General features: G+C 71.1%; 53 protein-coding genes and 1 pseudogene (1 of these 54 only partly in view). 25 read left to right on the top strand and 29 right to left on the bottom strand.

Features of this window, described 5'->3' with window-relative positions; translation table 11 throughout:
- Positions 1–566, top strand: partial view of a hypothetical protein gene (locus ACZ6IM_RS34400; RefSeq protein ID WP_469562125.1) — the 3' portion only. It extends 163 nt beyond the left edge of the window; the window shows 566 of its 729 coding nt (coding positions 164–729); its start codon lies off the left edge, out of view; the stop codon is at positions 564–566.
- Here ACZ6IM_RS34400 and ACZ6IM_RS34395 read toward each other — a convergent pair.
- Positions 497–1273: an alpha/beta fold hydrolase gene (locus tag ACZ6IM_RS34395; RefSeq protein WP_469562122.1), complete on the bottom strand. Its 777-nt coding sequence runs from the start codon at positions 1271–1273 to the stop codon at positions 497–499. The two genes, ACZ6IM_RS34400 and ACZ6IM_RS34395, sit on opposite strands and share 70 nt — an antisense overlap.
- A gap of 113 nt (positions 1274–1386) precedes the next feature.
- On the opposite strand from ACZ6IM_RS34395, the gene ACZ6IM_RS34390 reads away from it, so the two are divergent.
- Positions 1387–2214, top strand: a complete 828-nt coding sequence (locus ACZ6IM_RS34390) for a helix-turn-helix domain-containing protein (RefSeq protein WP_469562119.1) — start codon at positions 1387–1389, stop codon at positions 2212–2214.
- Between the two features lie 88 nt (positions 2215–2302).
- On the opposite strand, the gene ACZ6IM_RS34385 is transcribed toward ACZ6IM_RS34390, so the two are convergent.
- Positions 2303–3040, bottom strand: a complete 738-nt coding sequence (locus ACZ6IM_RS34385; RefSeq protein WP_469562116.1) for an NADPH-dependent F420 reductase — start codon at positions 3038–3040, stop codon at positions 2303–2305.
- 148 nt (positions 3041–3188) lie between these two features.
- On the opposite strand from ACZ6IM_RS34385, the gene ACZ6IM_RS34380 reads away from it, so the two are divergent.
- Positions 3189–4037 (top strand): LysR family transcriptional regulator, encoded by an 849-nt coding sequence (locus ACZ6IM_RS34380; protein ID WP_469562113.1) that lies wholly within the window; start codon positions 3189–3191, stop codon positions 4035–4037.
- Between the two features lie 64 nt (positions 4038–4101).
- On the opposite strand, the gene ACZ6IM_RS34375 is transcribed toward ACZ6IM_RS34380, so the two are convergent.
- Positions 4102–5007 carry an oxidoreductase gene (locus ACZ6IM_RS34375; RefSeq protein WP_052838578.1) on the bottom strand — a complete coding sequence of 302 codons (906 nt, stop codon included), beginning with the start codon at positions 5005–5007 and terminating at the stop codon, positions 4102–4104.
- Positions 5008–5145: 138 nt separating this feature from the next.
- Here ACZ6IM_RS34375 and ACZ6IM_RS34370 point away from each other — a divergent pair, with 138 nt between their 5' ends.
- Both ACZ6IM_RS34370 and ACZ6IM_RS34365 read left to right on the top strand, forming a co-directional pair.
- On the top strand, positions 5146–6021 hold the full coding sequence (locus ACZ6IM_RS34370) for a helix-turn-helix transcriptional regulator (protein WP_469562110.1): 876 nt from the start codon (positions 5146–5148) through the stop codon (positions 6019–6021).
- A gap of 56 nt (positions 6022–6077) precedes the next feature.
- Positions 6078–6845, top strand: coding sequence for a phosphotransferase (locus ACZ6IM_RS34365; RefSeq protein ID WP_469562241.1), 768 nt, complete (start codon positions 6078–6080; stop codon positions 6843–6845).
- A gap of 74 nt (positions 6846–6919) precedes the next feature.
- Here the strand turns inward: ACZ6IM_RS34365 and ACZ6IM_RS34360 are convergent, their stop codons facing one another.
- Positions 6920–7948: a LacI family DNA-binding transcriptional regulator gene (locus tag ACZ6IM_RS34360; RefSeq protein WP_469562107.1), complete on the bottom strand. Its 1029-nt coding sequence runs from the start codon at positions 7946–7948 to the stop codon at positions 6920–6922.
- A gap of 381 nt (positions 7949–8329) precedes the next feature.
- Between ACZ6IM_RS34360 and ACZ6IM_RS34355 the strand changes: the two genes are divergently transcribed.
- The 4 genes from ACZ6IM_RS34355 (at position 8330) to ACZ6IM_RS34340 (ending at position 13929) form a co-directional block, all read left to right on the top strand.
- Positions 8330–9640 carry an extracellular solute-binding protein gene (locus ACZ6IM_RS34355; protein ID WP_469562104.1) on the top strand — a complete coding sequence of 437 codons (1311 nt, stop codon included), beginning with the start codon at positions 8330–8332 and terminating at the stop codon, positions 9638–9640.
- On the top strand, positions 9637–10539 hold the full coding sequence (locus ACZ6IM_RS34350) for a carbohydrate ABC transporter permease (protein ID WP_469562101.1): 903 nt from the start codon (positions 9637–9639) through the stop codon (positions 10537–10539). The genes ACZ6IM_RS34355 and ACZ6IM_RS34350 overlap by 4 nt, the downstream gene beginning before the upstream one ends.
- 1 nt (position 10540) lies before the next feature.
- Positions 10541–11437 (top strand): carbohydrate ABC transporter permease, encoded by an 897-nt coding sequence (locus tag ACZ6IM_RS34345; RefSeq protein ID WP_052838584.1) that lies wholly within the window; start codon positions 10541–10543, stop codon positions 11435–11437.
- Positions 11438–11547: 110 nt separating this feature from the next.
- A complete protein-coding gene (locus tag ACZ6IM_RS34340; RefSeq protein WP_469562098.1) occupies positions 11548–13929 on the top strand; it encodes a beta-xylosidase/alpha-l-arabinosidase in 2382 nt (793 codons plus the stop codon).
- A gap of 102 nt (positions 13930–14031) precedes the next feature.
- Here ACZ6IM_RS34340 and ACZ6IM_RS34335 read toward each other — a convergent pair whose 3' ends face one another.
- Positions 14032–15219, bottom strand: coding sequence for a fumarylacetoacetate hydrolase family protein (locus tag ACZ6IM_RS34335; RefSeq protein WP_052838586.1), 1188 nt, complete (start codon positions 15217–15219; stop codon positions 14032–14034).
- A 45-nt stretch (positions 15220–15264) separates the two neighbouring features.
- A complete protein-coding gene (locus ACZ6IM_RS34330) occupies positions 15265–17010 on the bottom strand; it encodes an IlvD/Edd family dehydratase (protein ID WP_469562094.1) in 1746 nt (581 codons plus the stop codon).
- Positions 17011–17110: 100 nt separating this feature from the next.
- Here ACZ6IM_RS34330 and ACZ6IM_RS34325 point away from each other — a divergent pair, with 100 nt between their 5' ends.
- Positions 17111–17869: a FadR/GntR family transcriptional regulator gene (locus tag ACZ6IM_RS34325; protein ID WP_469562091.1), complete on the top strand. Its 759-nt coding sequence runs from the start codon at positions 17111–17113 to the stop codon at positions 17867–17869.
- Positions 17870–17935: 66 nt separating this feature from the next.
- On the opposite strand, the gene ACZ6IM_RS34320 is transcribed toward ACZ6IM_RS34325, so the two are convergent.
- Positions 17936–18535 (bottom strand): TetR/AcrR family transcriptional regulator, encoded by a 600-nt coding sequence (locus ACZ6IM_RS34320; protein ID WP_469562088.1) that lies wholly within the window; start codon positions 18533–18535, stop codon positions 17936–17938.
- A 116-nt stretch (positions 18536–18651) separates the two neighbouring features.
- Here ACZ6IM_RS34320 and ACZ6IM_RS34315 point away from each other — a divergent pair, with 116 nt between their 5' ends.
- Together ACZ6IM_RS34315 and ACZ6IM_RS34310 are read left to right on the top strand one after the other, a co-directional pair.
- Positions 18652–19401: an SDR family NAD(P)-dependent oxidoreductase gene (locus ACZ6IM_RS34315; RefSeq protein ID WP_052838590.1), complete on the top strand. Its 750-nt coding sequence runs from the start codon at positions 18652–18654 to the stop codon at positions 19399–19401.
- 14 nt (positions 19402–19415) lie between these two features.
- Positions 19416–20165, top strand: coding sequence for an SDR family oxidoreductase (locus tag ACZ6IM_RS34310; RefSeq protein WP_052838591.1), 750 nt, complete (start codon positions 19416–19418; stop codon positions 20163–20165).
- A gap of 9 nt (positions 20166–20174) precedes the next feature.
- Here ACZ6IM_RS34310 and ACZ6IM_RS34305 read toward each other — a convergent pair whose 3' ends face one another.
- From ACZ6IM_RS34305 to ACZ6IM_RS34275, 7 genes are all read right to left on the bottom strand, one after another.
- Positions 20175–21476: a hypothetical protein gene (locus tag ACZ6IM_RS34305; RefSeq protein ID WP_469562083.1), complete on the bottom strand. Its 1302-nt coding sequence runs from the start codon at positions 21474–21476 to the stop codon at positions 20175–20177.
- A gap of 313 nt (positions 21477–21789) precedes the next feature.
- The gene (locus ACZ6IM_RS34300) at positions 21790–22683 is read right to left on the bottom strand and encodes an ABC transporter ATP-binding protein (RefSeq protein WP_052838594.1); all 894 of its coding nucleotides are present in this window, start codon (positions 22681–22683) and stop codon (positions 21790–21792) included.
- A complete protein-coding gene (locus tag ACZ6IM_RS34295; RefSeq protein ID WP_052838595.1) occupies positions 22680–23669 on the bottom strand; it encodes an ABC transporter ATP-binding protein in 990 nt (329 codons plus the stop codon). The genes ACZ6IM_RS34300 and ACZ6IM_RS34295 overlap by 4 nt, the downstream gene beginning before the upstream one ends.
- Positions 23670–23676: 7 nt before the next feature.
- Complete coding sequence (locus ACZ6IM_RS34290) at positions 23677–24534, bottom strand: ABC transporter permease (protein WP_469562079.1); 858 nt, start codon at positions 24532–24534, stop codon at positions 23677–23679.
- Entirely contained in the window at positions 24531–25484 is a 954-nt protein-coding gene (locus tag ACZ6IM_RS34285; RefSeq protein WP_052838597.1) for an ABC transporter permease, read from the bottom strand. The genes ACZ6IM_RS34290 and ACZ6IM_RS34285 overlap by 4 nt, the downstream gene beginning before the upstream one ends.
- Positions 25485–25488: 4 nt before the next feature.
- Positions 25489–27129: an ABC transporter substrate-binding protein gene (locus tag ACZ6IM_RS34280; protein ID WP_469562076.1), complete on the bottom strand. Its 1641-nt coding sequence runs from the start codon at positions 27127–27129 to the stop codon at positions 25489–25491.
- An 83-nt stretch (positions 27130–27212) separates the two neighbouring features.
- Positions 27213–28352, bottom strand: a complete 1140-nt coding sequence (locus ACZ6IM_RS34275; RefSeq protein WP_052838599.1) for a C45 family autoproteolytic acyltransferase/hydolase — start codon at positions 28350–28352, stop codon at positions 27213–27215.
- Between the two features lie 113 nt (positions 28353–28465).
- On the opposite strand from ACZ6IM_RS34275, the gene ACZ6IM_RS34270 reads away from it, so the two are divergent.
- The gene (locus ACZ6IM_RS34270) at positions 28466–29362 is read left to right on the top strand and encodes a MurR/RpiR family transcriptional regulator (protein WP_052838600.1); all 897 of its coding nucleotides are present in this window, start codon (positions 28466–28468) and stop codon (positions 29360–29362) included.
- A gap of 88 nt (positions 29363–29450) precedes the next feature.
- On the opposite strand, the gene ACZ6IM_RS34265 is transcribed toward ACZ6IM_RS34270, so the two are convergent.
- From ACZ6IM_RS34265 to ACZ6IM_RS34245, 5 genes are all read right to left on the bottom strand, one after another.
- On the bottom strand, positions 29451–31208 hold the full coding sequence (locus tag ACZ6IM_RS34265) for a lysyl oxidase family protein (protein WP_469562071.1): 1758 nt from the start codon (positions 31206–31208) through the stop codon (positions 29451–29453).
- 303 nt (positions 31209–31511) lie between these two features.
- On the bottom strand, positions 31512–32021 hold the full coding sequence (locus ACZ6IM_RS34260; RefSeq protein WP_469562068.1) for a 2'-5' RNA ligase family protein: 510 nt from the start codon (positions 32019–32021) through the stop codon (positions 31512–31514).
- Positions 32022–32074: 53 nt separating this feature from the next.
- The gene (locus tag ACZ6IM_RS34255) at positions 32075–32569 is read right to left on the bottom strand and encodes a GNAT family N-acetyltransferase (RefSeq protein ID WP_052838602.1); all 495 of its coding nucleotides are present in this window, start codon (positions 32567–32569) and stop codon (positions 32075–32077) included.
- Positions 32566–33093: a DUF6228 family protein gene (locus tag ACZ6IM_RS34250; protein ID WP_469562065.1), complete on the bottom strand. Its 528-nt coding sequence runs from the start codon at positions 33091–33093 to the stop codon at positions 32566–32568. The genes ACZ6IM_RS34255 and ACZ6IM_RS34250 overlap by 4 nt, the downstream gene beginning before the upstream one ends.
- A 103-nt stretch (positions 33094–33196) precedes the next feature.
- Entirely contained in the window at positions 33197–33958 is a 762-nt protein-coding gene (locus ACZ6IM_RS34245) for a maleylpyruvate isomerase family mycothiol-dependent enzyme (RefSeq protein WP_052838603.1), read from the bottom strand.
- 218 nt (positions 33959–34176) lie between these two features.
- On the opposite strand from ACZ6IM_RS34245, the gene ACZ6IM_RS34240 reads away from it, so the two are divergent.
- Entirely contained in the window at positions 34177–34401 is a 225-nt protein-coding gene (locus tag ACZ6IM_RS34240) for a hypothetical protein (RefSeq protein WP_052838604.1), read from the top strand.
- A gap of 38 nt (positions 34402–34439) precedes the next feature.
- Here ACZ6IM_RS34240 and ACZ6IM_RS34235 read toward each other — a convergent pair whose 3' ends face one another.
- A complete protein-coding gene (locus tag ACZ6IM_RS34235; protein WP_052838605.1) occupies positions 34440–34901 on the bottom strand; it encodes a MarR family winged helix-turn-helix transcriptional regulator in 462 nt (153 codons plus the stop codon).
- A gap of 63 nt (positions 34902–34964) precedes the next feature.
- On the opposite strand from ACZ6IM_RS34235, the gene ACZ6IM_RS34230 reads away from it, so the two are divergent.
- Entirely contained in the window at positions 34965–35333 is a 369-nt protein-coding gene (locus ACZ6IM_RS34230) for a VOC family protein (protein ID WP_052838606.1), read from the top strand.
- A 106-nt stretch (positions 35334–35439) separates the two neighbouring features.
- On the opposite strand, the gene ACZ6IM_RS34225 is transcribed toward ACZ6IM_RS34230, so the two are convergent.
- The gene (locus ACZ6IM_RS34225) at positions 35440–36111 is read right to left on the bottom strand and encodes a TetR/AcrR family transcriptional regulator (RefSeq protein ID WP_469562061.1); all 672 of its coding nucleotides are present in this window, start codon (positions 36109–36111) and stop codon (positions 35440–35442) included.
- A gap of 75 nt (positions 36112–36186) precedes the next feature.
- On the opposite strand from ACZ6IM_RS34225, the pseudogene ACZ6IM_RS34220 reads away from it, so the two are divergent.
- Positions 36187–37715 (top strand): annotated as a pseudogene (locus ACZ6IM_RS34220) (monooxygenase).
- On the opposite strand, the gene ACZ6IM_RS34215 reads toward ACZ6IM_RS34220, so the two are convergent.
- Both ACZ6IM_RS34215 and ACZ6IM_RS34210 read right to left on the bottom strand, forming a co-directional pair.
- Complete coding sequence (locus ACZ6IM_RS34215) at positions 37705–38889, bottom strand: serine hydrolase domain-containing protein (protein WP_052838609.1); 1185 nt, start codon at positions 38887–38889, stop codon at positions 37705–37707. The pseudogene ACZ6IM_RS34220 and the gene ACZ6IM_RS34215 sit on opposite strands and share 11 nt — an antisense overlap.
- Positions 38890–38981: 92 nt before the next feature.
- A complete protein-coding gene (locus ACZ6IM_RS34210) occupies positions 38982–39626 on the bottom strand; it encodes a TetR/AcrR family transcriptional regulator (RefSeq protein WP_052838760.1) in 645 nt (214 codons plus the stop codon).
- Between the two features lie 114 nt (positions 39627–39740).
- On the opposite strand from ACZ6IM_RS34210, the gene ACZ6IM_RS34205 reads away from it, so the two are divergent.
- The 4 genes from ACZ6IM_RS34205 (at position 39741) to ACZ6IM_RS34190 (ending at position 45914) form a co-directional block, all read left to right on the top strand.
- Positions 39741–41297, top strand: a complete 1557-nt coding sequence (locus ACZ6IM_RS34205; protein ID WP_469562056.1) for an acyl-CoA synthetase — start codon at positions 39741–39743, stop codon at positions 41295–41297.
- Positions 41298–41311: 14 nt separating this feature from the next.
- The gene (locus ACZ6IM_RS34200) at positions 41312–42481 is read left to right on the top strand and encodes an acyl-CoA dehydrogenase family protein (RefSeq protein WP_052838611.1); all 1170 of its coding nucleotides are present in this window, start codon (positions 41312–41314) and stop codon (positions 42479–42481) included.
- 140 nt (positions 42482–42621) lie between these two features.
- Complete coding sequence (locus ACZ6IM_RS34195; RefSeq protein ID WP_469562053.1) at positions 42622–43971, top strand: MFS transporter; 1350 nt, start codon at positions 42622–42624, stop codon at positions 43969–43971.
- Entirely contained in the window at positions 43968–45914 is a 1947-nt protein-coding gene (locus tag ACZ6IM_RS34190; RefSeq protein ID WP_469562050.1) for an alkyl/aryl-sulfatase, read from the top strand. Before ACZ6IM_RS34195 ends, ACZ6IM_RS34190 begins: the two co-directional genes overlap by 4 nt.
- 196 nt (positions 45915–46110) lie before the next feature.
- Here the strand turns inward: ACZ6IM_RS34190 and ACZ6IM_RS34185 are convergent, their stop codons facing one another.
- The 6 genes from ACZ6IM_RS34185 to ACZ6IM_RS34160 form a co-directional block, all read right to left on the bottom strand.
- Complete coding sequence (locus tag ACZ6IM_RS34185; protein WP_052838613.1) at positions 46111–46311, bottom strand: hypothetical protein; 201 nt, start codon at positions 46309–46311, stop codon at positions 46111–46113.
- Positions 46308–47381, bottom strand: a complete 1074-nt coding sequence (locus ACZ6IM_RS34180; RefSeq protein ID WP_052838614.1) for a SpoIIE family protein phosphatase — start codon at positions 47379–47381, stop codon at positions 46308–46310. The genes ACZ6IM_RS34185 and ACZ6IM_RS34180 overlap by 4 nt, the downstream gene beginning before the upstream one ends.
- A complete protein-coding gene (locus ACZ6IM_RS34175; protein WP_469562046.1) occupies positions 47378–47821 on the bottom strand; it encodes an anti-sigma regulatory factor in 444 nt (147 codons plus the stop codon). Before ACZ6IM_RS34175 ends, ACZ6IM_RS34180 begins: the two co-directional genes overlap by 4 nt.
- Positions 47821–48252 (bottom strand): STAS domain-containing protein, encoded by a 432-nt coding sequence (locus tag ACZ6IM_RS34170; protein ID WP_469562043.1) that lies wholly within the window; start codon positions 48250–48252, stop codon positions 47821–47823. The genes ACZ6IM_RS34175 and ACZ6IM_RS34170 overlap by 1 nt, the downstream gene beginning before the upstream one ends.
- The gene (locus ACZ6IM_RS34165; RefSeq protein WP_469562040.1) at positions 48249–49145 is read right to left on the bottom strand and encodes an STAS domain-containing protein; all 897 of its coding nucleotides are present in this window, start codon (positions 49143–49145) and stop codon (positions 48249–48251) included. Before ACZ6IM_RS34165 ends, ACZ6IM_RS34170 begins: the two co-directional genes overlap by 4 nt.
- A 129-nt stretch (positions 49146–49274) precedes the next feature.
- Positions 49275–50441: a PP2C family protein-serine/threonine phosphatase gene (locus ACZ6IM_RS34160; RefSeq protein ID WP_052838618.1), complete on the bottom strand. Its 1167-nt coding sequence runs from the start codon at positions 50439–50441 to the stop codon at positions 49275–49277.
- Positions 50442–50623: 182 nt separating this feature from the next.
- Here ACZ6IM_RS34160 and ACZ6IM_RS34155 point away from each other — a divergent pair, with 182 nt between their 5' ends.
- The 5 genes from ACZ6IM_RS34155 to ACZ6IM_RS34135 all read left to right on the top strand — a co-directional run bounded on the left by ACZ6IM_RS34155 (position 50624) and on the right by ACZ6IM_RS34135 (position 55212).
- Positions 50624–51058 (top strand): MarR family transcriptional regulator, encoded by a 435-nt coding sequence (locus ACZ6IM_RS34155; RefSeq protein WP_052838761.1) that lies wholly within the window; start codon positions 50624–50626, stop codon positions 51056–51058.
- A gap of 333 nt (positions 51059–51391) precedes the next feature.
- Positions 51392–51790 (top strand): FhaA domain-containing protein, encoded by a 399-nt coding sequence (locus tag ACZ6IM_RS34150; RefSeq protein ID WP_469562037.1) that lies wholly within the window; start codon positions 51392–51394, stop codon positions 51788–51790.
- Between the two features lie 277 nt (positions 51791–52067).
- Positions 52068–52502 carry an ATP-binding protein gene (locus ACZ6IM_RS34145; RefSeq protein ID WP_469562034.1) on the top strand — a complete coding sequence of 145 codons (435 nt, stop codon included), beginning with the start codon at positions 52068–52070 and terminating at the stop codon, positions 52500–52502.
- A 202-nt stretch (positions 52503–52704) separates the two neighbouring features.
- Positions 52705–54120: a cytochrome ubiquinol oxidase subunit I gene (locus ACZ6IM_RS34140; protein WP_469562238.1), complete on the top strand. Its 1416-nt coding sequence runs from the start codon at positions 52705–52707 to the stop codon at positions 54118–54120.
- Between the two features lie 63 nt (positions 54121–54183).
- Positions 54184–55212, top strand: a complete 1029-nt coding sequence (locus ACZ6IM_RS34135) for a cytochrome d ubiquinol oxidase subunit II (protein ID WP_469562031.1) — start codon at positions 54184–54186, stop codon at positions 55210–55212.
- Positions 55213–55356 lie beyond the last annotated feature (144 nt).

The following is a 55356-nucleotide window of genomic DNA, read 5'->3' as shown; positions in this document are numbered from 1 at the left end:
ACCTCGCCAACGACCTGTTGTACTACGCCGTGCAACTGGGGCCGCAGAACCCGCCGCTGGACACCCACGTCCCGTTCGAGCTCCGGCACAAGAGGCCGGACGCACCCCTGGTCTTCGTCCACGCGGAGCGTGACGCGGGCCCGGCCGGCCTGGTGCAGGTGCTGGAGGCGTGCGGCGCGCTGCTGGTCGCCATGGTGCGTACGACGCCGTCCCGGGTCCGCGCCCACCACGCCGCCGGGGTGTCGGACCCGGAAGGGTTCGCGGCGCTGGGCGTGCAGGAGACGCTGGTGCACATGCACGATGTGGCGGAGGGCCTCGGGCTTGCCTGGAGCCCGCCCTCGGCCCTCTGCTCGCGGGTGCTCGCCCGGCTGTTTCCCCAGGCTCCGGGCGGCGCGGACCCCTGGCCCACCCTGTTGTGGGCCACCGGCCGGGCCGAACTGCCGGGGCGCCCTCGTCTCACCGTCTGGCGCTCGGACAGCACACCGCGCCGGGATCGTCAGGCTGCCGGCGCGAAGGCCACGATGGCGTCCACGAGGTCGGCCGGAGCTTCCAGCGGGATCAGGTGACCCGTGTGCGGGATCACCATGAGGTCGGCCTGGGAGAGATAGGGCACCAGGTTGTCGCGGAGCACGTCGACGGGCTCGACCCGGTCGTGCTCTCCGGCGACGACGAGAGCGGGAACGCTGACCCTGCGCGTGTGCTCGGTGATGTCCTGCCCGATGCCTCGCAGCGGCCACTCGGTGCGGGCGGCTTCGGTGGCGGCCCGCGAATCGGCCAGGATCCGCGCCTTGACGGAAGCGGACAGCTCGGTCGCGGTGAGGACGTGGTCCCGTGCCCCGGCTGTGGACTCGACGGAGTCGTAGGCGTGCGACAGGGCTTCCTGGTACTCGGGGGTGACCTGTGCGGCGGGCCGGGCGGGTCCGGAGCCGACGAGGACGATGCCGCGAAGGCCGACGGGCCGAGTGCCCGCGACCATCTGCGCCACCTTGCCCCCCATCGAATGCCCCACCAGGACGTAGTCGGTGACCCCCGCGTCGGCGAGTACGGCGAGCGTGTCGTCGGTGAGCTGCCCGAGCGTGTAAGGGCCGGGCAGATCGCGCGACCGGCTCCATCCGCGGAAGTCGACCGTGAGCACGTCACGGCCCGGGAGGCGAGCGGTGACGAGGTCCCAGGTGCGGGCGGAACCACCCCAGTAGTGCAGGAACACCAGGGTCGGACCGCTCCCCGGCCGATGGTTGTAAGCGGGCAGGAGTGTCTGCTGCGTCGTGTTCACGGTGGCGCTCTTCCGGTCGATGTTCTGGGCGATTTCCCTGTGTGTTCATTGAAACGTCCGCCGCCGTGCCGGGCATCGGCCGGACCGGTCGCCTGATGGTGAAAACTGGACACGTGAGCGTGATCCGGCAGATGACCTACCAGCCCGCGGGGCACCGCCTCACCGCGGTCGAGACGATGACGTTCGACCGCCTCGGCGAGCTGAACGACGGCGGCACACAGCGTGCCGACTTCCACGTCCTCGCCGTCGTCGACGCCGGGCCCGGCTCAGTCACCGTGGATTTCCTCCACCACCCACTGCGGGACCGGTCGGCGGTGTGGATTCCGCCGGGCGCGGTGCACCGGTGGGACGACATCGCCGGCGTGACCGGGCACCTCGTGCTGTTCGTGCCGACCGCGCCGGTCACCCACGCCACCCGGGAGCTGGCCGCCTCCCCGGACCTGGCCGCGCACTGGAGGGTCCCCGACGCCGACTGGCCGTTCGTCGACGCGGCGCGCGACCATCTGCTCCTGGAGGCGTCCGTCCCACCCGGTGACTCCGCCACGGAGCTGCCCGAGATCCTGCTTTCCGCGCTCGTCGCCCGGCTGCGGCCACCCCAGGCCGCGGCACGGTCCGGGCATCCGGTGTTCCAGTCGTTCCGCTCCAGCGTCGAAGCACACTTCCGCGACCACCACGACGCCGGCTACTACGCCCGTGCCCTGGGCTACTCGCCGCGCACCCTCTCACGGGCGGTGCAGAAGGCCACCGGGCGTACCGCGAAGGCGTACGTCGTCGACCGGATCGTCCTTGAGGCCAAACGGCTCCTCGCGCACGACCGCCTCACCGCGGCGCAGTGCGCCGCCGTCCTCGGCTTCCCCGACGCGTCCAACTTCTCGGTCTTCTTCCGGAACGCGACAGGCATGCGCCCCGGGGCCTGGCAGGCGACAGTGACCTCCGAGTGAGGAGCCGCATCCCAGCTCCGTACCGAGGCCGCGCACGACGTGCCCCGGCCTGCCCCGGCGGACCCTGCGCCGCACAGGCCCCGGAGCCCTACATCCGGAATCCGGCGGGACCGCGCACCGCGGCCGCGGCGAGTTCCCTGATCCGGGCGGCGGGTGCGGGAACGCCGGCGGCTTGCTGGACCCAGGCCACGAACTCCTCGGGGCTCAGGCCACTCGGCGGCTGCCCGACGTACGGTAGGGCGTAGAGGGGGGTGTTGGGTTCGCTCCGCCAGCTCTCCGCCAGCGGGCCGAGGTCCACGGTGTCGAAGCCGAGGACGTCCAGCAGATCGGCCACCTCCTTCTTCGCGGTCCCGTCGTCGCCGGAAAGCGGTATCGCTGTGCGGTCGTCGGCTCCGGCGGGTCGGAAGAGCTCCAGCAGCTGCTTGGGCCCGATGCTGTGCAGGGCCTTGACCACCCTGCTGTCCGCGAGGTGGCTCTGCACCAGTTCACTGGAGGTCAGCTCGTTGCTGTCGAGTCGCGGAATCGAGAAACCCGGGTACAGCGCGTAGTTCATCGGGTCGATGACGGTCTTTCCGGACAGCTCTGCTCGGGGCAGCCGCTCGTGTGCCGCCAGCGGTACGGCGGCCAGGACCAGATCACCGGCGGCCGCCGCCTCGACGGGGGTGGCCGCGCGGGCACGGGCACCGATCTCCGCGACCAGATCTGCCAGCGTCTCGGGGCCGCGGGAGTTGCTCAGGACTACGTGCACACCCGCGTCGGCTGCGCGGCGGGCGACTGCGACGCCGACCATGCCGGTGCCGATGATTCCCAGGGTCGTTCGGCTCACCTGTGTTCTCCGTTCAGGTCTTGCCGCCTCGCAGAGGCCGGGTCCCCGGCCGCCGCGGCGGTCTCACACCCATCACAGCGACGACGCCCCGGGCGAACAAGAACCAGTACCCACCAGCAGCGATCACAAGATGTGATAGATCAGGGGGATGGAGCTCAGATCGCTGCACTACTTCGTGACCGTTGCCGAGGAACTGCACTTCGGGCGGGCGGCACAACGGCTGAACATCGTGCAGTCGGCGGTGAGCCAGCAGATCAGCCGACTCGAACGCGAACTCGGAGTGCTCCTGCTTCAGCGCACATCACGGCGGGTGCGTCTCACCCCGGCCGGTGAACGGGTGCTCGGCGCGGCCAGGGAGACCCTTGCCTCGGCGGCGCGGGTCCGGGTGGTCGCCGGAGAACCGGCCGCGGCCCTGCGGATCGGGACGGCGTCGTGTGCCATGTGGCGGCTCGACCGCGCACTGGAGCGCCTGCGCGTGAGTGAGCGCCCCGCCGAACTTGAGCTGGTCGACCTCCCGGTGGCCGCACGATTGGCCGCCGTCCGCGACGGCGAGCTGGATGTGGCGCTGGTGCGAGGAGCGATCGCCTCGTCGGAGGTGACGGTGGCGCGTGCGTGGTCCGAGCCGGTGCACGCGGTGCTCTCGCGCGACCATGTCGCGGCCGGCAGGCCGGCGGTCGGCCCGCATCAGCTCGATCCACGGGGGCTGGTGCTTCCCGCCCGTGAGAGCGACCCGCCACTGCACGACGCGCTCCTCGCCGCCGTGCCGGTGACCCCACTCCGCCGGCCCGCCGGAGACCTGTCCAACGTGCTGTTCGAGGTCGGCCGTGATCCCGAGACCTGGACCCTGATGCCGGCCGAGGCGCTCGCCGGGTTCCGCTCCGAGCGGTTGCTCCATGTACCGTTCGATCCGCCTGCGAGCGTCGACAGCCATGTCGTCACCTCACTGGCCACACCGCAGTCGTGCGTGGCGTCGTATGTGGCCGCGTTCGCAGACTGACCCGCCGGCGCCGACGGACCGGCCCGGCGTGGGGCAGCGGTCCCGCGGTTCTCCGTCTCCGGGGTCAGAGGTAGCGGACCCCGGTCAGTTCCTGCGCCGCGGACCAGAGCTGCTTGCCGACGGCCGGGTCGGCCGCCTCCCGGCTGAGCCGTGCCTCGGTGACCCGGCCCCGCGTCTCGAAGAATCCGGCGGGACCGAAGAACCGGCCGCCGCTCAAGCCACGTTCGGTCGCGGCCCGCAACTGCGGCAAGGCGCCCTGCTCCACGGACTGGGTGGCGAGCAGACCGAGCCACGCGATCACCCGCCCGAGCCGGCCACGGTGTTCCCAGGCGCGCGGCGTCAGGTTGGTGCGAGTGAGACCGGGGTGCGCCAGCACGCTGGCGATCGGCGATCCGGCGGCCCGCAGCCGCCGGTCCAGCTCGACACCGAAGACCGTGGTGGCGAGCTTGGACCGGCCGTAGGCGGGTGCCGCCCGGTAGTCGCGCTCGGACATCAGGTCGTCGAAGTCGAGGTGCGCGCTTTTGTGGGTGATCGAGCTGAGGCTGACGACGCGGGGTTCCTCAGCCGCGGCCAGCGGGCCGAGCAGCAGTCCCGTCAGAGCGAAGTGCCCCAGCATGTTCGTGCCGAACTGCAGCTCGAAGCCGTCGGCCGAGATGCGGCGCGGGCCGAGCAGCACGACCCCGGCGTTGTTGACCAGCAGGTCGATGACCGGGTGGTCGGACACCAGCTCGGTGGCGAAGGCCCGTACGGAGTCGAGAGAGGCCAGGTCGAGCTCGCGCACCTCGGTGTCGCCTCCGATCCCGCGGGCGGCTTCCGCACCGGCGGCGGTGTCGCGGACCGCGAGCACGACGCGGGCACCCTTGCGGGCCAGCTCGGTCGCGGTGACCAGTCCGAGCCCCGAGTTCGCGCCGGTGACCACGGCGATCCGGCCGTGCTGGTCGGGGATGAGGTCGGTGTTCCATCCGGCCATGCGCTGCTCCTGGGGTTCGTACGATCTCGTGCGGTGGAGCAACGACGCTAGGACCACGGCGAGCAGGCCGGGTGGTTCCCGCTTGCCTGGGACTGTGCGACCTACCTTCGCGGCGCCGCACGGCGGCACACTTGTGGCATGACCCACCCGTACGCCCGTGAACTCGGTGACTTCCTGCGCGCCCGGCGCGGCAGGCTGAGCCCTCGTGACGTCGGCCTGGAGCCGGGCGGCCGGCGCAAGGTCACCGGTCTTCGACGCGAGGAACTGGCCCTGCTCGCGGGGCTGAGCACCGACTACTACCAGCGGATGGAGCAAGGCCGGGAGGTACGCCCGTCCGACGGAGTCCTGGACGCGCTCGCCGACGCGCTCATACTCGACGACGATGAGCGACGGCACCTGTTCGCCCTGGCCCACGCCACCCGGCGGCCGGTGCTCGCCCGGGTGGATCGCGGTCCGGAGCGGGTGCCGGAGGGCACCCGGCGACTGCTGGGTCTGATGGACACCCCGGCGGTCGTGCTCGGCAGGCACCTGGACCTGCTGGCCTGGAACTCGATGGCGGAGGCACTGCTGGGCCACCCGGCCGGCCACCCGCCGGACCGGCTCAACATGCTCCTGCTGATGTTCGACGACACCCTGACCGGCCAGCGGAGCTGTCCGGACTGGGAGCGGCAGGCTCTGGAGTACATCGGCATGATGCGCGCCGCCGTCGCCACCGATCCCACCCATCCGCGTGCCACCGCGGTCGTCGGCGAACTGAGCATCCGCAGCGCCGAGTTCCGCCGCTTGTGGGCCCGGCACGATGTCCGCTCGTCCGTCAGCGGCACCAAGACCTTCCGCGTCCCCGAGGTGGGCGACATCGTCCTGGACTGGGACACCTACCCGCTGCCCGGTGCACCGGGTCCGGTCATGCTGATCTGGACGGCCGAACCGGGCAGCGCCGACGCGGACCGGCTGCGCCTCCTGGCATCGCTGCGCGCGACCGGCCCGGCATCCGTCGACGGGCATCGGTCTTGACCGACGGCGAGGAAGCGAAGGGAGAAGGGGCGGAGGCAGAAGCCCTGGTCGGCGGCATGGTGAACGCCGGCGCGGTCTTCCGCCGCGGTGCCCTGGTGGAGCGCCCGGCGCCGCGCACCGCGCGCGCCCTCCATGCCCATCTCCTCGCGCTCAGGCAGCACGGTTTCGACTCTGCTCCCATGCCCGTCCGTCTCACCGCGGACGGTCGCGAGCATCTGACCTTCGTCCCGGGCGATGTCGCCCTGCCGCCGTTTCCCCGCTGGGTGATGACCGAGACCGCGTTGAGATCGGTGGCAAGCCTGCTGCGGCGCCTGCACGACGCCGGCGCCGCCGTCGCGGTCGACACCCGCGTCGAGTGGCCCCGGGCCCTGGCCGACCCGGCGGGAGGCACGATGCTGTGCCACAACGATGTGTGCCCGGACAACGTCGTCTTCCGCGACGGCCGTGCCGCGGCCCTGATCGATTTCGACCTGGCGGCACCCGGCCGAGCGGTGTGGGACGTCGCCATGACCGCCCGCTACTGGGTCCCCATACTCGATCCCACGTCCGCGGCGGCTCTCTATCCCGCGGGGCTGGACACCCCGACGCGACTGCGGATCCTCGCCGACGGCTACGGCCTCTCCCGACAGGAGCGCGCTGAACTGCCTGGCGTCATCGAACAGGCCACGGCGTCCTGCCGGGCCTTCGTCGCCGACCGGGTGGCCGACGGTGACCCCGTCTGCACCCGGACGCTGTCCGAGCGCGGTGGGTGGCAGCGGTGGGACCGCGTTCAGGAGTGGCTGGTGGCTCAACGCGGGGTGTTCTCCGCTGCCCTGTCGGACTGACGGTCCGGGCGGTGGCCCCCGCGGAAGACGTCAGCCGCCCTGTCCCACGGCCGCCGGCAGCCGCTCCTCTTCGGTTACCCGCGCACCGGAGGCTCCTCGGGTGGCGGCGCGGTCGAGGCGCGTACGACGAGTTCGGTGGCCAGCTCGATGTGGTGGGACTCGGCCTTCTCGCCGTTGGCGAGCCGGAGCGCGGTACGCAGGGCCGCACCGCCCATCTCCCGCAGTGGCTGGCGCACGGTGGTGAGGGGCGGTGACGCCATCTGGGCGAGGCTCGTGTCGTCGAAGCCGACCACGCTCAGGTCTTGCGGAACGCGCATCCCGCGGCCCCGGGCGGTCTCGATGACCCCGACGGCGATCTCGTCGTTGCCTGCGAAGATCGCCGTCGGTGGCTCTCGCAGGCCCAACAGTGCCGCGGCTCCGAGCAGTCCCGTCTCGTAGGTGAACTCTCCCGGCCTGACGTAGCCGTCGGGCACCTGGGCCCCTCCCGCCTCCATGGCGGCGCGGTAGCCGTGCATGCGTGCCTGGTTGCACACCGCCATGGCGGGTCCGCCGAGATAGGCGACGCGGCGGTGGCCCAGGGAGAGCAGGTGCTGTGTCGCGGCCAGTCCCCCGGCGAAGTTGGTGGCCCCGACGCTGTTCACCCGGCTGTCCGGCAGGTGCAAGGGGTCCAACACGACCAGCGGCAGTCCGGACCGGGCCAGTTCGTTCAGGTGCGCCGTGGTGTACACGCTGGTGACCGCGATGACGGCACGGCGCCCGGCGGAGACCAGGTCCCGGGCCCAGTGCGGGGCACTGGATGCCTTGCTGATCACCACCGAGGCCCCCAGTTCGGAGGCGGAGTCGATGATCCCTTCCAGGGTTTCGGCGACGTACGACTTCAGGCCGCCCTTGAACTGCACCTCGATGGTCGGGCTTGCGACGGACTCGGTGTGACGGAACACGGGGGCGAGGTAGTCGTGGTGGTGGAGCAGCTCCTGCACCCGGGCGCGGGTCTGCGGCGCCACGTCACCGCGGCCGTTCACCACTTTGGACACGGTCGCGACGGAGACCCCGGCCGCTTGGGCGATGTCCGCCAAAGTGGTGCGTCTCGCGCTCGGTCGCATCGGTTCCCTCCCGTGTACGTCCACCGGTGCGGTGAGTCGCCGGTCGGGCCGGCGACGCGGGTGGAACCGGTCAACAGTACGGCACCCTCCGCCACGACCTGACCAGCTCCGACGGCACTCGAGCCGCGATCATCTCCCTACCCGCCTACCCCCGGTCAAGCACTTTCGAAACTGTTTCGATCTCACGCGAAGACCTCCTGGATGCCACAACAGCCCGGCACCACAGGGCCCGACGCGCTTACAGAAGAGCCTTGCACGTCCCTTGACAGGCCATCAGCCCGAAACCTAATTTGCACGCACAGAGCTTCGGAGAAAGCTGTTTCGAAAACCTTTCACCATGACTCACGAGAAGCCGGTGGCTCTCGAGTGCGGAGAAAAGACATGGCGCTCTCCCGACGTACCCTCCTCGGCCTGGCCGCCGCCGTGCCGGTCTCCGCGGCACTGGCTGCCTGCGGCTCGTCCGGCCCCGGCAAGACCGGTGGCGGGGCCACGTACTGGTACCTGAACGGCCAGCCGCAGGAAGGCGTCCGAGCCGGGGCGGTGGACGCGTTCAACAAGGCTCATCCCGACGACCGGATCGACGACACGACGTTCCAGAACGACGCCTACAAGACGAAGATCAAGACTGCCATCGGTGCCGGACAGGCGCCCACCGTCATCTGGGGCTGGGGCGGCGGGACACTGCGCACCTACGCGGAAGCGGGCCAGGTCGAGGACCTCACGTCGTGGTTCGACGAGCACCCCGACGTCAAGAAGGGGCTGTTCCCGTCCTCGTTCGGCGCGGCGACCGTCGACGGCAAGATCTACGCGATGCCGTGCGAGACCGTGCAGCCGATCATCCTCTACTACAACAAGAAGGTCTTCGACCAGGTCGGCGTGGAGCCGCCGGAGTCCTGGGACGACCTCATGGCGCTGGTGCCCAAGTTCAACGCGAAGGGCATAGCACCGCTCTCCCTCGGTGGCCAGTCCCGGTGGACGAACATGATGTGGCTGGAGTTCCTGTTCGACCGCATCGGCGGTCCCGAGGTGTTCCAGGCCGTCATCGAGGGCGAGAAGAACGCCTGGTCGAACCCGGACGCCATCACCGCGCTGACCAAGGTGCAGGAGCTGGTCAAGGCCGACGGTTTCATCAAGGGCTTCTCCTCCATCACCGCGGACTCCAACGCCGACCAGGCCCTGCTGTACACCGGCAGGGCCGCGATGATGCTGCACGGCGCATGGTCGTACGGCATCCAGCAGGCCGACGGCGGGGACTTCGTCTCCAGCGGCCAGCTGGGCTACATGAACTTCCCGCCCGTCGACGGCGGCAAGGGTGATCCGAGCAACGCGGTCGGCAACCCCGCCCAGTACCTGTCCATCTCCTCGAAGGCCACCGACGAGGAGAAGAAGATCGCCAAGGACTTCTTCGCGACGGGTGTCCTCCAGGACGCCGAGGTGAAGGCGTGGATCGACAACGGGTCGGTTCCCGTCCGGCTGGGCACCGAGAAGCTGCTGGCCGCCTCCAAGAGCGCCGACTTCCTCCAGGTCAACTACGGCATCGCCAGCAAGGCCAAGACGTTCGTGCAGTCCTGGGACCAGGCGCTCAGTCCGACTGCCGCCGAGACCCTGCTGGACAACATCGTCAAGTTGTTCCAGCTGTCCATCTCCCCGGAGCAGTTCGCGGGCAACCTCAACGCGGTCATCGGCACATGAGCACACTCACCGGTCACCCGCCGCGCCGTCGACCGCGCAGCATCCTGCCCTGGCTGGCGGTACCGGCGCTGGTGGTCTTCGTCGGCTTCGCCGTGATCCCGCTCGTCGGTGTCTTCGCGCTGAGCTTCACCACCTGGGACGGGATCGGCGCCATCCACCGGTCGGGGCTGACCAGTTGGCGCGCGGTGCTCACCGACCCGGGGCTGCCGCACGCCCTCTGGGTGACCTTCATGGTGATGGCGGTGTCGTGGGCCGTTCAGACGCCGCTGAGCATTCTGCTCGGCACGTTCCTGGCGGGCCGCCAGCGCTACCGTGCGGTGCTCGGCGTGGTCTACTTCGTCCCTCTGATGCTCAGCTCCGCGGCCATCGCCATCGCGTACAAGGCCCTGCTGGACCCCAACTTCGGGCTCGGGGCCGGGCTGAAGCTCGACCTGCTCAGCCAGGACTGGCTGGGACGGCCTGCGCTCGCCTTCGGCGTCGTCGTCTTCGTCGTCTCCTGGCAGTTCGTCCCGTTCCACTCCCTGATCTACCAGGGCGGTGTCCAGCAGATCCCGAAATCACTCTACGAAGCGGCCCAGTTGGACGGGGCCGGTCGGATCCGGCAGTTCTTCAGCATCACGCTGCCCCAGCTGAGATACACCATCGTCACCTCGTCCACGCTGATGGTGGTCGGATCGCTGACCTTCTTCGACCTCATCTTCGTCCTGACCGAGGGCGGTCCCGGCGACGCCACCCGGGTCCTGGCACTGGACATGTACAAGCGGGGATTCCAGGCCAGCCTGATGGGACCGGCCAGCGTCATCGCGGTCATCCTCGTCCTGGTGGGTCTGGCCCTCGCCCTGCTGCTGCGCCGGCTCGGGGGCCGCGACGCCGGCGCGAGCCAACTCGAGGGAGCCTGAGGTGACCACCACGCTGCCCGAGGCACGACGACCTCACAGGACCGCCCCACCCGAGCAGCGGCGCCGCTCCGCCCGGACGGCACGCCGACGCAACTGGGCCGGCGGCCTGGCGGGATGGCTGTGGCTCGTCGTCGTGGCCGTACCCCTGTACTGGACCCTCATCACCAGTCTCAAGGCCCAGAGCCGCTACTACGCGAGCAACCCACTGGTGCCTTCGGGCGACCCGACACTGGACAACTACCGACTGGTCATCGAGTCCGACTTCCTGCGCTACTTCCTGAACAGCGTCGTGGTCACCGCGGGCGCCGTGGTGCCGGCGGTCCTGTTCTCCTTCATGGCGGCCTACGCGATCGTCCGGGGCTGGCGGATGCGGGTGCTGCGCGCGATGAACGGGCTGTTCCTCATGGGCCTGGCCATCCCGCTGCAGGCGACGGTGATCCCGGTCTACCTGATCATCATCAAACTACAGCTGTACGACAGCTTGCCGGCGCTGATCCTCCCGTCAATCGCCTTCGCCATCCCGCTGTCGGTGCTGGTGCTCGCCAACTTCATCCGCGACGTGCCCAAGGAACTCTTCGACTCGATGCGGGTCGACGGCGCCACCGAATGGACGACACTGTGGCGGCTGGCGGCACCGCTCACCCGGCCGGCGATCCTCACCGTCACCATCTTCAACGCGCTGACCATCTGGAACGGATTCCTGCTGCCGCTGGTGCTCACTCAGAGTCCGGAGCGCCGGACCCTGCCGCTGGCGCTGTGGACCTTCCAGGGCCAGTACGGGGTCAATGTCCCCGCCGTGCTCGCCGCCGTCGTCCTCACCACACTGCCCGTCCTGATCCTGTACGCGTTCGGCCGCCGCCAACTGCTGAGCGGACTGACCGCCGGATTCAGCCGCTGACCGACACCGGCGCCGGAACCCGGACGCGGCCCGTCCCGCCCCGAGTCCTGCCCGGCTACTTGTCCGCCCGTCGTGCCCCGGTCGAGGGTCCGCGGGCCGTGGGAGGGAAAGTGAACGCCAACGTGGCCGTAGACAACACCGCCGGAGTCTCCCGCTGGAACGACACCACCGTTTCCGTCACCGCGAGAGTCGACGCCCTGATCGACGCGATGACGCTTCAGGAGAAGACCGCCCAGCTGTACGGAGTCTGGGTGGGCGCCTCCGACAAGGGCGGCGAAGTCGCCCCCCACCAGCACGACATGGAGGAGCCCGTCGATCTCGACGCGCTCCTGCCCACCGGACTGGGCCAGCTGACCCGGCCCTTCGGCACGGTCCCGGTCGACCCGGCCCTGGGCGCCCTCTCCCTGGCCCGCACCCAGACCCGGATCGCCGCCACGAACCGGTTCGGCGTCCCCGCTCTCGCGCACGACGAGTGTCTGGCCGGCTTCGCCGCCTGGGGCGCGACGGCCTACCCCGTCCCGCTGTCCTGGGGCGCCGCCTTCGACCCCGACACGGTGCGGCGCATGGCGGCCGCGATCGGGCGGGACATGCGGTCCGTCGGCGTTCACCAGGGACTCGCGCCCGTCCTCGACGTCGTCCGCGACGCCCGCTGGGGCCGGGTCGAGGAGACCATCGGCGAGGACCCGTACCTCGTCGGCACCATCGGAACGGCGTACGTGCAGGGTCTTGAGTCGGCCGGGATCGTCGCCACCCTCAAGCACTTCGTCGGCTACTCCGCCTCCCGCGCCGGCCGCAACCTCGCCCCCTCCTCCATGGGCCCGCGTGAACGCGCCGACGTCCTGCTGCCCCCCTTCGAGATGGCGATCCGTGAAGGCGGCGCGCGGTCGGTGATGAACGCCTACACCGACACCGACGGCATCCCCTCCGCGGCCGACGAGGAGCTGCTCACCGGGCTGCTGCGCGACACGTGGGGCTTCGACGGCACAGTCGTAGCCGACTACTTCGCCATCGCCTTCCTGAAGACCCTGCACGGCGTCGCAGCCGAATGGGCCGACGCCGCCGGCCTGGCGCTGCGGGCGGGTGTCGACGTCGAACTGCCCAACGTCAAGACATACGGCGCGCCCCTGGCCGAGGCCGTCGCCGACGGCCGTGTCCCGGAGGCGCTGGTCGACCGGGCCCTGCGCCGGATACTCACCCAGAAGGCGAGGCTCGGCCTGCTCGATCCGGACTGGAACCCCCTGCCGGCCGCGCTCGAAGGAGCCGACCTCGACGACCCGGCCGGCCTGCGCGGCCGGATCGACCTGGACAGCCCGGAGAACCGCGCGCTGGCCCGCACGGTCGCCGAGAAGGCCGTCGTGCTGCTCAGCAACGACGGCACGCTACCGCTCGCGAGGCCGCGCCGGATCGCGCTGCTCGGGCCCAACGCCGACGAGGCGGTCGCCGTACTGGGCTGCTACTCCTTCCCCCAGCACATCGGCGTCCGTCACCCCGGGACCCCGCACGGCATCGAGTTGCCCACGCTGCGCGCCGCCCTGGCCGCCGAGTTCCCGGACGCGGAGATCACGGTCGCCCGCGGCACCGGTATCGACGACGGTGATCTCACCGGCCTGGATGAGGCCGCCCGGGTGGCACGCGGAGCCGACATCGCCCTGGTGGTGCTCGGCGACCGCGCCGGGCTCTTCGGGCGGGGCACCAGCGGTGAAGGATGCGACGTCGAGACGCTGGCGCTGCCCGGGGCGCAGCAGCGACTGCTCGACACCCTGCTGGACGTGGGAACTCCCCTGGTCACCGTGCTGCTCGCGGGACGGCCGTACGCCCTCGGGCGTGCCGTGGAGGAGTCCGCGGCGATCGTGCAGTCCTTCTTTCCCGGTGAGGAGGGCACGCACGCGATCGCCGGTGTGCTCAGCGGCCGCGTCAACCCGTCCGGACGGCTCCCGGTCGGCGTGCCGCGCGGGCCGGGCTCCCAGCCGGCCACCTACCTCGGAGCCAGGCTCGCCCACGCCGGCGAGGTGTCCAACCTCGACCCGACGCCGGCGTTCCCCTTCGGTCACGGCCTGTCCTATACGCGGTTCGACTGGACGGACCTGACCGTGGACGTCCGGGAGGCGCCGACGGACGGCGAGTTCGCCCTCGCCTTCACCGTCCGCAACACCGGCGGGCGGTCCGGAACCGAGGTCGTCCAGGTCTATCTGCACGACCCGGTCGCCTCCGTCGTCCAGCCGGTGCAGCGCCTCGTCGGCTATGCCCGGGTCGACCTGGAGCCGGGCGAGGCGCGGCGCCTGCGTGTCACCGTCCCGGCCGATCTCGCCTCCTTCACCGGACGCGACGGCCGGCGTGTGGTCGAACCGGGCGAGCTGGAGCTCAGGCTGGCCGCCTCCAGCGCGGATGCGCGCCTGACCGCCACGGTCACGCTGACCGGTGCCGAACGGCACCTGGACCACAGGCGGCGCCTGCGCTCCGTGGTCGAGCAGGAGCCGGCTGCCCGGGCGTGAGCCGGGCGAGCCGGGGCGGCCCGGCGTCCGGTCGCGGCGCCGGGGTCGCCGGGCGCGGCGGTGGCAGGCCGCCGGCCGGGGGCCTGGTGGGTCCTCGACGCCTCACAGGACCCCGCGCCGGGCCAGGTTGCGCGTCAGCGCCCGTACGCCGAACGTCCAGGGCGCGGCCTGCTCGCTGGGGACGACGGTGTTGACCAGGGTGCCGAGTCGGGGGCTGGAGATCCGCACGACGTCGCCGTACTCGTGGGTGAAGCCCGCGCCGGGTGCCTTCCGGTCCTCGGTGGGGGCGAACAGCGTTCCGGTGAACAGCACGAACCCGTCCGGGTACTGATGGTGCGGACCGTACGTGGCGGCCACCAGGTCCAGTACGTCGCGGCTGATCCCCCGCATCGTGCTGTGGCCGTGCAGTACGTACCCGTCAGGGCCGTCGACCCGCAGGCCGACGTCGAGCCCGCGCACGGTGTCGAGGTCGAAGCCCTCGTCGAACAGGCGGATGAACGGGCCGATCGCGCAGGAGGCGTTGTTGTCCTTGGCGCGGGCCAGCAGCAGGGCGCTGCGGCCCTCGATGTCACGGAGGTTGACGTCGTTGCCGAGCGTCGCACCGCGTACCCGGCCGTGCGAGTCCACGACGAGGACGACCTCGGGCTCGGGGTTGTTCCACACCGAGGCGCCGAGGACCCCGATGTCGGCACCGACGCCGACCGCGGACAGTACCGGCGCCTTGGTGAACACCTCCGGGTCCGGCCCGATGCCGACCTCCAGGTACTGCGACCACAGTCCCTCGGCGACGAGCAGTTCCCTGACCTCGGCCGCCTCGGGTGATCCGGGGCGGATGCCGTCGAGCGCGCCGCCCACCACCTGCCCGACGCGGGCCCGCACCCGTGCCGCCTGCGCCGGGTCGCCGCCGGTGCGCTCCTCGATGACGCGTTCCAGCAGGCTCCGGGCGAAGGTGACACCGGCGGCCTTGATCACCTGAAGGTCGACGGGGGCGAGCAGATGGGCCACGTCACGGCGGCCGGTGGGTGCTTCCAGCAGTTCGTCCAGGCGCCAGACCCGTCCTCCGTCGGCCTCGCGGACGACCGCCGCCGCGTCGTCGCGTTCCATGAGGTCGGACACGGTGGGCGCGACGGCCGTCAGGTCGACGACCCGCTCGCCGCGAACCGCGGCCACACACGGCCCGTCGTACTCCGGGGCGTGGACGCGCGCGACGAGAGCCGCGCGGTCGGCGTCCTCGGGCAGGACGGAGCCGGTGGTGAGGACCGGACGAGGACGCGCTGCTGCCGGTTCCACGATCGATGCTCTCCTGGGTTCGGGGGCGGTGGCCTGAGCCCGGGCTCAGTGGGAGTCGCGCGGGACCTCGTGTCCACGGCTTCCGCGCAGGAACCCGAAGTCGGCTCCCTGGTCGGCCTGTTCCACGTGCTGGGTGTACAGCCAGGTGTAGCCGCTGTCGTGCCGCTCGGCGGGTGCCCGCCACGTCTGCCGGCGCCGTGCCAGCTCGGCGTCGTCCACGTCCAGGCGCAGGGTGCGGTTCGGGACGTCGAGGACGACGGGGTCTTCGTCGCGCACCAGGGCGAGTGGCCCGCCGACGGCGGCCTCCGGCGCCACGTGCAGGATCACCGTCCCGTATCCGGTGCCGCTCATCCGTCCGTCGCAGACGCGCACCATGTCGGTGATGCCTGCCTTCAGCAGCTTGGCGGGCAGCGGGACGTTGGAGACCTCGGGCATGCCGGGGTAGCCCTTGGGGCCGGCGTTGCGGATGACGACGACGGTGTTCTCGTCGATGTCGAGATCCGGGTCGTCGGCCACCTCGTGGTAGGCCTCCGGGGAGTCGAAGACGCGCGCGGGGCCGCGGTGGGTGAGCAGGTGCGGTGACGCGGCGGACTGCTTGATCACGGCCCCGTCGGGGCACAGGTTGCCGCGGAGGACGGCGATACCGGTGCCGGCCGGCTGGAAGGGCGCGTCGAGGCGGGTGATGACGTCGGAGCCGACGCGCTCGGCGTTCTCGGTGTTCTCGGTGTTCTCGGCGACGGTGCGTCCGGTGACCGTGATCTGGTCGCCGTGCAGCAGTTCGCCGCCGAGCAGCTCGGCCAGGACGGCCGGGAGGCCGCCCGCGTAGCAGAAGTCCTCCATGAGGTACCTCCCGCTGGGCATCAGGTTGACCAGCGTCGGCACCGCGCGGGCCAGGTCGTCGAAGTCCGACAGGCTCAAGTCGACGCCGACGCGGCCGGCGAGGGCCGTCAGATGGATGATCGCGTTCGTGGAGCCGCCGATGGCCGCGTTGACCCGGACGGCGTTCTCGAACGCCTCCCGGGTCAGGATGTGCGAGGGGCGCAGCTCCTCCTCCACCATCCCCACGATGCGCCGGCCGGCCGCCTGCGCGGTCTCCATCCGGCGGGAGTCGACCGCGGGCCAGGCCGCCGAGCCCGGCAGCTGCATGCCGAGCGCCTCGGCCAGGCAGGCCATCGTCGAGGCGGTTCCCATCGTCATGCAGTGCCCGTTGGAGCGGGCCATGCAGCCCTCGGCGAAGAAGCACTCCTCCTCGGTCATCCGGCCGGTCTTCAGGTCTTCCTCGAACTTCCACACGTGGGTGCCGGATCCCACGTCCTGGCCCCGGTACTTGCCGTTGAGCATCGGCCCGCCGGTGACCATGACGGCGGGCAGGTCGACGCTGGCGGCGCCCATGAGCATGGCGGGTGTCGTCTTGTCGCAGCCGGACAGCAGCACGACACCGTCGAGCGGATTGGCCCGGATCAGCTCCTCGACCTCCATGGCCATCAGATTGCGGTACAGCATGGCGGTGGGACGCATCAGGGTCTCGCCGGTGGCCATGGTGGGGAACTGCAGCGGCAGGCCGCCCGCCTGCCACACGCCGCGCTTGACGGCTTCGGCGACGCGTGTCAGATGGGCATTGCACGGAGCGAGTTCGGAGGCGCTGGTCGCGATGCCGATGACGGGGCGCCCGTCGAACACCTCGTGCCCGAAGCCCTGGTTGCGCATCCAGGAGCGGTACACCATCCCGCTGCGGCCCCGTGCGCCGAACCATGCCTGGCTGCGGCGACTCGTCTGCTGACCGTCCGTCATGTAGGCACTCCCGTGGCTCCGGCGTCGTCCGCTTCGCGATGGGGCGTGGTCGGGTGGGGGCCCGCGGGCCTACCCTGTCACGCAATCATTAAATGATTCGATGAATGGCGTCCAGGGGGAAGCGGAGATCGTGGTGGATTTCCTGACCACGCACCAGCGTGTGGTCGACGAACTCGGGCGGCGCATCGCGGGTGGTGCGTGGGAGCCGGGGGATCCGTTGCCGGTCGAGGACGTGCTCGCGGCCGAGTTCGGCGTCAGCCGAGGGGTGTTGCGGGAGGCGGTGAAGGCACTGGTCGCCAAGGGCATGCTCCGCGTGCGCCCGCGCACCGGCACGCGGGTGCTGCCTCCGGAGCACTGGAACCACCTGGACCGTGACGTACTGAGCTGGAAGCAGGCAGGGGACGCCACGGCCCTGCTGCGCGACACGGGTGAACTGCGCCGGATCGTCGAGCCGGAGGCGGCCCGGCACGCCGCCGACCGGGCGGGCCCCGACGACGTACGTGTCCTGTACGAGTCCCTCGCGGCCATGGAGGCCGCGGCGGCGACTCCCGGCCGCGGCGGCTACGTCGAGGCCGACATCGCCTTCCACCGGGCGCTGCTCGACGCCAGCGGCAACCGTCTCCTCGGTTCGCTGGGCCGCGCTGTGGAGATCGCGCTGGAACACAGCTTTCTCATCAGCACGCAGACCCCCGGCGCGGTGGAAGCCTCGCTGCCGGGTCACCGCGCCGTCGTGCGGGCCGTCGAGGCCCGCGACCCCGTGGCCGCGGCGGACGCCGTGCTGGCCCTGGTCGAAGCCGCCGAACAAGAGATCGCCCAGTCCCCCGGAAGGCCGGGCGGCCCCCCGGGCGATGCCGCCTGACCGAGACCGGTGGCGTCCATGGGCTGCCCGATCACGAACGACGGCGGGTGCCGATCCCGGACTCGGTCACGCCCGCAGCCCGTCCACCGCCGTGTCGATCGCCGCCAGTGCCGCGGCCCCGTCGAGCCCCGCCCTCGACACGAGCGAGAGACCTTGGACCAGGTAGAGGAGCATCCGGGCCTGGTCCTCGGGGCGGGCCTTGTCCGTGACCTCTCCGGCGGCCTGAGCGCGACGGAGCGCGTCGGTGACGATGGCGGTGAACCGGTGGTAGGAGCGGGTGACGATCTCCGTGGCTTCGCTGTCCTGGGGGACGAGTTCCGCGGTCGTGTTGCCGACCAGGCAGCCCTGCGGCACGCCCACGTCGGAGATCAGTTCGTCCAGCCGCGCGGGATGGGTCAGGATCTCGCGCAGGGCGGGCAGGAGCGGGGCGGCGTCGAGCGTGGTCGTGAGATGCCGCTCGTACACCTCCCAGTAGAGCCTGACGGCTTCGAGGTAGAAGCGGCGTTTGTCGCCGAACGTCCCGTACAGACTTCCGCGCTCGACGGCCAGCGCGTCGACCAGGTCCTGGATCGACGTCGCCCCGTATCCCCGGGACCAGAACAGTTTGAGTGCCCGCTCCAGCGCTTGTTCCTTGTCGAACTCGCGGGGGCGTCCGGTTCGTGCCACGTACTCGATCCTACGACTTCTTGACTCGGCGTTCAAGAAGTCGTAGCTTCCGTCGCGTAACTTCTTGAACGGCTGCATAGAAGTCGGCCGCCCCGGCCGACACGAAGGGCGCAACCATGGAATTCGCAGGAAAGACAGCACTCGTCACCGGATCCGGCGCGATCGGCGGGCTCGGGCACGCGACAGCCAGGGTGCTGGCGGCGGGCGGCGCCGACCTGATCCTGACCGGCACCGATCCACAGCGTGGCGCGGAGGTCGTGGAAGATCTCGGCGCGGCCGGCGGCGAGTCCGCCGGAGAGGTGCGCTTCGTCGCTGCCGACCTGTCCGACGTGGCGGACGTACGCCGGCTGGCCGAGGACGCCGGAGCCGTCGACATCCTGGTCAACAACGCGAGCCTCATGACCTTCTCACCCACCTCCGGGCAGGATCTCGCGAGCTACGACGCCGCCTTCGCGGTCAATGTGCGTGCCCCGTTCCTGCTCACCGCCCTGCTCGCGGAGACGATGGCCGCGGCCGGCGGCGGCAGCATCGTCAACGTCAGCTCCACCGCGGCCGGCCTCGGCATGCCGGGCATGGCCGTCTACGGCGCCACCAAGGCCGCGCTCGAATCACTGACGCGCACCTGGGCGGCGGAATTCGCCGAGTCGAACGTGCGGGTCAACGCCGTCGCTCCAGGACCGATGCGCACCTCGAAGGTGGTCGCGGCGATGGGGCCCGAGTTGGGCGGCATGGGCCTGACCACCGCACTCAAGCGCACCTCCGACCCGACCGAGGTGGCCCACGTGATCGCCTTCCTCGCCGGCGACCGGGCCAGTTACATGACCGGGGCGATCGTGGCCGCCGACGGTGGCCGCACCGCCGTCTGAGAAAGGAGAGAACAATGGATCGCCTTGCGGGAAAGCACGCACTGATCACAGGGGGGACGAGCGGCATCGGCCTGGAAACGGCCCGCGAGTTCCTCGCCGAGGGAGCCACGGTCGCCATCACCGGCCGCTCTCGGGAAAGGCTGGACGAGGCAGCCCGGCAATTGGACGGCCCGCTGTTGACCATCGCCAGTGACGCCGGCGACATACCCGGCCAGGCGGCGCTCGCGGCGCGGCTACGGCAGGAGTGGCCGAAGCTCGACATCCTGATGAGCAACGCCGCCGACATCACCCACCTCCCCATCGAGGCATGGACCGAGGAGGCCTTCGACAGACTCCTCGCGACCAACCTCAAGTCGCCGTTCTTCCTGATCAGGGACTTGCTACCGCTCTTCTCGCAGCAGTCCTCGGTCATTCTCGTCGGCTCGGTCTCCGCGTACATCGGACACGAGAACGCGACGGTCTACGGCGCGGCCAAGGCAGGTCTGCTCTCCTACACACGAGGGCTGACATATGAGCTGAAGGACCGCGGCATCCGCGTCAACGGACTGAGCCCGGGCCCGACGGTCACCAACGCCTTCGCTCCCCTCGGCCCCGAGCGCCAGGCCGCCCTCTACGAGGAACTCCGGCAGACCGTGCCCCTCCATCGCCTGGGCACCGCCACCGAACTGGCGAAGGCGGTGGTCTACCTCGCCTCGGACGAATCCGCCTACACCGCGGGCACCGTGCTGCGCGTCGACGGTGGCATCGGGCAACTCGCCTACTAGGCCTCGGGGTCAGGACCGCCGGCCGCACACGGACCGGACCTCTTCCAGCAGAGCCCGGTGGCTCGCTCCGTAAGCGGCTACGGCCGCGTAGACGGCGTCCAGGGCCGCCCGGAGTGGGTCGGCCGCTGCTGCGCCGAGGAGCGCGGGAAGCGCCATGTGGGGCTGGGACATGCGCAGGCCGGGGTCCGGCTCTCCGAGCGTGATCCTCACGCTGTACCCCACACCTTCGCCCGACCGCTGTGCCGGTGCGGCGGAAGGGCTCCCGGGCTCCGCGCCGGCTGCCGCAGGACCCATGATGCGGCGGGCCGGACCGGGCCGGACCGTGGGCGGTCGTCCGTCGTGACGGGCGGGTGACTGAAAGGGAGGCCGCTTGGGCGGGACGGCCAGACCGACCGTCCGCTGCGATACCCGCGGATCGGCCGCCAGGACCCGCCACGCCAGGTCCGGGTCGTTCAGAGGCGGGGGCAGTGGGCGGCCCTCGACCAGGGCGGCCAGTCCTGCGGAGACCCATTCGAGCTGGTCGATGCCGGCGGCCTCGCAGGCGCGGCGTGCGGCCAGCCGGGCGACGGCACGCTGCGTTCCCGCCCCGGCGGCGTCGAGGGCGTGCACGAGAGCCGGATCGAAGGAGAGCAGCCCCCGCACGTTGCCGCCGACATCGCGCAGGGCCCGGCTTGGCGGCCGTCCGCCCCACTGCCACCGTTCGTAGGCCAGCCGGTGCTGCTCTGCGGCTCGTTCCTGTGCGAGGCGTGCCCGTTCCTCGGCCTCGGCGCGTTCGGCCGGTGACGGCGGAGCCGGTTGCTCGCGGGCGTAGCCGTGGCAGTACGCGGCAGCCGTCGAGGTCTGCTTCAGGATTCGGTCCGGCGCGGGTTCAGCCGGCCAGAACTGCAGCAGGTAGCGGTCCACGAGGGGCTGTCCGTCCAGCCGGGTGTCCCGCCGGTGCGCCTCGTCCATTCCCCGGGCGCAGTACCGCACCCGGTAATCGATCTCCCGCAGACCCAGCTCCCGCACGGCTCCGCCTCCCCATTCAACGAGGGCGGCCCCGGCCGACGCGGGACGGAAGGAGACCTCCACGACGTCCTCCCACTCCGGGTCCAACCGTGGAGCCTCGTCGTGCACCTCGACGCCGAAGCCGACACTTCCCGAGTGCGATCCGGTCCGCAGCCACAGCGCACCGGGTACCGCCGCTCCACACAACCCGGAGCGCTGGCCACCGAATGCCTCCGACAGACCGGGACCGACGGCGTCCGGATCGCTCTCGACATAGATCTGGCCGTAGTCGACGTGAACCTCGCCCGCAACCGGCCTCTGCACCCTCGACCCCCACATCACCGGAAAGCTCCTGCGCCCTCTGTCGGCAGGAACTCGCTCGATGCGGGTCCAGCCCTTCCGGCCCCGCTCCTCCAGTATCGCCAACAGCCGTGCGGCGCCTGCACGGCACGAATCATCAGGCGCTCCATGATGTCGGCGACCTCCACGATCCGCGGGTCGTCGGGCGGCCAGTCGAGTGCCCCGTTGAGAAGGCCATTGAGCCTCACCATGCCTCCGGTCACGGCGGCCCGCACAGCGCAACTCCTGGCCGTTCTCCCCGCCGGGGTGGGCGGTTCGTGCCTCGGAGCACCGGTCCTCAGCGGGTCGACTCCGGAGGAGTCCCGTTCCCGGGGACCGGCTGCCGGCCGTCCGCCGTGGCGGTCCTGCGGGCCTGCACGGCGGCTGCCGGGTCCCAGCCGCGGCGGGGAACCGAGGCGAGCAGCAACCTGGTGTACTCGTTCTCGGGAGCGGTCAGCAGTCGCTTCGTGGGGCCCTGTTCGACGACGGTGCCGCGTCGCATCACCACCGTCTCGTCGGTGACGTGCTGGACCACGGCGAGGTCGTGGCTGATGAAGACGAGGGCCAGGCCGGTGTCCTGTCGGATGTCGACCAGCAGCCGCAGGATCTGCGACTGGATGGACACGTCCAGTGCGGCCACCGCCTCGTCCAGGACGAGGACGCGCGGGTTCACCGCCAGGGCGCGGGCGATGGCCAGCCGCTGCTGCTGCCCGCCCGACATCTCGTGCGGGCGGGCGCCGGCCTCGCGCGAGCCGAGGCCGACCCGGTCCAGGAGTTCCCCGATCCGTCCGTCCACGTCGGTCGCGTCGTGGAGGCTCAGCGAGGTGGCCAGGCACTGGCGTGCGGTCAGCCGGGGGTCGAGTGAGAGGTACGGGTCCTGGAAGACCATCTGGATCTCCCGGGCCCGGGCGAGGCGTTCCCCGCGGCCGCGGCGTCGGCCCGCCGTCCGGTCCCGTCCGTCGACGGAGATCGTTCCCGCGTCGGGCCGGACGAGTCCGACGAGCATGCGTGCGACGGTCGTCTTGCCGGAGCCCGACTCGCCGACGATGCCCACCGCCCCGCCCCTCGGCAGGGTGAACGACACGTCGTCCGCGGCGACCAGGCTGTCTCCGCCGGGGAGCCGGTAGGTCTTGCGCAGCCCTTCGGCGACGAGCAGCGGCGGGGCCGGGGGGACGGTTTTCGCGGTGGTCACAGGATGTTCCTCGCAGTCGTTCCGGCGGTGGCCGCCGCTGCTTCGGGCAGCCGGCGGCAGGCGGCCTCGCCGCCGTCGGGAAGTGTTGTCGCCCGTGGGGTCCACACCTCGCAGGCGTCCTCGGCCTGGGGGCACCGCGCGGCGAAGGGGCAGCCGTCGGATCCGTCCGCGAGCGACGGGGGCCGGCCGGGGATGGGCCGCAGCGGGCGGGACACGCCGAGTTCGGGTGAGCAGTCGAGCAGTCCGCGGGTGTAGGGATGGCGGGCGTGGTCGAAGAGGCTCCGCCCCGGCCGGTGTTCCGCGACGCGGCCCGCGTACATGACGTACACGCGGTCGCAGTACGCGGCGGCCAGGTGCAGGTCGTGGGTGATGAACAGCATGCCGGTCTCCCGCCGTTGCCCCAGATCGCGCAGCAGGGCGAGGATCTCCGCCTGGGTGGTGACGTCCAGGGCGCTGGTGGACTCGTCGGCCAGGATCAGGTCCGGGTCGGCGGCCAGCGCACCGGCGATGACGACGCGTTGGAGCATGCCGCCGGACATCTCGTGCGGGTACTGGCGCAGGCGGCGCGCCGGATCGTTCAGGCCGACGCCGTCGAGGAGTTCGACGGCGCGGTCGCGGGCGGTGCGGCGGTCGCGGGCGCCGGCGTGCAGGAGGCGTTCGACGAGGAAGTCGCCGACGCGGTGCACGGGGTTGAGGGCCGAGCGCGGGTTCTGGTGGATCATCGCCACGCGCCGGGCGCGGTGTTCGAGCAGCGCGGCGGGGGTCATGGTCAGCACGTCGGTTCCGGCGACCGTCACCCGCCCGTGCGCCGCGGCGTCGTCGGGCAGGACGCGCAGGACGGCCTTGGCGGTGGTGGACTTCCCGCAGCCGGATTCGCCGACGAGGCCGACGACTTCGCCCGCGGCCACGCGCAGGGACACATCGGCGAGGAGCGGCCGGGCGGCGCCGGGCAGGTGGACGGTGAGTCGGTCGATGTCGAGCAGCACGGGGTGGCTACCTCCTGGTTCCGAGCCGGTCGGCGAGGTGCACCCCGGCGACGTTGAAGGCGACGACGACGGCGGCGATGGCGGTGCCGGGCACCAGCGCGGGCAGCAGCGCGCCCTGCACGATGGCCGACTGGCCCTCCTGCACCATCAGTCCCCAGTCGGAGCTGGGCGGCTGGGTGCCGAAGCCGAGGTAGCTGAGGGTGGCCAGGCTCATCAGTGCCTCGCCGAAGAGGACCACCAGGTATCCGGCGATCGACCGGGCGAGGTTCGGCACGAGGTGGCGTACGCAGATCCGTGCGCCGCCCATGCCCTGCACCCGGTAGGCGTCGATGTAGGGCTTGGCGCGCTCGGCCAGGGCCACACTGCGGGTGTACTTGGCGATGGTGGGCGCGAAGGCGAGTCCGAGGCCGAGCACCGAGGTGGTCATGCCGGTGCCGAAGACGGCGATGATCAGTACGACGAACAGCAGCCCGGGGAAGGCGTACATCACGTCGGTCAGACGGGAGACGAAGGCGTCGATCCAGCCGCCCCGCCAGGCGGCCAGGGTGCCCAGGCTCACCCCGATGACCGCGGCGAGCGCCAGCAGCAGCACGGGAGCGATGAGACTGGTGCGCGCACCGTACAGCACGCGCGAGAGCAGGTCCTGGCCGGAGGCGTCGGTGCCGAGCAGGTGCTCGCCGCCGGTGCCGACCAGGGAGGACGACAGGTCGACGGCGTCGGGTGCGTACGGCGCGAGCAGCGGGGCCGACACGGCGGCGAGCACGACCAGGACGAGGAAGCCGGTGGCGACGAGCGCGGCGACCGGGCGCCGGGCGCGCCGTACGGTCCGGACCGGGGCGGGGGCGTCGGCGGGTACGGCGGTCATGCGGAGCTCCTTGCCGACTTCAGGCGCGGGTCGAGCAGCGGGTGCGCGAGATCCACGAGGGTGGTGACCACGACGTAGCAGGTGACCATGAGCAGCAGGACGGCCTGGGCGACGGGGAAGTCGTGGCTGTTGATGGCGCCGACGAGCAGGGAGCCGATGCCGCTGAGGCCGAAGACCGTCTCGATGGCCACGGTGCCGGCCAGCATGCCTGCGGTGACCAGACCGCACATGGTGACGATCGGACCGAGGGCGTTGCGCAGCACATGGCGTCGGACGATCTCCCGCTCGGGCAGGCCCGATGAGCGGGCCACGGCGACATGGTCGGCTCCGTCGGCGTCGACGACGGCCTGCCGGGTGACCCGGCTGACGACCGCGAGCGCGCCCAGGGCCATGGCGACGGCGGGCAGGGTGAGGTGGTGCAGGGTGCCGACCAGTCCTTCTCCGCTGCCGGTGACGGGGAACCAGCCCAGTCGCACGCCGAACAGCGCGACCAGGGCGATGCCGCCGACGAAGGAGGGCACGGACGCGGTGAGGGTGGTGGCCCCGACGACGGCCGAGTCGATCCAGCGGCCCCGGTTGAGCGCGGCGAGCGCGCCGGCGCCGACGCCCAGGACCACGAAGAGAACGGTGGCGTAGGCGACGAGTTCCAGGGTGGTGGGGAAGCGGGCGGCGAGCAGGTCCGCGACCTCGTCGCCGTACTGGAAGGAGCGTCCCAGGTCCAGGTGGAGGCAGTCCCACAGCCACCGGCCGTACTGGACGACCAGGGGCTCGTCGAGGTGGTACTGCTCGCGTACGGCGGCCAGGCGCTCGGGGGTGAGGGTGTCGCGGCCGCCGGCCAGGAAGACCGCGGGGTCGCCGGGGGCGGCGTAGATCGCGGCGAAGATGACGAACGACGACGCGAGGAGGGTGGCGAGGAGTCCGGCGAGCCGTCTGCCGATACGGACGATCATGGGCTCAGCCCTTCTTGGCGCCGAGCGACGCGGCCCACGGGTGGTAGAGGTACGCCATCGAGGCCGGAGGGCCGGTGAGCCTGTCGCTGAGGACCAGGGTGGTGGGGGTCTGTGCCACGGGGATCCAGACGGCGGCGTCGGCGAACCGGCGCTGGATGTCGACGACCAGCTCGGCTCGCTCGGCGTCGTCGAGTGTCCGCTTGGCCTGTTCGACCTTCTTGTCGTAGGCGGCGCTGTGGAATCCGACCCAGTTGTTGGAGTCGCCGGAGACGCCGTTGTCGTAGAAGCCGACGGGGTCGCTCTTGGAGATGTACCAGTCGGCGACCAGGACGTCGATGCCGGCGCGGGCGGACTTGTCACCGTAGAACTCGCCGTACTCGGCGGAGGGCACGGTCTTGATCCGGGCCTTGAGGCCGATCTGCTGGAGTGCGGCGCGTACGCCGTTGGCGATGACGAGGCGTCCCTGTGTGCTGTCGGTGCCGATGACGACCGGCCCGTCGGGCCGGTGCCCGGCGTTCTGGACGAGCTTCTTGGCCTGGGCGATGTCGGCGGAGGTGGGCGAGGCGGGGGCGCCGGTCAGGTCCTCCTGTGCCGCGGAGAAGACGGACTTCTCGTAGCCCCAGGCGCCGGAGCCGACGGGGGTGGCCCACGGCTGGGCCAGGCCGCCGTAGCCGGACTTGGCAATGCCGGTGCGGTCGAGGCTCAGGGAGAGGGCCTTGCGGATGTCGGGGTCGGCGAGTCCGCCGCGCTCGGTGGGGATGAGGTCGAGGGTCGCGGTGCTGGGCCCGAAGTGCAGGTCGATGCCCTTCTTGCCGTCGAGGGCGGCGGCCGTGCCGACGGAGTCGGTGTAGGCGCCGTCGGCCGCGCCGGTGCGAAGGGCGTTGACCATGGCACTGTCCTCGGCCCACCGGAAGACGACCTTCCGGGTCAGTGCCTTGTCGCCCCAGTAGGCGTCGTAGCGCTCCAGGGTGACGGAGTCGCCCGACTTCCAGGAAGCGAGCCGGTAGGGACCGCTGCACGCGTCGGCCTGGCCCGGCGTGCCGAAGTCCGCTCCCTGCTCCTGTACTCGCTGCTGCTGGTAGACGAGTCCGGCGTCGCCGGCGAGCGCCTTGGTGAACAGGGCGTCGGGCTCCTTGAACCTGACGGTGATCTGGTGCGCGCCGGTCTTCTTCATCGACGTCACGTTCTCGAACTCGTCGGCCTCGGACATGTCCGGGTCCGCGTGGCGGCGCAGACTGAACAGCACGTCGTCGACGGTCATGGCGGTGCCGTCGTGGAAGGTGACGCCCTCGCGCACGGTCAGGACCAGGGTCTTGGCGTCCGGCCGGGCGGCCTTGTCGACGAGCCACGGCCGTACGGTCATGTCGGGCTGCAACTGGTACAGGCGCTCGCACACGTTGGTGAGCACGGTGCGGCCCGCGCTGCCGCCCTGGGTGTCGAGGTCCAGGGAGTCGGGCTCGTCCTCCAGCAGCCAGTCGACGCTGTCCACCTCGCCGGTGGCCGCGGCGGTGGTCGGGGTGAGCTCCAACTGGGTCACGTCACGGGCCGTGCCCCCGGACCGGCCGGTGTCGGCGCCGCTGCAGGCGGTGGCGAGAACCGTCACGCCCGCCAGCCCGAGGGCGGTGATCGAGGTCTTCAACTTCATACGGTGGCTCCTGAGCGGGAAGGGTGGTGCGGAGACTGCTCGTTTCTGGGGGTGGGGGGATTGCCGGTGACCTTCGATCCGGTCTAATGGGGGGCGTGGGGGCCGTCGTAGAGGTTCCAGGGCAGGTGCTGGTAGTCGCGGTCGCAGGGGGTGCCGGCGGTGACGTGGTAGTCACCGGAGGTCAGGTCGACGCAGGAGGAGACGAGTGTCTGCCACTGCCGTACGGGCGACCTGCGCGGGTCGGGGTGGGTGCACAGGGACTCGGGGTAGCCGAGGTGGTCGGACATGGCGCACTGGATGGTCTTGCGGGACTCGTCGGGGCCCGTGGAGTCCCGCAGCCGCCGCAGCCCCTGCTCGGCGCGGGGTACGCGGACCAGGGAGTCGGCGGCCAGCGGCCGGTAGTCGGCGGCGAGGGCGGTGGGGATGCCGGCCTGGTAGTGGTTGCCATGCACCAGCAGGCCGTCGGTGGGATACATCCAGCGGTGTCCGGCCGGGGTGGTCTCCATGTCGATGGCGAAGCCTTCCCGGCAGGTGAGCAGCGCGTTCCCGGCGATGTGGGCGCGGGTGCGGCTCAGCACGCGCAGGGCGTCACTGATGCTGGCCTGGTCCAGCACGCTGCGGCGGATGACCGTCTGCGGGAGACCGACGGTGTCGTCGAAACGTCCGCCCAGACCGTTGGCGTTGAGCGCGATACCGGCCGAGTTGGCGCCCTGGCGGCCGATCTGACCGGCCTCCACCTGCATGACGAGGGTCGGCTTCGGGGGCTGGACGACGCGCAGCATCACGACGGTGCCGGCCACCGCGGCCCGCCAGTCCCAGTTCTGCCCGGCCCAGACATGGCCGTCGCCGCTCGCGGGTCCGTAGGCCGCGAAGGAGGTGCAGCCCTCGGCGGCCTCCTCGTCCTCGGACAGCCGGCTGAAGGTGGAGTCGTAGATGACCTCGCCCCGCGCGTTGAGCGCCAGTACGTCGAGCAGGCCCACGCCCGCTCCGTCGGCTATCCCCTGCATCTCCTCGACCAGTTCGGGTGCGTGCTCGCGCACCGGCTCCAGCCAGAGCCGGGCGCGGGCCGTGACCTGGTCCCAGGACAGTCCGGACGCCTCGCCGAAGGCTTCGGTGTAGTAACCGATGGCCTCACCGATGCGGGAGCGCACCGCTTCGCCGTACTGCCGCCCGCGTTCCGCCGGTGTCCCGGAGATCTCTATGACCGGCAGGGCGTGGTGCATGACAGGACTCCTCGGGAGGGACAACGGTGCTGTAATATTCGTTCCAAGAATGAACGTCATTGGAACAAGTTGCTCAGAGCGTAACCACGAAACCGAGTAAGTCAAGAGGCGTAATGGATGTTCCAGAGGCTGGCAGTGTGGGTCCCGGCGGGCTGGCCCGTCTGCGGACCGCGATCCGAGATCTGTGGGAGGAGCTCTCCACGTCCGAGCGCACCGTCGCCCAGTACCTCGCGAGTGCGCCCGCGGAGCAGATCATGTTCGCCAGCGCCCAGCAGCTGGGCACCGCCAGCGGCACCAGCAACGCCACCGTCGTCCGCGCCTTGCAGCACTTGGGGTACGCCGGGCTCCCGGCCCTCAAACGGGAGCTGGCCGCGGACTTCACCGCTTCACAGGCGCCCGAGGTCCGGCTCAGGCAGCGCATCTCCCACGTGGGCCAGGACCTGGAGAGCATCTGGGGCGACGTGTTCGACGAGGCGCAGGAGCGCATCGAGCAGGCCAGGCACCTGACCGGTACGAAGTCTTTCGAACGGGCCGTCGAGGCACTGGCCTCGGCCCGTGAGGTCCTCTGCTACGGCGTCGCCGCCTGCGAATTCGGGGCCCGCCATCTCGCCCTGTCCCTCGGCCGGGTGGGGCGCCGCTCCCGGTTCAGCGGAGCCACCGGATTCGCCTTCGCCGACGATCTGCTGCCCCTGTCCCAGGGGGACGCGGTGGTCGTCTTCCAGCCGGCCCGGCACCTGCACGAACTGACCGTGCTGGTGGAACGGGCGCGAGCGGTGGGGGCCACCACCGTCCTGATCACCGATGAACTCGGGGAGACTTTCGGTGACCGCGTCGACGCCGTGCTCACCGCGCCGCACACACCCACCGGGAACACCAACGAGTCCCTGACGGGCCTCCTGGTCGCCGATGCCCTGCTGCTCGCCCTGACCACCCTGGACGAGACGCGCGCCGTCGAGCACTCACATCAACTGACCGCGCTGCGGGAGCGGTTGGTACCACCCCATCGATGACTCCGGGACGGGAACGACGAAGCCGACGGCCACCGCTGGTGGCCGCCGGCTCTTCGACGCGGCGGGGCGTTGACGCCCCGAGGTCAGGTCAGTTCGCGTTCACCAGCTCATGGGCCGGCACGGTCACGGTCCGGGCGTCCGGCTTGCCACCGAGCACGATCTTCCGCAGCGCGCTGTTGTTGCCGAGGTCGGTCTCCTTGAGCCGCTTCTCGGGGTTGGCCAGTACCTGGATGTAGTACGTGCCGTTGGGAACGTCCGTGATGTCGAAGGACTGGCCCGGCAGGTCCTGGGAGTAGGTGTCGCCGGAGCCGACGTCGAGCACCTCGCGGACGGAGATGGAGTTCTCCTCCCCGCAGGCGGTGGACAGGTCGGTGTTGTACGGGTGCCAGTTGGCGTTCTTCACCGTGTAGTCGATCGCGTCGGTGTTGGCCAGGCAGAAGGCCTCCTTGCCGCTGCGCACGGCCTCCTTCTTGTCCGCCTTCAGCAGCCGGTAGCTGGCGAAGTCGGTGAAGTGCCAGTGCACATGGCCCGGACGCGGGTCCCACTCCATGGTGCCGGTCGGGGCGTAACCGACCTGCTTGCCCTTGGCGTCGTAGAAGTACTGGTAGGCGTCCATCTTGGCCTTGCCGGGCGACCGGAAGCCGTCCACCACCAGTTGCGCCGGACCGGCGTTCCACACGTTGGCGCTGAACGCCAGGTAGTCCTTGCCGGGGATGTCCTTCTCCCCGTCGGTGACGACGATGCCGTAGGCCGGCAGCGAGCGCAGGTCGGGCTTGGGGACGTCCGGGACGGAGGGCTTGCCGGCGGGCCGCTTCGCCAGCGGCTGGAGCGCCGGGGCCTTGCGCGAGCCGTCGGTCTGGCCGCCCCTGTCGCCGACCGGCATGGAGCGCGCGGCCTGCTTCTTCTTCAGCGCCCACGGCAGGGCGGGCGGCGCCGCCTTGAGCGGACCGTGGCCCACGTTGTACGAGGGACTCGCCCCGCTCGTGACCGGCGCCGCGGCCTGGGCCGGTGTCGGGGCATGCCCCGGCCCGTGGCCCGCGTGCGCGGACGGGGCCTGGTGGGCGGCCTCGTGACCGGCGTGCTCCCCCGCCGTCGCGGACCGGGACGCGGCCGGCTGGGCGGCACCCTCGTCGTCCTCGTAACTCCGCTCCACCACGGTCACCTTGACGGTGGCGGGCTTGTCGGCGATGCCGAACAGGTCGCGGTACTTCTTGGCGACCCCGACCTTGGCGGTGTAGGTCCCGGCCGCCAGCGAGACGGGCTCGGTGTAGGAACCCGCGTAGGTGTTGGCCGCCCAGCCCTTCTCGACGCCCCAGACGGAACCGAGGGTGAACGGGTTCGTGGGGCAGCTCTCGGGATACTTGGAGGTGGCGGGCGCGTCGGGGCGTACCCGGCCGCTGGCGTTGTTCGGGCAGAAGTCCTCGGTCCGGCTGAGGACCTTCTTGCCCGCCTTGTCGGTGACCGTGATCTCCGCGAAGCCGGGCAGCCCGGAGAAGTCCTTCACCGTGCCCTTGGGCAACGTCTTGGCCTTGGCCTTGCCGCCCTCGTACACGGTCTGGGTGATCGTCACCGGGTCCTTGTAGGACTTCCGGGTCACCTTCAGCTCCAGCGGCCTGCCCTCGGCGGTGAGGTAGGTGCCGAGGTCGAGGTAGACGCCCGGGTCCTCCTTCCAGGAGGTGAGCGTGAGCGAGTTGGTCGCGGCGATGAGGCTCAGCTTGGGCCCTGTCGCCGCCTTCGCCGGCTCCGCCGTGGCGGCCACGAGTCCGGCGGTCACGGCCATGGCCGCGACGGCCGTGGTGCCCGCGAGCAGGGGGCGCCGCAGCCGGGTGGTGCGCGTTCTGGTCATCGATCCCTCGTCCTTCAGGTGCTGGGGGGGGTGCGGTGGGAAGGAAGCAGGCGGGCACGTGCTGTGCCCGCGCTGTGAGAGGGAGTGGTCGGATGCTCGGTTGTCCGGAAGGTCGGAAACCGAAGGAGGTTGGCCGGATCGCTGTGCTGTGGACGAGATCAGGCTGAAGTCAGGGATTCGGGCCACCTGGTGGCAGGCAGTGCGGTAAAGGGCCGCGTCCTTGTGCGAACGCGCCGGTGCTCCCGCCCGGTACGCGCCGGCGGGCGACCGCGCGCGTCCGACCAGCGTTCCCGACTTGACCGGCTAGTGACTGAGCGGTAGTTCGGCGAGACCCTGCCATCCCGTGCGGGTGAGGCCGACCACGTGCAAGGTGCTGACCTCGGTGGTGATCGGCAACGCGGCGGCGGTACGGCGGGCGATGTCGGCGGCGGCCCGGTGTGCCGCGTCCAGGGCGACGGTGACGTGCACCGGTGGACGGGGACCGAACCGGCCGCCGTACGGGACCTGTGCCGGGAATGCCGTACGCACGGCGTCGGCCACCCGGCTCAGTTCGGGCACCGGGACACCGACGAACCCGCCGGTTCGTTCGACCGCCGCCAGCCTGATGCGGACCGGGCCGACCGGCAGGGCGACCCGCAGCCGGTGCAGCCGCGCCTCGTCGACCTCGTCGGCGGGCAGCCAGGGATAGAGCAGCGCGGCGTGTGCGGGCACGCCCGGTCGCACCGCCCGCCCGTCCTCCTCGGCGGCCAGCCGCAAAAGCGGCTCGGCGTCCGGCATCAGCGCCACCACCGCCGTCGTTCCCGTCCGGGCCATCTTCTTCCTCTTTCCGCGCCTCGCCGCAGCCGGCCCACGGGCAAGATCAAGATCTACGGCTGGAGGTCACACCGAAACCACGTGCCCGACTCGCCGCCGAGATCGGCCGGGGCAGCGGGGCCGACCGGGACGAACCCGGCCTTGGCCAGGACTTTCCGGGACGCCGCGTTGTCGTGGGAGGTGGCCGCCAGCAGGGTGCGCAGGCCGTGCGTCGCCGACGCCGTCCGGCACAGCTCGCGGACGGCCGCGGTCGCCACGCCCCGGCCGGCGACCCGCTCCGCGACGCGGTAGCCGAGTCTGGCGGTACCGTCCTCCAAGTCGTACAGGTTGAACCTGCCGAGTACCGAGCCGTCCTCGGCGACGAGCACGTAGAAGGCGCAGACACCGTCCTCCTGCTCGGCCAGCGACGCGTTGAACCGGTCGGTGAACTGGTCGAAGAAGTCGTCGCCGCGGTCGGGGATCGAGGCAGCGAAGTAGCTGCGGTTCTCCAGCTCGAAGGCCAGGACCGCCGGTGCGTGGTCGGCATGCAGCCGCTTCAGCTCGGTCATGGCGCGACCCTGCCCTGATCGTGCGCCGAGGCCGCCCGAGTGGCCTCGTCCGCTTCATGCCCCGGCGGTGACTGCTGTTCCCCGGCCAGGAAGTGCCGGACGTCAGCGGCCAAGGATGCCATCTGCTCGCCGGCCTCCAGCCACGTGGTCACCGATGCGCACCAGCCACCGGCGCCCTTCGGCCATGGACGAAGGGTCCACGTCAGCCCGACGTGCCCGCCGGGCCGGAAAGCGGCCGACACCGCCAAGTCCCGGTCGTTGGTCTGCCAGCTCCGCTCGCCGTCCCATCCCCGGTGGTCTGCGGCGAGTCCTTCCAGGAACGGGGCGAGATCGCTGTCCCCGCTCCAGGCGACGACCTCGTCGAGACGGGAAGTCAGTCCCGGGGCCCGCAGTTCGACGGCGTAGTGCACGGAATCCGCGTCGAGGCCGAACCGGTCGCGGAAGGTCACGCCGACGGACGAGTTGTCCTGGCAGCGGACGGTGACACCGGGCTCGTCGTCGGTGTCCTCGGGTGCGTAAAGCATGGGAGAGACGCTAGTTCAGCACCACGCCTGCCGTCATCCGCATTCGTCGCCGGTCAGGGAGTCGAGCGGACCGGGTTACGCATCAGCGACGGACCATGACTGGCTACTCCTCGGGCTCCCAGGCGATCAGCCGCTCGAACACCTGCCGGTCGCCCTCGATCCTCAGGTCGCCCAGCGTGAGCCGGCCCCAGACGAAGAGGAGCAGTTGCTCGGCCGTGCCCGTGGCCGAAGCGGAGGCGGGCGCGGCGTCGTCCGTGAGGGGTGCGGGCCAGGCGCCCGTGCCGTCCAGCGCCAGGAGCCAGGAGCGCCCCTCGGTGGCGTGGTAGTGGATGGTGGCGGCCTCGTGCGGCCAGGCCGCCGGGGTGGAGTTGCAGGTGTCGAGGAACTCGGCCACGCCGTCGAGCGCGATGTCCGCCGGCATCGGCCGCACGGCGCCTGCGGCGAGCTGGGCGTCGTAGGTGTGCACCAGCACCTCGTGCACCCGGCGCCGGGCAACGCCCCGGGCATTCGCCGGCGACAGGCCGGCGCTCCACCACGCCCAGCACTCGCGCTCCGGGCCGGCCTCGCGCAGCGTGCTCAACAGCAGCTCGTTCGACTCGGCGTACCAGGCCAGCAGCGCCTCGAGCTCGTGCGGCGCCTGCGCGGCATCCTTGGCCGGCGGAGCCTCGGCCGGGCCCGCGGCGACGATCGCGGCCCACCAGCGCTGGCCCGTACCCAGGTGCCGCACCAGATCGGACAGCGTCCACTCGGGGCAGGAGGGTACCGGCGTGTCAAGGCCGGGCGCCGCGGCAACCGCGCTTCGGAAGGCGGCCGACCGCTCGTCGATCAGGCGCAGCAGGGCGGGAAACTCAAGACTCTTCGTCACAGCGCCTGCCTATCACCACATCCCAGCCGGTCGCACCCCTGTTTTCCAGGCCGTCAACTGCGGGGGCCGGAGCGCCTGCTGCGGGCACCCGGGCTCAGTTCTTGCTCAAGTACCCTCCCGGAGTGCGGGTTGCTCGACGATGATCAAAGATGACCGGGACGGGAACGACGGAGCGCTGATGGCTCAGCCACGGTGCTGAGCCGGGCAAAGGGGATGCGATGGCCAAAGCGGTGCGGGCCTCACTCGGAGAGATGTGGCTCACGTGTCAGGTCTGCGAGAGCGATGTCTTCCGCGAAAGAGGGGTGAAACTCAACAGCACAGGCGGAGAGTTGTTCAATCTGGCTTGGGCGGACGAGACCGCCACCGGGCTGATCTGCCTGCGCTGCGGTTTCGTGCAGCTCTTCGTCAATCGGCAGCTGAAGCTGCACCCCGCCAAGGACTGAAGCCGCCCACGTCGGCCACTTGCCGCCGGCCCAACCGGTCACTGCGCTCCGTCGTCGCCCTCACGGAGAGCACGAATCATGCTCTGCAGGCTGCGGAACGCGCTTGCCTGCTCGGTCTCGGTCATGCCGGACAGCATTCTGAGCTCGACGGACCGGACCGCCACGGTCGCCTGCTCCAGGCTCCGTCGGCCGCGCGGCGTGAGGCGCGCGGGGAGAGCCTTCCCGACGGGCGCCTCCGCGGGCCTGGTCACGTAGCCATCTCGCTCCAGGGTCTGGAGCAGAACGTTCATCGTCTGACGTGTCACGAACGCCCCACGCGCGAGCTCGGAATTCGACAGGCCCGGCCGTTGGGCCAGCAGCTCGAGGCAGGAGTAGTGCGTCACGTTCATCCCGAGCGGTCGCAGCACCTCCTCCATGGCCGCGCGCAGGGCGCTCGAAGCCTCCTTCAGCAGGTAGCCCAGTGATTTGTCCAGGTCGACGCCGGCACCCTTTTGACTCATGTCAGTATTCTGACATACGTTGGCGCGTGTCAGGAATCTGACACGAAGCGAAGGAGCATCACCATGCCCGCCACCGGCCCCGACTTCATCTCGCTCCAGGTACGCGACCTCGACGCCTCGCAGACGTTCTACGAGCGGTACCTCGGCCTCGTCCGCTCGCAGGCGGGACCTCCGCACGCCGTCGTCTTCGAGACGAAGCCGATCGCGTTCGCCGTCCGCGACCTCGCGCCCGGCACCGATCTCTCGTCCGTCGGCCGGCCCGGCATCGGTGCCGCGATCTGGCTCCACGCCACCGACGTCCAGGCGATCCACGACGCTCTCGTCGCCGACGGTCACACCATCGTGTCCGCGCCGATCGACGGCCCCTTCGGCCGGACCTTCACCTTCGCCGACCCCGACGGCTACCACATCACCCTCCACGACCGCGCCTGACCGGCAGCCGGTGAGCTCTCGTACACGCCTCTGAGGCGCAACACAAAGCGGGCCGGCCCATTGGCCGGCCCGCTTTCGGAGCGTCGGATCTCGGAGGCCGGCCGTCTCAAGCCGGACGGCGCGCTTTCAGGCCGTCGATCAGCAAGCCGAGCCCGTACTCGAAGTGGCGGTCGAAGTCCGTGCTGGCCAGCGCGGACAAGGCGGCGTGCAGGTGCGGGTAGGAGCCGTCCGTCACCGCGGAGCGCAGCAGTCCGGCGGCGGCCGGTCCGCCGTTCTCCTCCGACTGGGCGGCCTGCTCCTCCAGGGTGTGACCGACGGTGAAGTTCGACAGCGTGTACAGCGTCCGGGCCGCGTCGTCCGCGGGGAAGCCCGCGTCGAGCAGGACGCCGACCAGCGCGTCGGAGAAACCGAGGACGTTGCCGCCCGTCGGGTGGGTGCCGGCGAACACCCTCGCGCCGTCGCGGTGGTTGAGCAGCGCCGCTCGCAGGGCGCGCGCGAAGTCCGCCACCCTCTCGTGCCACGGGTCGCCGTCGGTCGCCAGGACCTTCTCGGTGACGCCCTCCAGCATCTGCTCCGACATGGCCGTGAGCAGTTCCTGCTTGGTGGCGTAGTAGCGGTACAGGGCTCCGGCGCGCACCTCCATCGCGTCGGCGAGACGCCGCATGGTCAGGGCGTCGAGGCCCGACTCGTCCAGCAGCTCCAGTGCGGTGCGCAGGGTGCGGGGGCTGTCGATGCGGGAGGGGCGCCCCCGCGTCCGGCCGGTTGACGAGGAATTCATGCCCCGCAGTATAGTGAACATCGTTCACGTGAACGCTGTTCACTAATTGCTTACGGCAAGAGAGGGCGACCTTCCATGAAGGACGACGTGATCATTGCGGGCGGCGGCCCCACCGGACTCATGCTCGCCTGCGAGCTGGCCCTGGCGGGCGTGCGGACCCGGATCCTGGAGCGCCGCACCGAGCCGCAGCGCGACTCCCGGGCGCTGACCCTGCACCCGCGCAGTCTGGAGCTGCTGGACCAGCGGGGCCTGCTCGACCGGTTCCTGCCCCTCGGCCGCACGGTCCCCGGCTGGCACTTCGCCCAGCTTCCGACCCGGCTGGACTTCTCCCGGCTCGACTCCCGGCACGGCTACACGCTCTTCATCGCCCAGGCGCGCACCGAGGCACTGCTGGCCGAGCGGGCGGCCGAGCTGGGAGTGCGGATCACCCGCGGCCACGAGGTCACCGGCGTGCGCCAGGACGAGGACGGGATCGAGGCGGAGGTGCGCGGGCCCCAGGGCGTCGAGACCGTCCGGGCGCAGTACGCGGTCGGCTGCGACGGCGGACGCAGCGTGGTGCGCCGGGCCGCCGGCATCGGCTTCCCCGGCACCGACGAGACGCTCACCGGAGTACTCGGCGACTTCGCGGTCATGGACACCGGCCCCGCGGCCCTGGACGCCACCCGGGCCGCGGGCGTGCTGGTCGCTCCGCTGGAGGACGGCGTCACCCGGCTGGTCCTGGTGGACCCGGAACGCATGCGCGTGCCGGCCGCGGAACCGGTCACCCTGGAGGAGTTCCGCCAGAGCCTGCTCCGGACGTGCGGCACCGACCTCGGCGTCGCCGGCCCCCGCTGGCTCTCCCGCTTCGGCAACGCCACGCGGCTCGCCGACCGGTACCGGGCCGGCCGCCTCCTGGTGGCGGGGATGCCGCCCACATCCACTTCCCGGCCGCCGGCCAGGGCCTCAACACCGGCCTCCAGGACGCCGTGAACCTCGGCTGGAAGCTGGCCGCCGCGATCCGGGGCTGGGCGCCGCCGGGCCTGCTGGACAGCTACGACGCCGAGCGCCGCCCGGTGGGCCGCAAGGTGACGGAGAACACGGAGATCCAGACCCTCCTCATGGAGCTCACCCTGGTCCCCCGGTACGAGCGACCCGCCGCCGCCCTGCGGGGCCTGATGGACGAACTCCTCGGCCAGGACCAGGTCAACCGTACGCTCGCCGGCCGGGTCTCCGCCCTGGACACCGCCTACCGTCCCGCGGACCCCGACGCCGGTTTCCTGGTGGGGCGGCGGATGCCCGACATCGCGCTGACGGCCGCGGGCTCGCCCGCCACCCGGGTCTACGACCTCCTGCACACCGCCCGGTTCGTCCACCTGGACCTGGCACCCGGCCCCACGGCGACCGCGGGACGGGACCGCGACGCGCGTGTCACCTCCGCCCTGGTGACCGGCTACGACGACCACCCGGACCTGCGTGGGACGACCGAGGTCCTCGTCCGCCCCGACGGTCACATCGCCTGGACCACCCGCACCACCGACCCGGCCGCACGCCGCACCGAGCGGCTGGCCGCCCTCACTCGGACCCTGGGCGACCGACAGCCCGCCGGCACGCGCCCTACGCGTTGAGATGCGTGCCTATCGAGAGGAACGCCTGGACGAGGGGGGCCTGGGGCACCGCCGGGGAGACCACCTGGGAGGCGTAGTGGACGACGACCAGATCCAGCGCGGGTGAGACGAACAGGCGCTGGCCGTGGATGCCGCTGGCCATGAACGATCCGTGGGTGTCGTTCAGGATCCACCACAGGTCGTGGTACGAGAGGGTGGCCGGCGAGTCGGGCGGTGCCGCGGGGAAGCGAACGCGGCGCGGGTAGCCATCGGGGACACCCTCGACGAGAGCGGTCACGGCTTCCGGCAGGATCTGGCGGTCGCCGACGGCCCCGCCGCAGCGGACGAGTTCGCCCAGGCGGGCCACGTCGCGTGCGGTGGCGCTGAAGCCGCCGCAGGCCGCCTCGGTGCCGTCCGCGTCGACGAGATAGTAGGCGTCCTCCTCCGCCCCGATCCGGGACCAGATCATCTCGGACATCAGCGCCGAGGTGCTGAGGCCGGTGATCCGTCGCAGGACCTCGGCGAGCGCCTCGACGTTGCCGTTCTCGTAGCGGAACTCCGTACCGGGCTTGCCCGTGGCCCCGGCGGTGGCGAGGTGCTCGCGGATGGTCACGGGTCCCGAGTAGCCGTAGGGGCGCAGTCGCGGAGCGAGGACGGCGAAGTAGCGCTGCGCCTCGAGGGCCTTGTCGTACGGGCGGCCGGCGTAGCTCATCCGCGTGCCCATGTGCAGCAGATGGTCGACCTGGGCGTCCCCGAAGGCGGTGCCGGAGAGTTCGGGCACGTACGTGGCGACCTGGGCACCGCGGTCGAGGTGTCCCTCGTGGGCGAGGGTCGCGGCCAGGAGACCGAGGTAGGACTTGGCGGCAGAGGCGTTGAAGTGCGGGACGTGGGCCTCGTAGCCGTGCAGGTACTGCTCGTGGACGAGCCTGCCCCGGTGCAGCACGAGCAGGGCGTCCGTCTCGGCATCGGCGAGCAGTTCCGACAGCGGGAGAGTGCGGCCGTGGGAGCCGGTGACGCTCAGGTCGTCGAGAGCACCGGGCGGCGTGGCGGGCAGATCACCGGGGCCGTCCGGGCCCCGCCAGACGCGACGGCTGGGCATGATCTCCCGGCCCGCCGTCGTGTGTCGTCGCACCCAGGCCGAGTCCGTGAACCCTCGTGCCCAGACGAGGTCCGCCAGTGAGTCCGTACCGGTCACGTGTCGCTCCGCTCGTTCGGGATCAGCTCATCACGAGTTCGGTACCGTACACGCTGTTCAGAAACGGAGGAAGGGGTCGCCGCACCCGTCGACTACGGGGATGCGACACCCGGCCCCCCGGGGAGGTCAACGGCCCCGGGGGCGTCCACCGGAGTCAGCCCCGTGGCCCAGACCCGTCCGTAGACGGACAGGTCCCGCAGGTGGGCGGTGATCTGCTCGGCGGTGTAACCCGTGTCGTTCTCGACCCACCAGCTCAGCACCGAGATGAGTTCTCCCGTCCACGCGCGGGCGACGATGCCGAGCGGAATCCTCGGCTCCACCCCGAGCTGCTCGGCCCGGTCGCGGAAGGCCATCTCCGCGTGGGCGCGGATGAGTTCGGTGAACTCCCGCAGCGCCCTCCCGTCGCCCTCACCCCGCAGGATCACCCGGTAGACGTCCCGCTCCCGGGTGGCGTGTTCGAAGATGTACTTGACCGGCAGGCCGGTGAAACCCTGGGCGTGCGCCTGGCGAACGGCCGGCAGCAGACGCTCGCGGTCCTGTGCGAGGTCGCGGACGATGCCGACGAGCAGATCCTCCTTGTCCCGGTAGTGCGCGTAGAACGTGGCCCGGCCGATGTCGGCCCGCTCGGTGATCTCCTCGACGGTAATGGCCTGGAACCCCTTGTCCAGCACCAGTTCGACCAGGGCCTGGCGGAGCGCGGCGCGCGTCCGCCGGACGCGGCGGTCTTCCGGCTTCATGTCCACTTCGATTCCTTCTCGTCAGGACCGTTGACCTGACCCTAGCGCTGCCCTTACGTTGCCCGACATCGAGATTGATACTGAACATATTGTTCTGAAACTCTGGAGGCGGCGATGAACCTCGGGCGTTACGTACGCCGGACAGCCGAGCACCATCCGGACGCGGAGGCGGTGGTGTGCGGCCAGGTCCGGCTGACCTACGCGGAACTCGACGACCACAGCGACCGACTGGCGACCGCGCTCACCGCAATGGGCCTGAGCCGGGGGGAGCGCGTGGCGACGCTCGCGGCCAACCGCGCGGAGCTGGTCGTCACGGAGGTGGCGCTCTACAAGGCGGGGCTGGCCCGGGCGCCGGTCAACGCCCGCCTCGGCGACGCCGAAGTCGCCCACCTCCTGCGGGAGTCCGACGCCCGTGTCCTGCTCACCGACGCCGCGCACCTGGACACGGCGCGGCGGGCGGTGCCCGGTTCGGGCGTGAAGGCCGTCATCGGCTACGACGGTCCCGCCGACCTCGGTCCCGGCTACGCCCAGACCCTCGCGGCCACCTCCCGCGAGGCCGTCGACGTGGAGTGCGCCGAGGACGACATCGCCGTCCTGCACTTCACCTCGGGCTCCACCGGGAAGCTCAAGGCGGCCGTCCAGACGTACGGCAACCGGCTGGCCCTGCTGCGCAAGTCGGTGATGAACCAGGCCACTCGGGTCGGGAGGGGCGACCGGCAGATCCTCGCGGGGCCCGTCACCCACGCCTCCGGCATGCCGCTCATGGGCATCTTCTTCGCCGGTGGATGCGCCGTGGTACTGCCGCGCTGGGACGCCGAGGAGTTCCTCGCCACCGTGGAACGGGAACGCGCCACCCACGCGTTCCTGGTTCCGACCATGGTCAACACGGTCCTCGCGCTGGAGAACGCCCGCGACTTCGACCTCTCCAGTCTCCGTCATCTGCTCTACGGCGCGGCGCCCATGTCACCCGCCCGGGTTCGGGCGGCCTGGGACCTCTTCGGCCCCGTGCTCAGCCAGGGGTACGGATGCGGCGAGACGACCTCCGGGGTGCTGTTCCTCTCCACGGAGGACCACCGCCGCGCCGTCGAGGGGGACGACGAGGAACTGCTGCTGTCCTGCGGCCGCCCGCTGGCCGAGGCCGAGGTGCGGATCGTCGACGACAACGGCGACCCGGTGCCGGACGGGGAGATCGGCGAGATCGCCGTCCGCGGCCCCGATGTCGTTCCCGGCTACCACAACGAGCCGGAACTGGCCGCGCGGAGCTTCCGCGACGGCTGGTTCCTCACCGGCGACCTGGCGCGGCGGCGCCGGGACGGATACGTCTTCATCGTCGACCGCAAGAAGGACATGATCATCTCCGGCGGGTTCAACATCTACGCGGTCGAGGTCGAATCCGTCCTCCACCAGCATCCCGGCGTCTTCGAGGCCGCGGTCGTAGGCGTACCCGACGAGCGGTGGGGCGAGGCGGTCAAGGCCGTCGTCGTCCCGCGGTCAGGGGTCACGCTCGACGCGGAGGAGCTGATCGCCTTCTGCGCCGAGCGCCTTGCCCGCATGAAGAAGCCCCGCTCCGTGGATGTCGTCGCCGCCTTGCCCCACAACCCCAACGGCAAGATCGACCGCCGCGCGATACGCGACACCTACTGGTCCGGCGCCGAGCGCCGCGTCCACTGAACAGGGAACACCCCATGCCCTACACCCTCACCCCGCACTACGACGACAACCTCCGCCTCCAGGACCTCGTCGGCCGGCTGCGCGCCTACCTGACCGACGAACTCCTGCCCTACGAGCGGGCGCACGGCATCACCCCCGAGAGCAGGCTGGACCGGTCCACCCTGGAAAGCGTCTGGAAGCGCAGCGCCGAGCTCGGCTTCTACGGCATCAGCCTGCCGCCGGAACTCGGCGGCCAGGGACTGAACTTCACCGAACTGTGTGCTCTGAAGGAGGAGCTCACCGCCTCCGGGGCGGCCCTGTCCCACTCGGTCCTCGGCGACATGGGCGGACCGCTGCGCGTCGGCGCGATCATGAAGTACGCCACCGACGAGCAGCGGGAGCGCTATCTCCTGCCGGTCGTACGGGGCGAACGCGCCTGCTGCTTCTCCCTCACCGAACAGGACGCCGGTTCGGACGTACGCCGCATGAGGACCACCGCGACGCGCGACGGCGACAGTTACGTGCTGAGCGGGCACAAGGTCTTCAGCTCCGCCGCCCCGTTCGCCGACTTCGCGGTCGTCGTCGCCCGGATGGCGGACAGCGAGGAGACCTACAGCGCCTTCCTCGTCGACCTGGACACCCCCGGCTGCCGTGTCCTGGACGGCGCCGTGCCCATGTCGGGCCAGCAGATGGAAGGCGACCTGCTCTTCGAGGACTGCCGCGTCCCCGTCGCGAACCTGCTCGGAGAGGTCGGCCAGGGGCTGCGCATCGGCATCGGCCGCATCACCCTCAACCGGCTGCTCCACTGTCCCTCCCTGATCGGGGCCGCCCGGCGCGCCTGGGATCTGTCCGTCGCCCACGCCAGGACCCGGGTCGCGTTCGGGCAGCCGCTGCTCGCTCTCCAAGCCATCCAGCACAAGCTCGCCGACATGGCCACCGACCTCTACGCGGCCCGGTCGATGGTCCTCGCCACCGCCGCGAAGGCCGACCGCGGCGAGAACATCGCGGTGGAGGCGAACATGTGCAAGCTGTTCACCGCCGAAGCGTGCTTCCGCACGGCGGACCAGGCCGTGCAGATCCACGGCAAGGACGGACTGACCCGCGGTCACGAGGTCGAGCAGATCTTCCGGTCCCTGCGCATGTTCCGGATCGTCACCGGCACGACCGAGATCCACAAGAACGCCATCGTCAAGGCACTCGTCTGACCGGCGCCCCGGGGAGGCCGTCCGAGCCGGACCTCCCCGGGTCCGCTCGCCGTGTGCCCGGCCCATCCCGCCGCGGCTCCCCCGGCGCCACCGGCGGTCCGCGCCCGCCCCTGCTCGACCCGCATCCGCAGGAGTCACCCATGGCACCCCAACCCTCCGCGCCTCCCGCCGACCGTTCGGCGCGCCCGGCCGCCGCCCGCCCGACCGACCGCCGCCGCGCCTGGCTGGTGACGGCCATGATCGTCACCTTCATGGTCATCAACTTCGCCGACAAGTCGGTCCTCGGCCTCGCCGCCGTCCCGATCATGGACGAGTTGCACATCAGCAACAGCACCTACGGACTGATCTCCAGCTCCTTCTACCTCCTGTTCAGCCTCTCCGGTCTCGTCGTCGGATTCTTCTCCTCCCGCATCTCCAGCAGGACCATGCTCTTCGTCATGGCGCTGCTGTGGGCGGTCGCCCAACTGCCCGTTCTGGCCCTGGCGGCGGTCCCGACCCTGATCGCGGGCCGCGTCCTGCTGGGTGTCGCGGAAGGCCCGGCGGCCTCGATGTCCATGCACGCGCTGTACAAGTGGTTCCCGCCCGAGCGGCGCGGGTTGCCCTCGGCCCTGCAGATCGGCGGCGCCGCGATCGGCACGCTGGTCTCCGCGCCCGTGCTCATCTGGCTCATCACGGATTTCGGATGGCGGTCGGCATACGCCGTCCTGGCCGTCGTCAGCCTGCTGTGGGCGCTGGTGTGGTGGCGGACGGGCCACGACGGACCGTACGACGAGGCACGTGCGCCACGGGCCGGTGACGTACGGCCGGTGAAGCAGCTGCCCTACCGTCGGCTGCTGCTCACCGGAACCACGCTGGGCAGCATCGCCAGCGCCTTCGGAGCCGCCTGGGCGCTCGCTCTGGCCCACGCCTGGCTGCCCGCCTACCTCAGGACCCAGCTCGATCTGGGTCCCGGGACGGTGGCGACCGCCATCAGCGGCATTTCCGCGCTCAGCCTCGTGCTGCTGCTGACCGTCTCGCCGCTCATGGACGCCCTCAAGGCCCGCGGGGTGTCCAGCCGCTGGTCCAGCGGAGCCGCACAGGGAGCCTCGGTATGTGTCGCCGGCTGTGCCATGGTCGCCTTTCCCTTCGTCGACGGCGATGCCGTCCGGATGCTCCTGATCGGGGTGGCCTTCGGCACGGTCGCCGTCGCGATCCCCTTGCACTACGTGACCGTCGCAGAGGTGGTTCCGGCAGCCCAACGCGGAGCCGTCTTCGGCATCGTCGCCGCGACGGGCACCCTCCCCGGCCTGATCGCGCCCTTCGTCACCGGCCACCTCATCGACGCGGCGGACACCGCCTCCTCCGGCTACGCGACCGCTTTCCTCGTCGCAGCCGGGGTGATGCTGCCGGCGGGCGCCTCGGCCATCACCGCCATCCGGCCGGAACGGGACGCGCGACGGCTCGGCCTGCTCCGCCTCGCGACCGACACCGAGAAGGGTGCACACACATGAATCCGATGAACCGACGTGGCTTCGTCGCCGCCGCCGCGGGCGCCGCCGCGGCGGCCGTGCCTGTGAACGCGCCGGCGTCCGAGGCGTCCCCCGGCCGCGGGGCCTCGGGGACACCGTCCCCCACCCACACCGGCGATCTCCCCTACGACGACCGAACCGATTTCGCCGACGCCGACCGTGGCTTCATCGCCGCGTACACCGGAGGACCGATCACCACGCCCGCCGGCAGCACCGCCTGGGACCCCGACGCCCACCGCTTCCTCGCCGACGCGACCGAGACCCCGCCGACGACCGTCGACCCGAGCCTGTGGCGCCAGGCCAGGCTGCTGTCCCGCCAGGGGCTCTACGAGGTCACGGACCGCATCTACCAGGTCCGCGGCCTGGACCTGTCCAACATGACCATCGTCGAGGGCGACACCGGCATCATCGTCGTAGACCCCCTGACCTCCGCGGAGACCGCGGCCGCGGCACTGCGGCTGTACCGTGTCCACCGCGGGAACCGCCCGGTCAGGGCCATGATCTACACCCACCCCCACGTCGACCACTTCGGCGGCTGCCGGGGCGTCCTGCCCGACGGCGCCGACGGCACACCCGTCCTCGCGCCGCGCGGCTTCATGGAGCACGCGGTCAGCGAGAACGTCTACGCGGGCCCCGCCATGTCCCGCCGTGCGGGCTACATGTACGGCACCAACCTGCCCACCGACGCGGCCGGCCAGGTCGGCTGCGGCCTCGGGCTCGCCGTCTCCACCGGCACCATCGGCCTGATACCGCCCACCCGGTACATCGAGGCCACCGGGCAGGAGGTCACCCTCGACGGTGTACGGATCCGTTTCCAGATGACTCCGGGTACGGAGTGCCAGGAGGAAATGAACTTCCTCCTGCCCGACCTGCGGGCGGTGTGCATGGCCGAGAACGCCACCCACACGATGCACAACGTCCTGACCCTGCGCGGCGCCCAGGTCCGCGACGCGCACGCCTGGGCCGGATACCTGACGGAGTCGATCGGCCTCTACGCGGGCGCCGCCGATGTGGCGTTCGCCTCCCACCACTGGCCCACCTGGGGCAACGACGACATCGTCGCCCTGCTCACCCGGCAACGGGATCTCTACGGCTATCTGCACGACCAGACCGTCCGCCTCATCAACAAGGGTCTCAACGGCACCGAGATCGCCGAAAGCCTGCGCCTGCCGCCGCAGTTGGAGCAGGCGTGGGCCAACCGTGGCTACTACGGCTCCCTCAGCCACAACGTCAAGGCCGTCTACCAGCGGTACATGGGCTGGTTCGACGCCAACCCGGCGCACCTGTGGGAACACCCGCCGGCCGAGGAGGCGCGACGGTGGGTCGAGTCCCTCGGGGGGCAGGCCGCCGTGCGGGCCCGTGCCCGGCACTACAGCGACCGGGGCGACCTGCGCTTCGCGGTGACGCTCCTCAATCACGCCGTCTTCAACGATCCGGCCGATGCCAGGGCGAAGCAGCAACTCGCCGTGCTCTACCTGCGCTTGGGCCGGGCCGCCGAGAACGCCGTGTGGCGCAACTTCTACCTCACCGGTGCGCAAGAGCTGATGCACGGGGCCAAGCCGGTTCCCAAGCCCACCACGGGGCCCGATCTGCACCGGGCACTGACGGTCGCACAGCTCATCGACGGCCTGGCCGTACGCGTCAACGGACCCGAGGCGTGGTCGCTGCGTCTCGCCCTCGACTGGCACATCGACGATGTCTACTGGCACCTTCGGCTCGCCAACGGGGTACTCACCTGGACCAGCGGCGCGAGCCCCGACCCCGATACGGGGCTGACCATGACGATGACCAAGACGCAACTCCTCGCGCTGCTCGCGGGCAAGGGCACCGCGGGCATCACCATGACGGGTGACGGCTCGCAACTGTCACGGCTCCTGTCGGTCCTGGACACCCCGGACCACCGCTTCCCCGTCGTCACCCCCTGAGGTCGCGACGCCGCGCGAGGACTTTCTGGACGACCGCCGGCTCCGAGTTGCGGCAGAGCAGCAGGCACACGTCGCCGTCGCGTTCGGAGTCGTGCAGGAGGGGTGTGAGCAGGTCGTCGGCGGCCGCGTCCGTGTCCTGCTCCAGGTCTCGTCTCGCGTACTCAGGGTGTCGAAGCGGGGGCTGGGGCGGTGAGCGTCAGGATGCCCAGCAGGTGTGTGCCCCGAGGGGTGCGGCAACCGCCGCGGCGGCGGGATGTTCCCGCATGCCGCGGGCGTCTTCGGGCCTGTCCTGGTCGCGGTCGATGGCGGGGCGTACCCGGGCCGCGTCGGTGGCGGGGCGTACCCGGGCCGCGTCGGTGGCGGAGGCGACCTTCCCGGCGTCGGAAGTCGCGGTCATGGATGTCCGGTCCCGGGGCCGGGGGCCAGTACGGCCACGCTGGTGTCGTCACGCAGGGGGCGGGCCGCGCTGCCGGCGTCCCGCAGGACGACCGCGGCCACCAGGGCCGGGTCGTGGGCTTGGAGCCTGGGGTCGTGCGGCGGCTCCCACCGGCTTGGGAGCCCGTCGCTGTGCAGGACGAGCAGGCTGTCCGCCTGCCAGGCCGCTCCGTGCAGGGGCACCCTCGCCGGGAAGTGCGCTCCGACGATGCCGGGGTGGGACGTGAGGGCGTGCCAGGAGCCGTCGGTGCGGAGCCGGGCACCGATGTTGCCCACACCGGCGAAGGAGAGGTGGCCGCTGGTCTCGTCGAGCTGCGCCACACCGACGGCCGCGCCTCGCGTGTCGTGCAGGGCGGTGTGCAACTGCCGGAGGATGTCGGCCGGTGGCCGGTCGGCGGTTGCGTGCAGCGCGTGGACGGCGGCGGTGGACGCCCGGGCCGCTGCTTCGCCGTGTCCGAGTCCGTCCGCGAGCATCAGGGTGAGTCGCGAGCCTGAGCGCACCCAGGCGAAGGAGTCCCCGGAGTGCTCGGCGTGGGCGAGTGAGGTGTTGACTCCCCCGGCTCGGGCTCCCGTGACGGAGCGGACCGGCCGGGACCGGCGGCCGGCGGAAGTCATCGACTGGCTGACGCGCGCCATGGCCACGGTGCCGCGGCCCGGTCGGCTGTGGAGGTCGAAGTCGCTGGATATCCGCAGGCAGGTGCCCAGGCCGGCGCCGAGGGAGACGGCGGAAGTGGTGTAGCCGTCCCGCAGGGTCTCCTGGATGTCGTCGATGCCGGGCCCGTGATCGAGCGAGATGATCTGCACGTGCGGCACGGCCTCCGCGAACGTGTCGGACGGGCCGGTCAGGTTGATGATGATGCGTCCGCCGCTGGCGTGTTTGACCAGATTGGTGGCCAGCTCGGTGGCCACCAGGGCGGCGACCGCCGTGGAGTGCGCGTCCATGCCGCCGGCGGCGCAGGCGGCTTCCGCCGCGACGCGGGCGTCCCGGACCCGGGTGCTGTCCTGGAGGGGAACGTCCCAGACCCTGCTCATGATCCGCCCGTACGGGCGGAGGGCAGGGTGGTGGCCCAGTCGGTGATGGTGACGGTGGTGCCCTGTCCGGGGCGGGTGTCGACGGTGAACTCCTGGACGAGCCGCTTGGCCCCGCTCAGGCCCAGGCCCAGACCGCCCCCGGAGGTGTATCCGTCGGTCATGGCCAGCTCCAGGTCCGGGATTCCGGGGCCCTCGTCGGTGAAGGCCAGTCGCAGTCCTCGGCCGGCACCGTCGTCGAGGTGCGTCATCTCCACGTGTCCGCCGCCGCCGTGCACAAGGGTGTTGCGGGCCAGCTCGCTGGCCGCGGTCACCAGCTTCGTCTGCTGGACCAGGCTGAAGCCGAGGCCGGCAGCGGCCTGGCGTACTTCGTGACGGACCCAGGCCAGGTCCGCGTCCGAGCCGATGTGCAGACGTGTCGTCGCGGCGGATGGGGCATGCATCACGCACCCCCTTCCGGGTGAACGCGGTGAGCGGACAGAGGGGCTCGTCCCAGCAGGGACAGAGCCGCTTCGACGTCCAGGGCAGTCACCAGGCCGGGCAGGGTCAGGCCCAGCTCGACGAGGGTGATGGCCACGGCGGGGCGCATCCCGGCCAGGACCGTGCGGGCGGCCAGCAGGCTCGCGGACGCCGCGATCTCGGCCAGGACGCGGCCGAGGAAGGAGTCGACGATCTCCACGCCGGAGATGTCGATCACCACACCACCCACCGGCGCCGCGCTGGAGGCGATGCGGTGGGCCACGTCGTCCTGCAGCTGTTCGGCCGCCCCGTCGTGCAGTTCCCCCTGCAGCGTGACCAGCAGGACATCCCCCAGCGCGAGCACCGGTACGGGAACCGGAACCGGTGCAGGCAGGGAGGCGGAGAACTCTGTCACGGGGTGCTCGCTCCCGCGACCGGCCGCGGGGAGACGACGATGCCCTGCCGGGTGAGGGCGTGCGCCAGGGCGTCGGCCAGGGTGGCGCGGGTGGTGATCGACCCGAGGTCGATGCCGAGGTGGACGATGGTCTGGGCGATGGCGGGGCGGATTCCGGAGACGATGCATTCGGCCCCCATCAGGCGGGCCGCGGCGACGGTCTTCATCAGGTGCTGCGCCACGAGCGAGTCCACGGTCGGCACGCCGGTGATGTCGAGGATGGCGTACCGGGCCCGCTGGGCCACGATCGCTTCCAGCAGGTTCTCCATCACCACCTGGCTGCGGGCGCTGTCCAGGGTGCCGATCAGCGGCACGGCGACGATGCCTTCCCACAGTTGGATGACCGGGGTGGCGACCTCCAGCAGTTGCTCGCGCTGGCGGGCGATCAGCTCCTCGCCGGCGTGCACCGTCGTCTGCATCACCACGAGCCGGAGCGTGCCCATGAGAACCGTCAGCGCCACCAGGCAGGCGTGCGTCTCCTCGACGGGGCGCTCTTCGAAGTCGGCCCGCAGCAGTGCGCCGACCGGCTCGCGCAGGCCGGCGACCTCGTCGGCGATCTGCGACGGGCCCTGCCCGGCCCGGCTCCGGGAGGCGGACATCCGCCCCAACTGGTCTCTCACGGCGCCGAAACCGGGCGCCGTCACGTCCGCCAGCCGCCCGGTGCGGGCCACGTCCGCCAGAGCGTCCACCACGGCCTTGCACGCCTCGACCGCCTCGCCCCGCGAGACGGTGAAGACCGTGCGGAACAGCGCGGCGTCCGCCCATCGCTGGGCGATCTGCTCACGGCGGCGTTCCAGGAAGGCGCCCAGTTCCCGCGCCGTCTCGGGGGCCGTGTCGTGCTCCGCCACCTGCATCGTCTCCCTGCTGTGGACCTCTGGCCGACCGAACGGTGGACCATCAGACAATTATTGCCGGATGACAAACGTTAGCGCGATGGGCCGAGTCGAACAACACGCGATCCTCACGATCGCCCGGCCCGACCGTCAGCCCTCCCGTCTTCCGTACCAGTCCAGGCACATGACCAGGGCGTCGTCGTCCGGCACGGCCTCGCCGCGGTGGCCGGTCAGCTCCCGCAGGATGGCGCGCGGCACCTCCGCGGCAGGCAGCAGCCGGGTCGCGTGGATGGCCCGGGCGAGGGCCGCGTCCCCGTAGGTCTCCCCCTTGGGAGAAGCCACCGCGTGGACGCCGTCACTGACGCAGACCAGCCGGTCACCGGGTTCCACGTGGAAGTCCTGCACCACGTAGTCGGTCTCCTCGAACATACCCAGCGGCAGCTGCGCCTCGAAGGACACACGTTCCACCTTGCCGTCCCGCAGCCGCAGCAGCTGGGGGGAGCCGGCGTCCACCACGCTCGCCCGGCCGGCATCCAGATCGAAGTCGAACATGAGGACGGACAGGTAGCAGCGCCCCTGGTAGTGGGCGTAGACCGCCTGATCGGCCAGGGCGGCCTGGTCGGCGATGGGAATACCGGCGCGGCGCGCGTTGCGCAGGGCGTTGATCGCCAGGTTCGTCAGCAGGGAGGCCTCTATCCCCTCGCCCATGCCGTTGGTCACATAGAGCATCAGATGGTCGGCGGTGGCGGACCAGTCGAAATTGTCGCCGTAAATCGCGTAGGCGGGCTCCAGCTGAGCGCCCAACTCGTACTCGGGACGGGAGCAGGAGCGGCCGGGCAGCAACTGCCACTGCATCTCGGCGGCCAGGGTCAGCCGGTCCCTGCGACGCGCCTGCAGGTACAGGTCGGTGTCACGTTCCGCCACCATCACCTCGTGCCCCAGCACGGAGGCGATCTCGGCCAGCTCGGACTCGCGCTCCCGGGCGTCGGCCTCCGGCAGCGTGACGCTCAGCACACCGAGGCGGTCGCCGCGCACACTGACCGGCAGGTGCAGGCGCGCCCGCCCGTCCCGGGCGTCTTCGCAATAGGGCTCCTGGGAGCCGAAGGCCCGCCCGGCGGGACTGTTGTGCACCGACACCGGCTCCATGGTGTGCGGGAGCACCGACACCGGCTGAAGCACGGTCAGGCCGTAATCCGCCATGAACAGCTCGACGTCCTCCACACCGTACTGGTCGGCCAGTACGGCACGGATGGCGTCGAGCAGCTCGTGCGGAGCCGCCGTACGCAGCGCGCGCTCGGCGGCTACAAATCTGTTCATGATGGGATATACACCAATCTTTCGTCCTACAACGAAACGCTTCTCGCTCACGGAGTCGCATCGGTCGCGCCGGAGTCTCTGTACTCGGCGACTGCGCCTAGTACGCTTGCAGGCACCCCAGCGCCTGCGAGAGTGTGATCGTGACTGCCTTCCGCCGCCCGGAGCCCGACGAGGTCGCGCGTGTGACCACGACGGCCGTTGAGCTGCTGGAAGTCGTGTGGGGGCGGGCTTCCACCGCGCCCACGTCCGCCTCCCAGCTGCGCGTGCTGCACATCCTCGAGCACCACGACGGCATCAACCTGCGCACCCTCGCCGAGTCCCTCGCCTCCACACCACCGTCCACCAGCCGGCTCTGCGACCGCCTGCACGCGGCCGGATTCGTCGAGCGGGTGACGCGCCCGGAGGACAGACGCGAGGTGCGGCTGCACCTCAGCAGCCGAGGCCGCGCCTTCCTCGCCGATCTGCGGGCCCGCAGAGAAAAGGAACTGCGAAAGGTACTCGCGGATATGCCCGTCGCGAAGCGAGTGGCCCTGCTGGAGGGGCTGGAGGCGTTCTGCGACACCGCGGCAGCGCAGATGCACGGGGACGTGACGGACTCCGACAGCCGCACCGCCTGACCCGGCGCTCGCGGCACCGACTGCGTCGCACGCAGGCGACAGCGCTCGACGCGCGGAGTGGTTCCCGCCCATCGGAGCATCTCAGGTCCTCTCCCCTCGTACCCGATACCGACACCCTGTTGCCGATGACCATCATTGTCACATGGCAACTATGCGGTTGTTGTCCCTTGCTTTGACCCGTGTACCCGCTCAAAGCGCGTTCTGCCGCGGCTGTGTGCCATATCGCTCCACTCCGGTGGCGGGCCGACCGCCTCGGCGGTGCTCGGCGCAGTTGGCGGCGCGTTGCCGTGCCGCCGGAAGTACGCCCGTATGGGTGAGCCTGCTCGGGATGGGGTGGGGCAGGCGCCCCCGATGGGATTCCTCGAAAGCGAACGCGTCATGGAGCAATGGGTGATGAACGTGTGGAGCCGCCTGTCACCGGCTCGGCAGACGCGCGGCGAGGCCTTGACCACGTTATTGCGGCAATGCGACGAGAACGCCCTGATCGTCGGTCGGCAGCGCGTCGTGGCACCCAACGCCTTCGTCATCGAACTGCTTCCGCAGACCCACCGCCTGCTCTCGGACAGCCCGCTGCCCGTGGCCCCTGCCCTCGCCGCCCACGTCCGCCGCCATGCGGCCGAGCAGGGGTACACCTTCGCCGGTCCGGTCACGGTTCACCTGTGCCCCGCGCCGGACGACCGCACCGACCGGTTCCGGGTTCACAGCCGCATCGCTCCGGCGAACGCGCGATGAGGCTGTCGCGGCGAATGCCACGGGCGCAGAAGGCCGTGTGAGACGGCCCGCGGAGTGCATTTGCGGAACGGGCCTTTTCACACGGGTCTTGAGGCGACTAAGAATCGTCGCCGCGGCAGGGGACCAGAAATGCACTGCCTCCCTCGGAGATTTTCTTCAGGAGCAACACAGAAAAGCGTGCGTATACACCCGCAAGGGCGCGTTACGGGTTGAAGTCCTGTCGGGCGGGCACACGCTGTGCCTGCCGGCACAACCGATCAGGACCGGGTGGTAGTGCATGACCGACATCGACACCACACGTACTTTCACCCCCAGGGCCCTTGTCCGTACCGAAGGTGACAGCCCTTGTGGCATCGCTCACGCTCGTGACGTCACTCGCGCCTTCGTCGACGGACTGGACCCGGCCCCGGCCGCCGAGTCGGCGCAGACTCTCGTCCTCGTGGTCTCCGAACTCACCACCAACGCCCTGCGGCACGGCGGCGGTCGGTACACGCTCGAACTCACGGCGACCGCGGACACGCTGAACGCCGCCGTGAGCGATCCCGACCCCACTCCCCCACGGGAGCGGACCCCCGACCTCAACGGTGGCACCGGCGGGTTCGGATGGCCCATGGTCCGCCGCCTCACCAGCAAGGTCACCGTCACCGCGGTCCCCGGACAGGGCAAGACCATCCACGTCCGCCTGCCGCGACGGCCGTCCCCGCCCCGCTGATCCGGCGCAAGCGGCGGCTCGTGCCGGCGACATCCCGACGGCCCCGGCCCCGAGCGCCTCGATGACCGCGTGCATGTGGCCTGCGCCGAGGCGTGGCGCGGGCGGCTTCGGGGCTCCGTGCCGCTACCTTCAAGGAGCACAAACCGGCGCATACACCACGACGCCGGGCAGGGCTCACCGGTGGGAGGCAGGCGTGGCCGTCATGCATCATCTGGCCGGGCCCCCGTGGCCGGTCGCCGTACTGGCCGTGGACAAGGTGTCCGAGGGGGACCTCGCCGCGGCCCGGGCACAGATGGGGTTCTCCCTCGCCTGGCACATCGTCGTCGCGTGCCTCGGTGTGGGCCTGCCCGCGCTCACGTTGATCGCCGAGTGGTACGGGATCCGTACCGGAAAACCCGCCCACCGGCTCCTGGCACGCAGGTGGGCTCGTGCGATGGGCGTGCTCTTCGCCGTGGGCGCGGTGTCCGGCACGATCCTCAGCTTCGAGATGGGGCTGCTGTGGCCGGGGCTGATGGGGAGGTTCGGGCAGGTCATCGGGCTGCCCTTCGCCCTGGAGGGCATCGCCTTCTTCATCGAGGCGATCTTTCTGGGCATCTACCTCTACGCCTGGGACCGGTTGCCGCCGAAGCGGCACCTGCTCACCGGGCTGCCGATCGTGGTGGCGGGTGTCGCGTCGGCGTTCTTCGTGGTCTGTGCCAACGCCTGGATGAACCAGCCCCGTGGCTTCGTGCTGCGCGAGGGGCACGTGTTCGACGTGGACCCATGGGCCGCCATGCTCAATCCCGCGAGTCCGCCGCAGACCGTGCACATGATCCTCGCCGCGTTCATGGTGGCGTCCTTCCTGACGGCCTCGGTCTACGCCGTCGCACTGCTGCGGGGCCGCCGGGACGCCTATCACAAGGCGGGGTTCTACATCCCTTTCACGCTGGGAGCGGTGGTGACGCCGTTTCAGCTCGTCGTGGGCGACTGGGCCGCGCGGTTCCTCGCGGAGTTCCAGCCGACGAAACTGGCGGCGATCGAGGGCGTGTTCACCACCGGCTCGCACGTGCCGCTGACCCTGGGCGGCATCGCCCGTGACGACGCCCTGCGCTACGGGCTGGAGATCCCCAACGGTCTTTCCCTGCTGGTCGGCTACTCACCGAGCACCGTCGTCCAGGGCCTGGACAAGGTGCCGCGCAGTCAGTGGCCGGCGGTGACGGGCGTGCACTGGGCGTTCGACATCATGGTGGCGATCGGGCTGTTCCTCCTGGCCCTGGGGGCGTGGCTGCTGCTGTCCTGGTGGCGGGGACGGCGGACCCGGGGCCATTTGCTCGACCAGCGCGGATCCCGGCTGTTCCTGACGCTGGCCACGATCGGCGGTCCCGCCTCGGTGGTCGCGCTGGAGAGCGGCTGGTGTGTCACCGAACTCGGACGGCAGCCCTGGATCGTCTGGGGAATCATGAGCGTGCGTGACGCCGTCAACCCTGCGCCGGGCCTCATGACCGGGCTGTGGCTGGTGCTGATCGTCTATGCCGGCATGACCGTCGCCACCGTCTATGTGCTCCGCCGTCTGGCCAAGGGCACTGCCGTGCCCCTGGCCCCGCAGGAGCAGGACGTCGAGAACTATCCCGTCGTATGACCGCTGTTTCCACCACCTGAACCGCTTCTCGCGCCGCCCAGTCGGCCAGCACCGGAGGTGACCGTGCTCGCAGACACGGCTCTTGCTGTCATGTGGGTGGGCCTGACCTGCTACGCCCTGTTCGGCGGAGCGGACTTCGGGGCCGGCGTGTGGGACCTGCTCGCCGGCGGGTCCCGGCGCGGGCTGCCCCAGCGCCGTCTGATCGAGCACAGCATCGGTCCCATCTGGGAGGCCAACCACGTATGGCTCATCTTCGTGATCGTGCTGCTGTGGTCCGCGTTCTCCCCGGTCTTCGCCGCCGTCATGTCCACGCTCTACCTGCCGCTGACGCTCGCCGCCCTGGGCATCATCGCGCGAGGGGCCGCCTTCGCCTTCCGCAAGGCGAGCACCGAGCTGTGGCAGCAGCGGCTGTTCGGGGCGTTCTTCGCGCTGTCCTCCCTGCTCACGCCGTTCTTCCTCGGCGCCGTCGCCGGGGCTGTCGCCTCCGGACGGGTACCGCCGGGCCTCGCCGCCGGCGATGTGATCACCAGCTGGCTCAACCCGACGTCCGCCCTCGGCGGCGTCCTGGCGGTCACCACCTGCACCCATCTCGCCGCGGTGTACCTGTGTGCCGACGCCGCCCGCGACGGCGAGCGGGCGCTCGCCTCGGTCTTCGCCCGTCGCGCCGTCATCAGCGGCCTGGTCAGTGGCGCCGTCGCGGCCGCCGGTATCGCCGTGCTGCACGCGGACGCCCCCGAACTCTTCCACGGGCTGACCCATCGCGCGCTGCCGCTGGTCGTCCTGAGCGTCGTCGCCGGTCTCCTCGGCCTCGCCCTGCTGCACCGCGAACGGTTCGTGGCGGCCCGCCCCGCCTCGGCGCTGGCGGTGGCCGCGATCCTGTGGGCGTGGGGCGCGGCGCAGTACCCCGCGATGCTGGTCGGCGGAACGACGGTCGAACAGGCCGCCTCGGACGGTGCGGTCCTGGCCGCCTGCCTGGTGGTACTGGCCGCGGGGGCTCTCCTGCTCGTGCCCTCGCTGTGGCTGCTGTACGCCACGTTCCAACGGCCCGCACCTGCCGCCCCGCCGGACTCCTCGCCCTCCTCCGAATCCTGAGGACGAGGAGCGCGAGGCCGTCGGCCCGGGGTGTCGGCGGCGAGAGCCGTCAGTCCATGTCGGGCAGGTGGTCCCGCTCCAGGGCTTGCATGGCGTGGGACGCGTTGAACGGCAGGATCGTGACCGCTACGTGCGGAAGTTGCT

The sequence above is a fragment of the Streptomyces sp. NPDC042336 genome (assembly GCF_055581985.1).
Note: the sequence above shows the minus strand (reverse complement) of the source record. Positions and strands in the feature narration are given on the sequence as shown.

Excerpts from the sequence above, each read along its gene's own strand:
- ACZ6IM_RS34380 (WP_469562113.1), top strand. The coding sequence starts at position 3,189 with ATGGAGCTCAGATCGCTGCACTACTTCGTGACCGTTGCCGAGGAACTG.
- ACZ6IM_RS34375 (WP_052838578.1), bottom strand. The coding sequence starts at position 5,007 with ATGGCCGGATGGAACACCGACCTCATCCCCGACCAGCACGGCCGGATC.
- ACZ6IM_RS34370 (WP_469562110.1), top strand. The coding sequence starts at position 5,146 with ATGACCCACCCGTACGCCCGTGAACTCGGTGACTTCCTGCGCGCCCGG.
- ACZ6IM_RS34365 (WP_469562241.1), top strand. The coding sequence starts at position 6,078 with ATGGTGAACGCCGGCGCGGTCTTCCGCCGCGGTGCCCTGGTGGAGCGC.
- ACZ6IM_RS34360 (WP_469562107.1), bottom strand. The coding sequence starts at position 7,948 with ATGCGACCGAGCGCGAGACGCACCACTTTGGCGGACATCGCCCAAGCG.
- ACZ6IM_RS34355 (WP_469562104.1), top strand. The coding sequence starts at position 8,330 with ATGGCGCTCTCCCGACGTACCCTCCTCGGCCTGGCCGCCGCCGTGCCG.
- ACZ6IM_RS34350 (WP_469562101.1), top strand. The coding sequence starts at position 9,637 with ATGAGCACACTCACCGGTCACCCGCCGCGCCGTCGACCGCGCAGCATC.
- ACZ6IM_RS34330 (WP_469562094.1), bottom strand. The coding sequence starts at position 17,010 with ATGACGGACGGTCAGCAGACGAGTCGCCGCAGCCAGGCATGGTTCGGC.
- ACZ6IM_RS34325 (WP_469562091.1), top strand. The coding sequence starts at position 17,111 with ATGAATGGCGTCCAGGGGGAAGCGGAGATCGTGGTGGATTTCCTGACC.
- ACZ6IM_RS34315 (WP_052838590.1), top strand. The coding sequence starts at position 18,652 with ATGGAATTCGCAGGAAAGACAGCACTCGTCACCGGATCCGGCGCGATC.
- ACZ6IM_RS34310 (WP_052838591.1), top strand. The coding sequence starts at position 19,416 with ATGGATCGCCTTGCGGGAAAGCACGCACTGATCACAGGGGGGACGAGC.
- ACZ6IM_RS34290 (WP_469562079.1), bottom strand. The coding sequence starts at position 24,534 with ATGACCGCCGTACCCGCCGACGCCCCCGCCCCGGTCCGGACCGTACGG.
- ACZ6IM_RS34285 (WP_052838597.1), bottom strand. The coding sequence starts at position 25,484 with ATGATCGTCCGTATCGGCAGACGGCTCGCCGGACTCCTCGCCACCCTC.
- ACZ6IM_RS34280 (WP_469562076.1), bottom strand. The coding sequence starts at position 27,129 with ATGAAGTTGAAGACCTCGATCACCGCCCTCGGGCTGGCGGGCGTGACG.
- ACZ6IM_RS34275 (WP_052838599.1), bottom strand. The coding sequence starts at position 28,352 with ATGCACCACGCCCTGCCGGTCATAGAGATCTCCGGGACACCGGCGGAA.
- ACZ6IM_RS34270 (WP_052838600.1), top strand. The coding sequence starts at position 28,466 with ATGGATGTTCCAGAGGCTGGCAGTGTGGGTCCCGGCGGGCTGGCCCGT.
- ACZ6IM_RS34265 (WP_469562071.1), bottom strand. The coding sequence starts at position 31,208 with ATGACCAGAACGCGCACCACCCGGCTGCGGCGCCCCCTGCTCGCGGGC.
- ACZ6IM_RS34260 (WP_469562068.1), bottom strand. The coding sequence starts at position 32,021 with ATGGCCCGGACGGGAACGACGGCGGTGGTGGCGCTGATGCCGGACGCC.
- ACZ6IM_RS34255 (WP_052838602.1), bottom strand. The coding sequence starts at position 32,569 with ATGACCGAGCTGAAGCGGCTGCATGCCGACCACGCACCGGCGGTCCTG.
- ACZ6IM_RS34250 (WP_469562065.1), bottom strand. The coding sequence starts at position 33,093 with ATGCTTTACGCACCCGAGGACACCGACGACGAGCCCGGTGTCACCGTC.
- ACZ6IM_RS34240 (WP_052838604.1), top strand. The coding sequence starts at position 34,177 with ATGGCCAAAGCGGTGCGGGCCTCACTCGGAGAGATGTGGCTCACGTGT.
- ACZ6IM_RS34235 (WP_052838605.1), bottom strand. The coding sequence starts at position 34,901 with ATGAGTCAAAAGGGTGCCGGCGTCGACCTGGACAAATCACTGGGCTAC.
- ACZ6IM_RS34230 (WP_052838606.1), top strand. The coding sequence starts at position 34,965 with ATGCCCGCCACCGGCCCCGACTTCATCTCGCTCCAGGTACGCGACCTC.
- ACZ6IM_RS34225 (WP_469562061.1), bottom strand. The coding sequence starts at position 36,111 with ATGAATTCCTCGTCAACCGGCCGGACGCGGGGGCGCCCCTCCCGCATC.
- ACZ6IM_RS34210 (WP_052838760.1), bottom strand. The coding sequence starts at position 39,626 with ATGAAGCCGGAAGACCGCCGCGTCCGGCGGACGCGCGCCGCGCTCCGC.
- ACZ6IM_RS34205 (WP_469562056.1), top strand. The coding sequence starts at position 39,741 with ATGAACCTCGGGCGTTACGTACGCCGGACAGCCGAGCACCATCCGGAC.
- ACZ6IM_RS34200 (WP_052838611.1), top strand. The coding sequence starts at position 41,312 with ATGCCCTACACCCTCACCCCGCACTACGACGACAACCTCCGCCTCCAG.
- ACZ6IM_RS34195 (WP_469562053.1), top strand. The coding sequence starts at position 42,622 with ATGGCACCCCAACCCTCCGCGCCTCCCGCCGACCGTTCGGCGCGCCCG.
- ACZ6IM_RS34190 (WP_469562050.1), top strand. The coding sequence starts at position 43,968 with ATGAATCCGATGAACCGACGTGGCTTCGTCGCCGCCGCCGCGGGCGCC.
- ACZ6IM_RS34185 (WP_052838613.1), bottom strand. The coding sequence starts at position 46,311 with ATGACCGCGACTTCCGACGCCGGGAAGGTCGCCTCCGCCACCGACGCG.
- ACZ6IM_RS34180 (WP_052838614.1), bottom strand. The coding sequence starts at position 47,381 with ATGAGCAGGGTCTGGGACGTTCCCCTCCAGGACAGCACCCGGGTCCGG.
- ACZ6IM_RS34175 (WP_469562046.1), bottom strand. The coding sequence starts at position 47,821 with ATGCATGCCCCATCCGCCGCGACGACACGTCTGCACATCGGCTCGGAC.
- ACZ6IM_RS34165 (WP_469562040.1), bottom strand. The coding sequence starts at position 49,145 with ATGCAGGTGGCGGAGCACGACACGGCCCCCGAGACGGCGCGGGAACTG.
- ACZ6IM_RS34160 (WP_052838618.1), bottom strand. The coding sequence starts at position 50,441 with ATGAACAGATTTGTAGCCGCCGAGCGCGCGCTGCGTACGGCGGCTCCG.
- ACZ6IM_RS34145 (WP_469562034.1), top strand. The coding sequence starts at position 52,068 with ATGACCGACATCGACACCACACGTACTTTCACCCCCAGGGCCCTTGTC.
- ACZ6IM_RS34140 (WP_469562238.1), top strand. The coding sequence starts at position 52,705 with ATGCATCATCTGGCCGGGCCCCCGTGGCCGGTCGCCGTACTGGCCGTG.